This window comes from Halomicronema sp. CCY15110 (assembly GCF_016888165.1).
GTDB lineage: Bacteria > Cyanobacteriota > Cyanobacteriia > Phormidesmidales > Phormidesmidaceae > Halomicronema.
In genome coordinates, this window is record NZ_JACSWC010000397.1 from 1 (window position 1) to 42,216 (window position 42,216).

Here is a 42,216-nt window from a genome sequence, read left to right on the forward strand (position 1 = left end):
ATCGCATCAAACCCCGGATTCTCCCGATCAAACACCTCTGGAAACTCAATTTCCCAGTTAAACGGCGTGATGGGCTTGGCGGCGTTGCGGAGGGAGTCGCGGATGGCGTTTAGGGAGTGTGAGGGTGTGAGGGTATGAGAGTGAGAGGGTGGGGCATCTTCGGTGAGGGTGGATTGTCGCCAGGTGCGGACGAGGTCGCCGTATTCCGAGAGCTTTGCCTCCCGGTCTTTCTTGCTCTTGCCGTCAAAGAACGCCGCAATCTTCACATCGCCGATCAGCTTGGCTTCCTCTAGCTCCTGTTCCGCCCGCTGCCACTGGGCCAGCTTGGCCTCGGCATCCTGGTCGGTGCGGGTATCCAGCGCTTGAATTTGCGCCCGATACGACTTAGCGCGATCGACCTTCTCCTTCAGGTACTTAAACAGCGGCAGATCTTCCGTGGGGTCTTTGCCAAAGGAGCCGATTTCCGCCCGCGTCAGCCCCACCAGCGAATCCCCACACTTCAGCGCATGATCCACAAAGGTAAAGGGCTGGTCTTTGGACAGGGTCACCAGCCACAGCGACAGCTTCGCCAGGTTCACGGCAAAGGGGTTTTTGTCTACCCCATAGAGGCAGCGCTGAGCCACGAGGCGACGGGCATAGAGCACCGGCTCCACCGCAGCGGGCAGGTCGGCGGGCTGACCGTGGGTGTCCCAGGCAGCCACCAGCGTTTCCGCCAGTTGCCGACAGGCTTCCACCAAAAACGCCGCCGACCCCATCGCCAGGTCGCACACCTTCAGCGCCAAAATCTGGTCGGGGGTGGGGTGCGGCCCCAGCGCCTCCAGCACCGGACGCAGGGTGGTCTCCACAATCGGCTGGGTCAGCTTTCGGGGCGTATAGTGAGAGCCCGTGCGGCGGCGTTCTTCCCCCGGTTGCAGGTACAGGCTGCCGGGGGGCAACAGGTTCGGCGTCCGCGACGATACCCGCCGCTCCAGCGCTGCCACCATGTCTTCCACGGTTTCGGCCTGCTTTAGCGCCGTAGCACTCTTGCCCGTGACCTTGCACTCGGCCTCATCCTTCAGCACCTTGGCCCGATCCTTCCCCTTGGTTGCCAGCAGCGCCTCCACATTCACCACCACATCCTTCGGCTTCACCGCAATGGAGCGCCCCTCGGCCACCTCCACCTCGTAGCCCATGATCGCCTCATACACCGAGCCGATCTGCTCCACATCCAGGGCGCGGTAAGAGAGGCGATCGCCATCCAGCATCAGCAGTTTGTCGAGCATCCGGTAAATCACCCCATCGGCAATGCGGGGCGCTTCTACCCGGCCATGGGTCTCATACTGGGTGCCCTGGGGCCGCCCTTCCAAAAACGGATACTCGTCGGGGTCAAACAGTTGCCCGTGGCGGGCTGGGAGATATTCTTCGTAGGCACCGCCGCCGTCATATACCAGCCGAAACAGGCTCAGCAGCGTAGACCAGGCCCCATAGCGCTGATCCATCGTGTCGGGGTAGCTGCCCATGTCTTCCCGCAGCTTTTCGTACAGGCCCGAGACGGCATAGTTCTGCTGATACACCGGGTCATCGGGCATCAGCCCCTCGTCTTCGGCGTACAGCAAAAACACCAGCCGCATCAGCGTGGCGATTAGGCCACCGTAGATGTGTTGGCCCTCACCCCCGGCCCCTCTCCCAGAACGGGCGAGGGGTGATAAGAGGGGGGCAAAGATTTTGCCGTTAGCGGCGGCATCTGCCGCCTGGAAGCCCCGCAGCAGTTCCCACAAGGCATCGAGCACCTGCTCCGCCAGCTTGGTAGACACTTCCGCCTGGTAGTTGCGGCTCTCCACCAGCAGGCGGTTCAACCGCTGATTTTCTGGCACGTTGAATAGGCGATCGGCCCCCAGGAGCAGATCCAGCGCCCCCAGAATCAGCCGCCCCGGCACCTCCGTCATCGCCTGCACCGGCAAGGTCAGATACCCCGACGACTCGCCACTGGGGGCATACACCAGCCGAATGTCGGTACCATTCACCAGCAGCCCCGCCGCAATGCCCGTCTCCCGCAGCAGCCGCTCAAACTTGGCCTGAAAACTCGCCTTCCAGCCCTGCCCCGTCGCCGCCGCCGGGTCATCCTCATCCAAGGGCAGCCCCGGTGCGAGCTCCTGAATCAGCAAAACCCACTCATCGCTGTCGGGGTCTTTGACCCCATAGGTGGGCCGCAGGGTCTCGCCATAGCTGGGCAGCACCGCCGAGAGGCGATCGGGCAGGTCCGCCGCTGGCACCAGGTCTTCGGGCATCCAGCCCAGCACCTGCTGGGTAAAGGCAGGAAAGTTCTCAATCCAGGCAATACCGTCATCCTGGTGGCGCGGGATGGCCTCGGTAGAGATCACCGCTTGCAGCCGCTCTTGCAGGTCTACCAGTTTGGCGCGATCGATCACCGCCTGGGCTTTAATCAGCGCGGGCGGCGACACGACCAGACCCACCGGTTGCAGCAGGCCCAGCCATTCTTGGTGTCTGAGTATGTCGAGATCCTTAGCCATGTCTTATCGACCTCCTCGACTGTTTGTAGCCTTCCGTAGCGTGGGTTTGCGGGGGCGACTTCTTGTCGCCTTCCTTGGAGGTGGTTTTCGTGAATGACTCGTAGATTGCTCACCCACTGGCGCTAACTTTAGGTCATCTCCTGCCATCGAGAAAACATGAGTGCCTTCTGCATTCCGCCAGAACACATAACCGTTTAAATCAGTTTGAGGCGCCAGAGAAGGGGCTTTAATGTCCTCTAAATCAAGCTTCTTAGCAGCTCGGACTTCTTTCTTGGTCTGACCAAAATCAAATAACTTTTCCCACCAACGCATTGCCTTCAGGCAAACTTGCGCATGGCGCTCGACTTCACGAACCGAGGGAAAATGCTCAATCGTTTCATGATGGGTTTGCATTTTGGTCCGAATGCCTTCCTGTCGCCGCCCGACATCAGCCGGATTGTTTTGAATCGCTAAGAGCAAATAAGCCTGCTCTAGCTTTAAATCGGCGGCAATCAGCCCGACCAAACACTGCATGTCATAAACTGCTTGGGGTCCATCAGCCTTCAGAAGTTCTGCTGCACTGCGGGCACCATGCTTGCCATGTTTGCGCTTAACACGGGAAGTTTTATCCTGGAAACGGTCTACGAGTAAGCGATTGCGTTCCAAAATTGAGCGAATGGTTTTCTCAGCAATTGCCAACCGGGCAATCCCATCCACAGAAAAAATGCCTGTATTCATGCGACTCGCAAGCACATCGTCCAGCGTCTCAATCGCGCCATGAATCTCGCCCAAGATAGTGGCTTCTTGCCGGACGTGCAATTCTTCTAACGTATGTTCAATTCTCGCGAGTCGTTGGTTGATCTGATTGAGCTGTTGGGTGCCAACAATGGCGTGCAGCACTTGATAGACCAAGAGCGGAGCTAAAACGGGCATGGCTGCCGCTGCACCATTGGCGAAGCGTAACTGGCCCACAAATTGACCTCCTCCTGTGGCTGTGACAGTACCGATAGAGCCCCCAGTGGTCTGAATCATCTGATGGGTACCAGCAGCAATTTTGGCGACCAGGTCTGGTGGTCCTACAACGCGAAAAAGCTGACCCGCTTGTAAGCCCGTTGCGACCAGAGAGGAGGAGACGCCGAGCTGATCAACGATCGCCCCATTGAGCTTGCCTTGGTGCCAGGGTTCCGGTGAGTGCAGATTGAGCTGCTTGAAATACTCAATGAGTTGTTGGCTTTGTTCCGGCGAGTACTCCATCAGTGCACCCACTAATTCGCCACCGTGGTTGTGCATTTTATGGAGCGTGACTGTCTCGGTAGGTACGAGGGCCGGGGACTCTTCGCCTTGAGGACTCGCTGATTTGTCGTCCATAGAAGCTTCCTGATGACTCAGAAAGACAGCTTTACAGATGCTCTCCCAGGCACTTAGCGATCGAAGACTGGTTAGTTCCAATCTTTCTACCAATGCTTGCCATGCCTCTAGCTGCTTCAGTTCGTCCAGGTTAGCAACATTGAAGTGATCGAAGATGGCTTGTTTGTAATCCTGTAGTTTCATCGATTCCATCTCCTCGGTTAGCTAGATACTGGCCACAAATACACAACCCCCACCGGCTCGATGCGTTCCGCTTTGACCTGATAAGTCTGCTGAATTCGCTCCGGCTCCGTCAAAATTTCCTGCTCCAACTGCGCCACCCGGCTTTCCCAGTGACGCCGATCGCTATCAATCTGCCGCCGCTCCTCCGGGTTAAACAGATTGAGCTGCTGCGTCTCATACTGCTGAGCCTGCTTGAGAATGCGATCGCGCTGTTCCGCCAGCAGTTGCTTCATCTCTGCTGCTTCCCGCTCCCCGCGCTTCTCCAGCTTGCGCTTCGCGCTCTCGGTGAGCTGCTGCGATCGCCGCTCCAGATGGGGCAACAACTCCGCCACATCCTGAGCGGTGTACTGCTTCATCTGCGCCAAACGGTTCGGCGGCACCTCCTGCAAGCGCCGATTTGCCAGCGAATCCTCCAGGATTTTCAGCACATCCCGCTTTTCCCCCTCCGTCAGCGGTCGCAACTTACTGCGCCCCCGCGCTTCCGGGTCCAGCCACTCCGCCGCCACCGTGACAATCTCATCGTGGAGCCGCGCCGCGCGATCGCCATACAGCGACAGCCGCCCCAGCACCAACACCCGAGGAATGGGATCATCCGTGCGCACCACACAGGCCCGCGTCAGCTCATCATGGAGAAACCCTTGCGACAGAAACCGCCCCAACAGCCGCTGCACCATGCGGTGCTCCAGATGCAGGTGCACCACCTCGCCATCCAGCGACCCCGGATCGCGGAACACAATCGGACGAATCGGCGCTGACCTGCGCCATTCCCACAGCTTCTGCCCCCGCTGCCGGGGTGCCCGCAGGGTATCCAGCGTATTTGCCCAGGTCGGGTCGGCTCCCATCTCCTGATCCAGTGCGGGCACTTCCCAGCGGCTACGCTCCTCGTTGTCCACCGCTGCCTCTGCCGAGAGCGGTCTCAGTCCCGGTGCCCCCATCAGCTCTAGCGACACCGAGAGGGCATCGCGAAAGTGGCGATCGCTCAGCCCCAACCAGTCCCGCGAGTCCCGCAGAATCGTTTCCAGTTCTACTTGCTGCTGCCGCAGCTTGTCCTGACGTAGCCGAATCGCCTCTAACTCTTCCTTGATGGCGCGGCCCCTGACCTGAGACGTCTCACCAGCGGTATCTGCCTCGTCGATCGCCCCCTTCAAGGTGGCCTCCTCGTCGGCCCGAATCCCCTGTTCCAACAGCTTTGAAACATTCTTCTCAATCACCGGAGAGAGGCTACCCAACTCCTCGTGGATGCGCTGGGTCTTCTGCACCAGCACATCAATTACCCGATCCTCCGGGCGCTGGGGCAGCACGAAATAGTGACAATGCACCACGGGCGATCGCTGCAATTTTCGGTCGATGCGGCCGTTGCGCTGCTCCATGCGGCTGGGGTTCCACGGCACATCAAAGTGGAATAAATCGGCGCAATAGTTTTGCAAGTTAACCCCCTCCCGCGCCGCATCGGTGGCAATCAAAATCCGCAACGGATGCCGGGTGGGGTCGGCGTTAAAGGCTGCCTTGATTTCCTCACGGCGATCGTCCCCCATGCCTCCGTGGAAAGTGCCGATGCGATCGTGCTCCTGATCAGAGCGAGCAATAATCGTTTTGAGCTGCTGCTCCAGATAGCGCTTGGTGTCGGTGTACTCCGTGAAGATCAGCACCCGCCGATTGAGCCACTTCGCCCCAGATGCCCCCAAATCAGGGCAGAGGTTGGCTTTCATCCAGACTTCTAGCTGGCGAATGCGGCTGTCGGGCTGGTATTTGGCCTGCTCTGCAATCTGGCCCATCTCTGCTAGCAGATCCAACTCCGCCTGAGCAATGCCCGCCCCAGCGGCGTAGGTAGCCTTCTCCATCTGGGTATCTTCTTCCACCATCACCTCGTCTTCGCTGAGGTCGGCGCGATCGTCATCTGATCCTGCGGACTCTTGCAACAGCGACAGGGGACGGCTCGTCACCGCCTGCTGCTGCTCGGCCTGCCGTTCAATCGCCTTGCGGTGAACCCGCAGCGTCCGCGCAAAGGCTTCGATAGAAGACAGCAACCGCTTTTGCAGATTGGTCATCACCAGCATTGCCGCCGTCTGGGTCGATCGCGGCATTTCCTGGAGCCGCTGCTCCCGGAGTTGGCGATACTGTTGCAGCAGGCGAGACAGCTTCAGCTCCGGCGCATCCTCCGGCAGTCCGTCAATCACTACCGGCACCACTTCCCGCTTCGGAAAGTCCGGTTCATTAATCTCGCGCAAATCCTGCTTCAGCCGCCGCACCATCACCGCATCTAGCAGCTTCTTGCTCCGCACGGGAACGCCCCGGCAAAACCGCTGGGGATCAAGAATTTCCAGGAGGGCCGCAAAGCTATTGGAGTGACCATTGTGGGGCGTTGCTGACAAAAACAGTCGATGCTCAAATCGGGTAGCTAAGTCCCGCACCACCTTGGTGAGCTGCGAGTCAATCGCATACCGCGACCCGCTGGCAGGAGCGGCGTTATGGGCCTCATCTAAGATGAACAAGCCCCCCGCCGAGAAGTCCCCCAGCCAGTCCCGCAGCGGCGCTGCATAGGTCTCATCCCGCAAGAGAGAATGGGAAATAATGAAGCGGGTGTGAGTCTTCCAGGGGTTGATGCCATAGCCCCGCTGCCGACGCTTCGCGGCCATAAAGTCGCGATCGAAAATCACGAAGGTGAGACCAAAGCGGCTCTCCATTTCCTCCTGCCACTGACGCACCACCGATGGCGGACAGGAAATCACGACGCGCTTGATCTTCTGGCGCATCAACATCTCCCGCAGAATCAGCCCCGCCTCAATGGTCTTGCCCAAGCCCACATCATCGGCAATGAACAGGTTCACCCGTGGCATCCGCAGCGCCTTGCGCAACGGCTCTAGCTGATAGGTCTTAACCTCAATTCCGGCTCGATAGGGGGCCTGAAAGAGCTTCGGCTCAGTGGAAGTGACGCAGTTCCATCGCAAAGCATGGAGATACGCCGAAAAATAGCGGGGATCGTCGAACCCCTTACTCGCCACCGACTCCCAGGAATCCGTCTCCAGGATCTGGGCATCAATTTCCCGCTCCCAGAACACCTCCAGCGCTTCGCCCTGGGCATCGTCCTCCAAGCAAGCCAGGCTCACAATATGGTCGCCCGCTGGTTCTGCTGGGGGCGTGACTTCCTCGACCAGATATTGGCGCGATCGCACTCGCACGATCTGACCTGGATTGAGGATTATTTTTTCATTTGATTCAGTTAATAACAAACACTAACCCTCATCGCTTTTACAGATGCTCGAATCAGCCTTTCAACTTCCTGACTTCTTGAGCAGTAGTTTCAATTACGTGAAACTTATCCAAATGATCTTCAATAAATGTATGCCCTCTCTCTGCCAAAAGATTAATATTTTGGTTTAGGAGCTTAATGTCATCATTCAGCTCAATCAAGAAGTTATGAGCCGTATCAATAATATTGGCAAGCCTTCTATCAACTGCTTTCAGCAAAATCTCACGGGCAGCAGTATTATCTGAAAACCTTTCCTCAATTTTCTCTAAATCTATTGCCGCTTCAGCAAATGCGACATCCTGTAGCTCCTTATACTTGATGGTTTTTTCATATACCAAGGACTGAGCTTGATCTTTCAAGTCAAGCTGCATTTGCCCAATCGCCATCACAGCATCAGTGTTTAATTTAGTGAGTTCTTTCTGATACCTCATAATGGCTTCGGAGACACATTTCATGCGTTCTAGCTCTCTGTCTTTTCTACACTCTTCAATTTCAACCAACACTCTTTGCACTTCAGTTTCTTTCTTGATGGCGAGTGCAGTATCCAGCTCTTTTTCTTCTTTTTTGATCTTTGCCTCAGCATTGATCATGGCTGTTTCCTGTTCAACTTTAATTTTATGGTCAATCTCCTTCAATTCTATTTGCCTCTTGTGCTCTATGTGCTTCAAAGGCTCACCAGCCCAGTCAGTGATCATTTTGATGGGCAAATAAACAATGTCATCCAATTTATCAAACATATTTAGTAGCATTTAGCTTTGCTCCTGTAATTTATCTAGTTGACGCTGAAACAATGCTCTATCTTTTTCTCTAGCAAAGAGCAGTTCATTATATTTTTTGTTGCCATTCGCACTAACATTGAGAAGACTCTCCAGAAAATCTATCTTTGCCCTCAGAACCGGAAAAACAAAGCTTTCTGATTTTTTGGCAAGGTGTTTCTGCTTATATTTAATATGCTCTTGAATCAGTGAAGACATGAATACCAAGAAAGCCTGCCTGACAGCCTCTTTGTAATCGTCTGACTCTTCAGAAAGGAATGAGAAATGCTCATTAAGCCATCCTAGAAAATATTTCTCAATAGCAATATCCATTGAAACTGGTTCATTCTCATAGGCAAACATAGGAATAAAGACCTCTCGTTCTTGTGAAAGGAAGTCTGCGAGTAGTTTCTGACGCATGCTCTTTAAGAAAACGAGCATTTCCGACAGTTCTTCCGGCTCTAATGAACTCATTTCTCTGTTTCTGTTGGAGAGTTGACTGACTGGGTAGCTTTCCTCGTTTGTTTTCTTAGTTCACCAATCATGTCTACTGTATTTTCCTCCATCAAGTTGCTAGATAGGTCTAGACTGCGAGTGTAACTTTCAACCAGATCTTCAATCCAGGCTGAAGCAACTTTGCTATCGACTTCTGAGTCTTTAAGTGTGTCGGACACCTCCTTTAGAGATTCAGAAAAGAATTTGGCCCTTTCTTTTCTAAGTTCTTCTTGCAAGTTGGCTGCAAACTTGATTTCCTCTTTGTATTCTTTCAAGAGTTCGAGATAATGTTTCTCATACTCATAAAGGATGTTGAGTTTCTCTTTGAGAACTTTGGGCTCGATTTTGTCTTGAATTCTATAGAGAATTGACTGGACGAGCTTTTCTTTAGCGTTGTTATCTATCTCAAGCTGGCTAAGGCTCGACCAAAGTATGGTCTTTAGTCCATCAAGGTTTCCATTTTGATTTGGCATGTTTTTTCCTGATCCTTCTAAATAGCAAATCTTGGCTTAAATAAAATTATTTAACTCGAATTCTTGGTCTCAAGATAATAGAGGACAATAGTCAAAAGACTTATTCAACTGACTTTGATCTGTGACTGAAGAGATCGTGGGGCAACTGATCAGTAATGCGGAAATAGGCATAAGCGAGACAGGCTCGAATGTCTTCACTTGTCATGTCGGGATGAGCCTGCATCAAGTCATGGTAGGAAAAACCATCGGCCAAACGGCCAATCACCTGAGCCACCGGAATCCAGCGTTCTCGAATCACAGGCTTGCCATCCAAGATGCCGGAATTTTCAGTAATACGTTCTAGCAACAGACGTCGGGGGGCATTTATTAGACAGATAAAGTATCCGTATCTCATTGAATACATCTATCATGGCAGCGATAATGGAGCTATTCAATAGAAAACATCACGAAGTGTCCGTACACTCACCTCCTTTCCCCTAATGACTCGCAAAAAACGCTCCATTACCCTCTCCATCGAAGAGCATGAAAAGGCTGAGCTAGAGCAACTAGCCCTGGACTTTGGGCAAAAATGGGGTGACAGCCCAAATGTGTCCAAATTGTTGAAGGCGATCGCCCAAGGTAAACTTCGCCTCGCGGCTAACCACGACTGGAGTCGAGATCGGATTGACACCCTCAATGGTTCCCTGAATTTACTGAAGGATCTCGGTGAGCTGGAAAAGGCTACGGAGATGGCGCACTTACTGCTTGAACGGAGCGAATTAAGTCTGCCATTACGCCAAGAAATTGAGCATTGGTTAAAACAACCCAGTGCTCCTTGGCGCGTTCATCTCGACAGCTTTATCCGCAGACAGCGTCCCTTCTGCCTGACTTACCAAGATGCCGCTGACCGCATCATGACGTTCACCATTCGCCATGCCAAAGTTAAACGCCATGAAGATCGCCAGTATCTCGACTGCTGGTGCGATGAAACCGAAGACAATCGCGACCTTGAGTCCTTGCAACACAACTGGTCGTTGCGCATCGATCGCATTCCCGATGAAGCCACGATTTCACCCGCTGAGGGCCACTGGCAGCCCGAACTCGGGCACCTCGAAGTCGAATTACATCTTCTCAATCAACTCGCTGTCGGCTATCGCACCAAGACGGGGGCCGACTTGGTCAACGAATGGCTGCCGGAACAGCAAGTACGGCGGGTGGTGCGGCGCCTTCACTACTCGTTTTGGTTCTTTCGTGAAGTGCGCCGCTATGGGGCTAATTGCGTCATTGTGGGACCGGATGCGGTGCGCGATCGCTTCGCCGAAGACATCGCCCGTCAGTATCAGCAGTACTTCCCTGTTGCTTAAAGCAAACGATTGCCTCAGCTAGGCTTCAGACTTTGAAAACTTGTGTTTCGTCTTCATTGGTGAAGTAGTACCCCTCAACGTGGAAATCTGGACCCAGTTTTGCAGCCAGAATATCGCGATATTTTTCCGCCTGTTCTCTTACTTTATTGCGATCCCTGTTCCGTCCTGTACGGACTGTCTTCCCGGTACGTACCAAGTCAATCCATTTCACCTCTACAACAGCAAACCGGCTTTCACCATTGGTGAAAATCAAATCTCCTTTGCCTCGATCTCCTTGATTTGGCTCAGCCTCCCATTCGTCATCAACGACAAATGGATAGTCAGGTAGCAGTTGAGAGCTACTCAGCACTAACTCGCGTTTGAGGGCAAACTCTTCATTGCCGTCCCAGTAACGTCCTTCAAAATAGGCGCGCAGCACGCGATCGCGATGCCCAATTTCAGCTCTGTCAATCATGTGTTGGATTTCATCCTGTAACGATAAGAAGATCTCCAAACTCCGTGCTCGACGTTCCTATTAATACATTGATGTGATTACACGACTTCCGTATGACGGTTTTGCCCACTGCAGCCAAGAATCCCCTAATCCTGCCAGAAGTCTCTGAAGCGCCCTGGCGACAACTCTGTGTACTTCACCGTGTGCTGGATGTTGCGGTGCCCCAGGTATGCCTGAATTGCCCGCGTGTCATGCCCCTTGGCGGCCAGATAGTAGCCACAGGCATGACGAAGTTGATGGGGATGCACGGGAAACGCCAACTCTGCCGCCTTCCCCGCTCGCTGAATGATGTTGTGCCCCGTGCGCTCTGTCATCGGGCCACCTCGCTCCGTCACGAACAGGTACGGCGTGTCGGGATAATCGCGCTGGAGTTGTCGCAGCGATCGCAGCTCTGGCCCCCGGAGTGGATGAGTCGCTGGCGTCCCCTTCTTCCGTCGCGCCACGTGGAGCACTCCCGCTTTTAGATCAATCTGGTCCCACCGCAGGGAGATCGCCTCCGATACTCGAAAGCCGTGGCGATACATGATCATGATCAGCGTTGCATCGCGATGACCGTGGCGACCGATGTTCTTCGCGGCTTGAATGAGCTGATCGACTTCATCGGGGGTGAGGTGCTCGCGCGATCGCACCGCGTCATTTTTCGGTTTGCGCGGTGGCACGTTGGGCACCTCTTCAAACTTTGCCGAAAATGATGTTTGGGCAGTTTTGTCTGACATGGCTCTAAAGATTGAAGCGTCGTTGTCGAATGGAGTGAACATTGCCGAAAATGCTCATTTTCGGCAATGTTTTTAATTTCTGCGGATTGTCAGGGCTTTCTGATATTTGTGGACTACTCTGGATCCTCCTCAAATAAAGCGGGCAGATCTTGATAGCCGCTCACGACTCGGAAGATCTCGATCGCGTCATTGAGCAGACGATAGAAAATCAAATACTGTTTGTAGGGCACACTGCGCAAACCAGGATAGAGTTCATCGCGTTTGCGACCGATTTCTGGAAACTGGGCAATGCGTTGCAAAGCAGCGTCGATACCACTGAGGAAATCTTCGGCTCTGGTCAAACTACTGTGAGTGGCCAGGTAATCGGCGATCGCCTCAATATCCTGACTGGCCTCCGGGGTAATGCGGCAGGAGCGGGTCATTGTTGAGCGTGGCGATCGCGAAGGCGCTGACGAATGGCATCAATTTCCGTGGAGGCGTTTAACAGTTCTCCCTGCTCAGCTTCCGCCGCACCCAGTAAGATCTCTTGCCGTAACTCCTCAAATCGTCCCTGATAAATCTGTTCCCGCTCTGCCAGGGCTTGTAGTCCCGCCAACAAAATGTCGTCCAGAGAAGCGTACTTGCCACTAGCGATTTGGCGATCGGTGAATTGTTTTAGGTCAGGGGGCAGCGAAAGGGCCATTGCCTGGATGCCTGAAGGGTATTTGTGTAGAGTTTAGCGTGTGGGGCAAAAACGCCAGCACGGTAGCTGTTGGCGCTTACTCGCTCTTACCCTGCAAATCCCAGGTCGTTGAAGCGCCGCAGATGTCGTCAATGGTTTTCTGCACCTTCACCTCGATCAGCCGCATCTTTTGGTCGGGGCGACGTTTGTCGTAGATCCGCTCCAGGGTTTCCATGGTATGACCCATGGCTGTTGCTAAGGACTTGAGTTCGGCCAGAGAACTGCTGTTCTCAATCATGTAGACCGCATAGACCGATCGCATCAAGTGCGGGTTCATATAACGACGGCCCAATTGCGCATGCATGGTCATGCGGTTAAAGGCCAAAGCGAACTTAGTACCAAAGTCGCCAATTCGAATTGCTTTCCCAGACTTGCGACCGAGGAAAAACCATCCCGCTGGCTGCTCACCGCTGGCTTCTTCTATCTTCAGGAGTGATGAGCGCAGTTCATGGTATTTGAACTTTTCGTGAGGTCGCTCTAAGCTGCGGCCTAAACTTACCCAGTTGCCGCGCTTGTCGCGCCAGTAGCCCATTAGGTAAGCCTCTAGAAAGTCGTAGAGTGTTTTGCCCTGATAGACTTGTCGATTCAAAATCGTGATCCGCTGGTAACGATGAGAATCGCCGCTCTTGGCGGCACGAGGTGGAGTGTCCTTAAACCACATCGGCACCCGCTCCAAGTAGCGGTCTGCGGGTGGCATGGTTCCTAGATAGGGGCCAAATTTCTCCCCCGTCTGAGGATCAACATGAACATACTGGCGGGTCAAGTAGCTGAACTTGATTTCGTCCTGACTCCGGCGATCGCTGGGTAGGGGCCAAATCCATTCACCTTCCCGCAAGTCGTCTGGACGGCTCTTGAGATCACAGGCCATCGCGATTTTGGCACGGCACCATTCACCCGAACGGCGTGGCGGCATTAAGGTGAATACCGCGAACATGATGGCATTGGCAAAATCATCTGCGATCTTGGTGTCTGACCGCTTAGACCAAGTGGCCGTGCGGTGTTCAGTCCATCTAAAGGCTGGCAGGGTGACATGATTAATCACATGGGGCAAATCGAGCCATTTCAGTTCCAGGGGAATCGCGGCCAATTCGTTGCTGGAAAGTTCTTCGTAATAGTTGATTAGCTCGCGTAGACGCCCCATTAGCGGGATATCGTTGCCGTGTTTATTGAGGTACTGACCGCGATACTGGTACTGACAAAGCCGAGTCAGGCTAACTAAGTCACTCGAAATCGTCCGATTCACACAGCCGCGTGCGGCCATAAAATCTGCGTATTCCAGGGCCAAATCTTCAAAATCGTCGATCACCTGGTCGGTCGCTACCTGATCCTGAAAATCGGCCAGACCAATAATGGAATCAAAGGTGAGGCCTTCTTTCGGGATGCCTCGTTGGTTATGTAGAAAGCCCCAGAATTTACGTACTGCCCGTTGCCGCATCGAACTGGTGGTGTCGCGAATCGATTTTTGACGGCGCTGCCGTTGCCGTGTCTTCTCCAGGTAATCACCGTAGGTCTTGAGCAGTTGTGCTTGATCAGCCGTCAAATCCTTCTCGGCTAGAGCAAACTTGCTGAAATCAATATCGTTTGGCCGGAGCTTGGGTCGCTTCCCAACCGCTTGCGGCTGTTCTGGAATTCGCTTCTGTTTTTGCGTCAGGATAGCAGGATTAATCAGGATGCCGTTTTCAAAGCACCAATTCACAAAACGTCGAACATGAGAGCGGTGCGCAGAACGATTTTTGTTCTCTTTTTGTTCGACATTAAATCCCGTTTCTAAAACGGCCTCCCAGTCATATAAACGTTCGATAGGAAGATTGCTTAGAGCATACTCAGTATTTGCTTTGTCGGCCAAAGTCGCTCGCGCCGAGGTCAAACGTGGGAAGCCTAGACCCACCATCCAGTAGCGGCGGAGTACTGACATCAAATCTCTGAGGTGCTGTTTGTCGTTCGATCTCAGACTCTTCTCGTAGTACTGTAGCGTTGCATGAATTGTTTGCATCTGCTTCTCAATTTATCTAGGGTTTTCCGAATTGTTTCAATGTGTGCGGCCCAGTCATTGGAATAATAGCAAAAAGCGTAAATTACGGAAGCCCTTAAATGATCTTTGGTTTGGCGATTTTGTCGAACAAATAGCTATATATAGAAAATCGCTTTATCTAACACCAAGATCTGTGAAAATATTGCTAAATAAGGATTAGAATCGTTTCTAAACCGGTCAACGTGATAGTAGCTTTTGTCTATGAATTCTCCTCCAACGAGCTGGGCCCCTGACTGGCAGGCAGCTCTGGTCAATGCCACCCTTGGGATCATCTGTTATCGCGAAGGACTGACTGGGAAAGAATTTGCGACTCTGGCAGGTGTCTCAGTTGGAGTCGTACATGAGCATGCCAAGGCTGGTCTAGCTCATTTTCAAACGCGCTTTGGCGAGCAGTGCTCTTTTCGCAAAGTTCATGACTCAAAATTTCAAATCGCTCGCCTGGTGTTCACCTTCGGCGGCGTGATCAGGCCCGCTGCCAGTAAGCCGCCATTGCCTGGATTGCTATCACTGCCTCAGTTTTGTGAGCAACAACAGGTGAAGGATTGGCTGGTCAGACGCGAAGTCCGTAGGGGGCACGCGGCGTTTCGACGGCACTTCCCGGAATGGGATTTTCTTGAGCAAACGTACCCCTTTAGCAACTGGACGGCTCGTTGGTTTGGGCGTATTGAGGACATTGGCGAGCAACCGGATGCTCCGCCAGACGAGACGGCCCTAACCATCTACAAATTGGCTCATTTGGTCGGCGTTCATTATCAAACGGTGCGTCGATTTAGAGATCAGGGACTCGAACGCTTTGAGCAGCGGTTTCCGGGGTGGAGCTTTCGTCAGGAAGGCCGAACGTTCGTCTACTGTCGCAAAGTTGAGGAGTTTCCCCATGCCCCCTGAGAGTTGGAATAGCCAATGGCAGGTCGCGCTGTTTGAGGCTAAGAAAGAGACGCCTTTTCTGAAATCGGGCATTTCATCGGTCGAGTTTGGCCAACTGGCAGGAGTGAGTTCTGGCAATGTCAGCGTTCATGCTGCCCGAGGGAAAGACCACTTCCGAAAGCGGTTTGCGGAGGATTGTGATTTTTGGGAAGTGGAGAAAAGCAAAATGCAGCATTGCCTCCCTTATCGCAGGCTGTTCACGTTTTATGGGACGTTGCATCCGGCTGAATTGTATCGGTATGGTTTGTGGCTGCTGACGCTAGAGGATTTTGCCAAACGTCAGACGGTTGCGTTGGAGGAGGTGCAGCGCCTCGTTCGCAAGGGACATGAGGCGTTTCGAGAGCGATTTCCGGAATGGGAGTTTTTTACCCGCAAGCAATATGGCCAGTCTCCTTTGGAATACTGGTTTGGGCGCATTGAAGATTTGGGTGCCCGCGAGGATGCTAACCCCATTCCGGAGGATTTTTTGACGACGGAGCAGTTTGCGCGGCTACAGGGGCTAGAGCCGGTGGCGGTGTTCCGGGCAACCAGAGCCGGGAGAGAGGCCTTTCAAGCGCGGTTTCCGGGATGGAGCTTCTTTGGGCTCCGTAGTCAGCGATTTCGCTTTGTGCGTTTGGGCGATGCGGCTGAACTCTTGACGATTCAGAGCTTTATGAAACGGGCGGGCATCACGTTTTATCAGCTGAAGACACTGCTGGAACAGGGGCAATTTTCACAGACGTTCCCAGGGTACCGGGCGCAAGGAACGGGTTTTAAGAGTGTGCGCTGGATTATTTTTCGGCAGCCGGGGGCCAAGCTGTGGGAGCCGCCCGCTAAAGCGATGCCCATTGCCCGATTCGCCAAAATCGTTCAGCTTCCTCTGGCAACCCTCAATAGCTACCTGAAGAACAACGCCCTTAATCAGGTATTTCCGGGGTGGCAGGCGGTTCAGCGCCCCAGGAACATGAAGTGGTTTTTGTATCCGGCGGATGCGGATGCACCGAATCCACCGCTGAGTGCAGTTGAGCTGTATGGTCTGTTTTCCATGCAGGAGGCAAGTGTGGCGTTGGAAGTGAGCAGCAGTCGAGTGGAGGTATGGGTAAGTACGCCTCGGCTGTTGCGAGAAAAGGCTCCGGGATGGACGGTGGTGCGTCTGACTTTTAGGGGCAAGTCGGTGTGGCTGAAGCCACCGCAGTGCTTGTTGACGGAGCGGCCAGAAGCCTGAAAATGTCCGAAAAATTTTGAGGCGCTGCGCGCCAGCAGAGGGAAAGAGGGCAAAAGCGCAGAGCGCTAGGAGAAGCCTGGGGCCGTAGCTTGCTTCTGCGGAGCAGTACAACAAACGCGAAAACCGAGACCGTTGCTGCGGTCGCCGGGCGTAATGTTGTAGCGGTACGCGGAGCGGCAGAACCACGGAAAGACGAAACAAGAGCCGCCGCGTAGGATACGCCCTCCTTGATTGCCGCCCTCTGTCCAAGCACTACCGTCTGTCGGCGCACCCTCGTAATTGTCGTGCCAAACATCCTGGCACCATTCCAATATGTTGCCGTGCATGTCACATAGGCCGAAGTCGTTGGCAACTTGAAAGCTGCCAACTGGAGTAGTTTTCTCTCGGTACTTACCCTTGGGGCCATCGGCAAAAGCATAGTTGCCATCGTAATTGGCAAGTTCGGAGGAGATCGTCTCGCCAAAGTGGAATGGGGTGGTGGTACCCGCGCGACAGGCATATTCCCATTCGGCTTCGCTGGGCAAGCGATAGGGGCGTTGGGTGTGCTCAGCTAAGCGGGCACAGAACTCTACAGCTTCGTGCCAGTTCACTTGCTCTACCGGGCGATCGCCCCCTTTGAATTTGGCAGGATCACGCTTCAGTTCAATCTCTTGCTGGGGTAGCTCAGCGACAAACCGCCACTGGGCCTGAGTCACCGGAAAGCGACCGAGGAAAAAGCTGGGGATACTCACACGATGTTGCGGGCCTTCACTATCTCGACGCTCCGGCTCATCGGCTGGAGAGCCCATCAGAAACTCGCCAGCGGGAATCAGCATCATGTCGAGGCCAAGATCGCCCAGAGGTTCGGTGTACCCTTGAGCTTGATGGCGGGTGCGCTGGAGGATGAGTTCGGGCATGGGGCAGGAGATAGGAGTTAGGAGATAGAAGGCAGGAGATAGGAGATAGAAGGCAGGAGGGAGGAGACGGGAGTTAGGAGAGGGAGCGGATGTAGGCGTTGAGGAGTTTGCCAACTTCGTCGAGTTGGGTCTTGAGGCTTATGGTATCGCCGTACCCCAGGTCTTGGGTCAAGATCAGGTAATACTGGCATTCTTCGAGGGAGCCTTGGGCGATGTTCATCATGCGGGCTTTGTCGGCCTTGGTTTTACGCTTAAAGCCTTCGGCGATATTGGCAGGAATCGAAACCGCTGCTCGTCCGAGTTGAGACGTGAGGCCATAGGTCTCTGTTCGGGGGAAGTCTTCACTGTGTTTGTAAACAGCCAACACAAACTGATGGGCTTTTTGCCAGACGATGAGATCTTGAAAGGATCGGGCTGGCGATCGGGTCATGGCAGGTAGGAGTGTGAATTTAGGAGACAGGAGAGCGGCACAATATCTACTCCAATGATTCCCATTGACTGCTTCTACCTTCTATCTCCTACCTCCTCAACTCCTGCTCTAAAGCGCAGAGCGCTAAGAGAAGCCTGGGGCCGTAGCTTGCTTCTGCGGAGCAGTACAACAAATCCGAAAACCGAAATCGACGAAGCGGGAGCCGGGGTTATCGTAGGCGTGAGACGCGGAACGGCAGTACCCCGGAGAGCTGCCCCAAGAGCCGCCGCGTGCTACTCGTCTGTCTTGATTTCCACCTTCTGTCCAAGCACTGCCGTCAGTCGGCGCTCCGTCATAGTTGTCGTGCCACACGTCCTGACACCACTCCCATACATTACCGTGCATATCGCAGAGACCAAAGGCATTGGCGGTTGTAAAGTGATCGACAGAGGTTGTTTTTTCCCGATATTCGCCGATTGGGCCGCCATCAAAAGCGGCAGTGCCATCGTAGTTGGCTAAGTCGGTTGTAATCGTCTCACCAAAATGAAACGGGGTGGTGGTGCCAGCGCGACAGGCATATTCCCACTCAGTTTCACTGGGAAGGCGATAGGGGCGTCCGGTGTAGGCTGCGAGGCGGGCACAAAACTCCACCGCTTCGTGCCAGTTCACTTGCTCTACTGGGTTCATGTCGCCCGGAAATTTAGCTGGATCGGGGTTCAGTTCAGTTTCGACCTGGGGTAAACCTGCCACAGCTCGCCATTGGGCTTGAGTTACCGGGTACGTGCCCATAAAGAAGCTTGGCACCGTTACCTGATGCTGGGGGCCTTCGCTGTCAAACCGCTCCAGCTCATCCTGTGGGGAGCCCATGAGAAAGGTGCCCGCAGGGATGAGGGTCATTTCCAGATCAATCCCATCGCCCAGTGACTCAATAAAGTATTGGGCTTGGTAGCGTTGGCGGTTAAGGGTGAGTTCGGCCATAGGGAAGGGAACGGGAGTCAGAAGTTAGAAGACAGAATGGCTATTTCCAGATACTCAAAATCGCCGAAAAATTCGAGGCGCTGCGCGCCCGCAAAGGGCAAGAGGGCAAAAGCGCAGAGCGCTAGGAAAGACCTGGGGCCGAACAACAAACGCGAAAACCGATAACGCGGCTGCGGTCGTCGGGCGTATCGTTGAGGCGGTACGCGGAGCGGCAGAACCACGCACTGAAGAGCCAAGAGCCGCCGCGAGTCACTCGTCTGTCCTGATTACCTCCCTTTGTCCAAGCACTACCGTTCGTCGGTGCTCCCTCATAATTGTCATGCCATACGTCTTGACACCACTCATAGACATTGCCGTGCATATCGCTGAGCCCCCACTGATTGGCGGGAAAGCTACCCACGGCTGTAGTCTTCCCGCGATTTTGTCCCTTGGGGCCATCGTTGTAGGCATAGCTGCCGTCATAGTTGGCCAAATCAGGCGTGATCATCTCACCAAAGTGAAAGGGTGTCTGAGTCCCCGCCCGACAGGCATATTCCCACTCCGCCTCACTGGGTAACCGATACTCCCGCTGGGCATACGCTGAGAGTCGCCGACAAAACTCCTGGGCCTCTTCCCAACTCACCCTCTCCACTGGCAAGTCATCCCCTTTGAAGTTTGATGGTTCCGGGTTTAGCTCAAGCCCAACCTGTGGCAACCCTGCGACAAAACGCCATTGAGCCTGCGTCACCGGATACTGTCCGATCAAAAAGCTGGTCATTGTCACCTCGTGCTGCGGCCCCTCGGCGCTGGACCGCTCAGGCTCATCCTCTGGCGAGCCCATCACAAAGCTGCCACTAGGCACCCACACCATCTCCAGCATCAAATCATCCCCCAGTCGCTCTACCAGGCGTCGCCCCTGGCCCCGCCGTTGGGTAATCTGCCAGCGGGGTTGCCACAGTCTAGAAAAGAACCGTCGCTGCGCCTTCTGAATCGTTGCAGTCTCAAACTCAAAGGACTCCAGAACCTCCCTCGATAGTTCCAGCTCAATAGTTATCACCTCAAACTCTTTCGTGCGTAGCTCCGGCCAAGCTGCCGCAGCGGGCACAAACTTTGCCACCTCAAACTCAAACGTCTTCAACGGCGGGAAATTGGTTTCCGTGGAAGAGGTCGGAGTCTCGGTCGTAGATGGCGGGGTGGCCGGTTGTTCAAACAGTTGTAACCATTCCACATATTCCGGCCCCATCCGTTCTAATGTCCGCCGCGCTAAATAAGCAAACCGCGCCACCTGCCCCGCTGCCTCATCATTCAATCCCAGATCGGGCGTCAGCAACGCCTCAAGGGTGCGAGTCCCCAAGCCCCAACGCTCAGAGAGATAGGCTGATACAGCGTCTAGTATCTTTTCGGTGGTAGGTACATCCACCGCATCCGTCAGCAGATCCCGCACCTCCTCGTTCACAAAATCGTAGACCTGGCTATGGCCTCCCTCCGGCCTCTCAGTGCGCGTCATGCAGATGAGGCCACTCATAAACACCTCCGCCACATGCACCTGCCGCGCCTCTGGCAGCAACGTCTGCCGCAGCAAATCGGTGATTTCCGGACTCACGGGCACCGCCGCCATCATCCCTGCCAATCGCTGGGCCACAATCGACGCCCCACCCCGAAACCGTCGCACCAAGGCCAGGGGCTCTGTATCCTCAGACGTTTGGGCTGCTGGCGGGGGAATATTAGCCCAATCAAACTGCACCGCCGCCGCTCGGTCTTCCCCTGCGCCAACCAGCACCCTCGCCCAAGACTTAATTGAGTTCGGCTCCACGGTTACCACCGGCACCGTCAGCGTAGCGGGTGACGGCTCGCTATCTGATTCATCCGCCAAAAAGTCGAGCGGGGCCTCGACCTGCCAGTTCGCGGTCACAGTACCGGGGGTGAGTGACTTGACCCACACGGGTGTCCCTTCCCCCAAGGCGCTCCGCTCCCATAACCGCTGGGGTAACAGCTGCATCACCGTCGTGGGGGCATAGGCTTCCCATAATTCTAGCCAGCGATATATCGAGCTTTGCCGCCACAGCGCCGACGTGCAATCGCTGACCAACAAAATCAGCCGCCGCCCCGCCGGGTCGATCAGTTCTTTGGGACTGCGCGATCGCTGCCCTGGTCGCGGCGCATGGTTGCCCGAAAATAGCTGCGGTTGCCCTGACTCAGAAGCCGTTAGCCGCCAAGACTGCACCGTGCGGAATGCACCCTGCCGCTCTGTGAGCAGTCGCAGCTCTTGGATTAGCGATCGCCAAATGGGCGTGGAATCCGTCTCTTCCACCACCAGGGCCAACTCCAGCCAGCGCTCCGCTGCCGGACGCATCACCGGCAACCAGACATCCTGCTCCGCGATTTGATTCGCCGTTGCTTCTTCATCCAGATATTCTCGATTGAGCGCCGCTACCTTGCGCATCAAGGGCCGTAGGGCTCGCCCTAGTTCTAACCGAGTGCGCAACGCTGGTGCGGCTGGAGCCGACACAGCAATGCCACCGGAGGGCGACTTGCGAGTTTGTTGTTCCCCCGCGGCTGAAGAATCGCGCTGGGTCACGGCCACGCGATCTAGCGGGGGCAGCTCCGACAGCGGTAAGTCTTCGCCCCAGACGACTTCGACCTCGTTATCGTCATCTTCGCTCGGGTCAGGGGCGATCGGCGGGATTGCTCCCGTCTGGTTTGCCAGCCAGAGAATATCCATCAAATCTTCAGCATAGAGATTCAACTTCACCTGCTTCAGCACATCGGTGAAGTTCTCAAACTCAGGAATGCCAAAGTCAGGATTGCTCATACCCCGTCGCGACTATCCAACCGTTTGAGAATCGCCTTAATTAAATCTTCTCGGGTCGTCCCTTGAGGCGACAGTTGCCCTTGACTGACCAGATAAATAGCATTGAGCAACTGATCGGTCGCCATCTCGCCTTCGGTGCGCTGCGCTAGAAACGCTTTAATGCGCTTGGTCACCTCATCCGCGTCGGGCTCTCCCAAATGGGCGGCCACAATCCGCCGCAGTCTTGGTTCTAGGGGCTCGGCCATATCCAACCGCAAACAGCGCCGCAAAAAGGCGGGCGGAAAGTCCCGTTCGCCATTGCTCGTCAACACCACAAAGGGAAAATTGGTACAGCGTACTCGTCCCTTCGTCACCGTGGCGTAGGCGTCACTGTCCTCATCGGCGACATCGGCACTGCTGTAGGCCGTCTGCACGTTCACCGTGGGCTGGGTGGTGGCAATGCGTGTCAGCTCGGGAATGGTGTATTCCCCGTTTTCAAACACATGGAGCAAGTCATTCGGCAAATCTACGTCGCTCTTATCAATTTCATCAATCAGGAGTACGCGGGGGCGTTCTGACGGCAGTAGCGCTGTGCCCAGTGGCCCCAGGGTGATGTACTTGCCAATGCGATTCAGACTGTCCTCTGGGTTCAGCTTGGCATCCTGCAAGCGGCCTACCGCGTCGTAGTTGTAGAGTCCATCTTTCAACGTGGTGCGGGTCGTAATCGGCCAGTACAGCACTTCCCCTAAGTCCAGCTCATAGGCGACGGAATAAGCCAGAGATGTTTTGCCCGTGCCAGGATTGCCCGTGACCAGCAGCGGTCGCCGCAAATACAGCGCCGCATTCACCATATTCACCTCTTCTTCTTCCGCGTAGAAGAGCGCTCCCCGATGGGATTGCTCATTTTCCGCTTCCGCCGCCGAATGCTGCTGGGTAAAGGTGCGCCAACTGGGAGGGGGTGGCAGTTGCCACTCGCTATGGGGGGTGCGGTTATTTTTATAGACTTTCCAGTCGTTCATGAGGCCAAATCGTCCGATTCAGGTGGCACTAGGTTAGGGTCTTCCCACACTAAGGACAAATGATGCCCGATGTGTTCATCTTTTGCCAGGGGAAAGGCCGCTCGACGGGCTTGCCTAATGGAGTCTGGCAAGCCCTCGACACAACATCCCAAAAGGGTCGTAAACTCCGCGCCGCAGTCCACTTGACTCAGAGACTCGCGCAGCCACACAGCCGTGGGCGCACCACTCATCAACACCGCTTTCAGAGGATTCCCCATGGCTAGCTGAGTCGGACACTTGAGCGAGCGGATGCCGACCTTGTTTGGATTTTGCAACAGCTCAATTTTGAGATCTTTCAAATCGGTGTCATCTTCAACCGGCAACAGCGCCATGCAACAGGAGGTGTGTTGGATAGGGGAGACTTGTGTCCATTTCTGCTCCCATAGTGCCCGAAAGCCTTTACGTTTGTAGGCTTTTAACAACCGATCCGAACATCGCGCAACCAAGCGATGCAGAATCGCCAGCGGGTCAGGCTCGTCTTCATCCTCTAGAAATTCCAATTCTTCGTCATCCTCACCATCGATGGCAAAAGCCGCTTCCCATTCCAGAGACTCTTTCAGCAGTGAGAAGGGTAGAAATAATTCAATCGTCAAGTTGGCCAGGTCAGCACTGCTACACAACCCTCGGCAATCGACGAGACACGCCCGGATGACTTCGGGTAGCTGGGAGAGTTTGATCGGCGTGTCTTCGTAGGGAGCGATCGCGGGAATTGATTCAAAGCCTTCTGACCTTTTCCAGTTGTACCGAGTGCGATCAGGGATGAACAAGGAGCCGACGGAATAGACACCCTTAATGTCCGAGGTTTTCAGCCAGATTAACAAGTGAGGAGATGCCGTGTTGGCAGTGATGGCCTGTTCTAACTGGATTTGAGAGGCGATCGCCTGCTCAACGGTATCCGTATCCACTTCGCGCTGTCTTAGCCATTCCCGAAGCTGCTGCTTCACTGCCAGCGGCACCGGAAACTCGACCAGAGTCAGACACACCGCGAATCGCAACAGCGCCGAGTACCCGGCTTGATCTCTCATGCGAGCCAACGCCTTGACCGTTCCCGGCAAATCCTCCGGAATTGGATTCAGCGAGCCTTCTGGCCGACAGACTCGATAAGCGCCCTCAATACTCTCATCCGGTACACCGACACTGTTTTCGAGCAACGTGAGTAGACCAATCGCCTCGCCTACTTTTAAGGCATCAATGAGCTGCCGGTAGGGAATCAGGTAGGCGATTTTTGCTTCCGGTCGATCTTTATCCCGTAGGCGGGTCAAACCAATGATGCCGCCAAAATCCTCGCTCCAAACTGGTGCCCCACTAAACCCTGGCTCGATACCATAACCCTGGTCGGTATCTCCTTGAATTTGCACCAGGTCGCTGGTAGCATCGCCGATAATTTTTCCGAGTGCCCAACCACCGATGGGCTGCCTATCAGGGAATCCATAGACCTGAAAGCCCCCACCGATGTAGTTGCGAGAGGGTCGAAAAGGTAATGGAGCTGCCCCCGGAGGCACCGGATCTAGCAGTCTAATACCGGCGACGTCGCGATCGGGTTCCCAGTACTCCACTGTGCCCTGAAGCTTTAGGCCATCCGCCTTAAACGGAAAATCAAGATTGACCTCTTTCGGTGGAGTGTTGGCTCGCGTCAACACATGGGCACAGGTCAGCACATAGCGATCGGACACTAAGATACCCGCACCGACAACTCTAGAGCCGTTATAGAACCGCACTAGGGCAGCTTCATATTTTGCCGCGTCTTCAGGCGTCCACATGCGATCAGTCAGCCTTTGCCTCGTCACCTTTCCACTTGAGAGTGACTTCAAAGTTAACTTGCCCGCCTACGGAAGAAAACACCACCCCCGCATCCACGCTCAAATTCAATCCAAACTTGACTTCCACCTCATCAGCGGGTGTGGTCAGTCCTGTTTTGAACCGAGTCGCGATCGATGAGACGACGGGACGGACCTGGGCGATCGCCTCTTCAAAACTCTTCGTCGCTCGATAAACCATCTGCCCATCCACCGATACGGGCTCTAAAGCGCTCTCTGATTCGGGTTCCGGAACCTCGATCAGGAAGGTGCCACCACCTTCTAGCTGAAACTCTGCGAGGGCTCTGTCCAAAGCGCTTCTCCAATACTGTCCTTTGAATGATGGCTAGATGAGTTAGAGGCGTCAAGAGGAATGCCCATCGATTTAGAAGAAGCGACTGCACAAAGTTAACTGAGCTTTGATAGGTTCTCAGATCAAGTTACAGGTATTCAAACAACCTAGACAGCCCTTCAGCCGCACCTAATATTTCTGCCACGATGGAACAGCAGACCTAGCCAGCAAGACAATGCTCGCCCCTTAAGACTTTTTCGAACACTACACAAAAGAAAGGATCATTGATCCTTGTAGTCTGAAAAGCTTATATGGAATAGCTTTTAATAAGATCACTGGAAGGATCTATCGTGTTCCGAAGATCACAAATGCCCCCTAACCAGTACAAATGCTTCCCCCAATCAGTTATGAGGCGCTCTTGCCAAACAACCTGGACACCCCCTAGGGATGAAAAAAAACAAGAATTACACCATCAACAATTCGGTGGATCAACATCAAACCAATCCCCTTTGTTGTGCTTTTCTAGGACAGATTTAGGACAGTCACGAGAGCGCAATCTGAGAACCATCTTTAATAAAGGCTTTCAAGTTCTAGAGCAACCGCCTTCTAAGCGGTCGGTCACAGGTTCGAATCCTGTAAGGCCCGTCCTGTCATCATGAAAGACTTTCCCGCCAGCCCAAAACATGTCTACCTAGCCTCACCGGGGTTCTCACATAAAGCGGAGCTCAACGGCTGGTTGGCAACTCGGCAGCAGTGCTTCTCATTGATAACGGTGATGGCCCTCATGAGTCTGCTCCCGACAGCAGGCGGGGGCGGAGCGATCGCGCGGGCTGCTAACCTTCCGGTGGGGCTTCAACGCCAAAGTCGGTCGTCAAATGTTCGCGGGTCATGGGTTGTCGCACTTCTAAGCCTTCGCCGCCGAGCAGCGTTAACGGCTCACCTTCCACGTCAATCCACACTGCGGCATCGGGGTCAAAAGCCGTGGCCGTGTAGATAACCTGAGCGAGGCGGCCAATCATCGAGGCGCTGCCGCCGCCATCGGTAAAGTCTTCGGACAGATTGACGTAAACTCCGTCGGACTCAACGGAGAGCGCCAGCAATTCTGTCTGTTCGGGAATGCCAGTAGCGACGCCTTCGCTATTGGGACCACCCATGAGATTACTGAACGCCAACTCTAAGGCATCGGCATCGGTCGCGTTGACAGGGACTTCGATGGTGACGGGATTAAGGGCCACAGTCGTACCATCGGTCGAAAGCCAGTAAAGCGTCCCCGACTGATTAGGGTTGGCAGCGACCTCGGGAGCCGGGAGATCCGGCACTTCAATCGGCGCAGTTGTGGGCGGATCGAAACCCTCTGGAACGGCCTCGCCATCAATTTCGAGTTCCGGAAATTCAACGGTGGGGTCGGGTGGCGCAACCGATCGCCAGGTAAACCATGCGGTGGCACTACCGGCACTCAAAACAAGCGCCGCGAGGGCGATCGCTACGCCTAGTGGGGGTCTCCGTCGAGTCGTTTGGTCTTCCATCTCTGAATCCCTCAGCACTGCCTACAGCTTGACACAGCGGCTCATGAAACCGGGGCTACATTATGACACTTCTTCTCAGTGGGAATGCGCAAACTCGGAAGATCCCATTGCCTGAACAGGCTCCCTGCGGATCACTCCGCGGCCAAATTTAGCAGCGGCGAACTGGGATCAACCCGTACGTAAACCACCACATCCAGGTCTTCGGGCTGCAGCTCAAACTGCAGCACCCGCGCCACGATGGCTAAGGCATCAAACTGTTTGAGGGTGAGTTCGGAATCGATGCCTTCGGTAAATGCGGTGATCAGTTGCTGGGGCACAGGCTGACCATCAATGACGATGGTCGGCTCTAATAGCACCAGTTGATGGCCATCAATGACTTGAATCCCAGTTTCGACCAGCGCCTCAACTTGTTCCTGCTGCACGCGATCGGCTAAATCTACCGTGATGCGTACCCGGCTGCCCCCGAGAAATGCAATCTGCGGATTGCTTAGGCCATAGCGGTTTCTTTCTCGCTCTGAGGTGCCGGGCAGATTGAACTCCAGGGTGTTGAGTAATTCTTGTACGCGGGGCGATCGCAAGAACGCATTAATATCCTCTGTACTGAGTACCAGGTGCATCGCCGCCTGAATCGGCTCATCCAGCGCAAACTTGCCATCTTGCAGCGCGGGCAAGTCAATATCAATGGGGTCGGTTTCGACATCGAGCACGTCAATGCGCAGTTCGGGAATCGGTGAAATGCCTCGCCCGGCAAACCGCACCCGATCAACCCGACCGCCCACGAGGCGAAAGTTGGGGGTATTGTCAATGCGAACGTTGATGAGTTCCGCCTGATAGAGGTTGTCGCGAATTAACCCCTCGGCCACCTGGTCAGCCACTAAACCCACGGGCGAGATCAGCGTGAATAAGCTGGAAATGATAATCGTGATCCATTCCATAACAATGGCCTCTAGGCGGGATTGGCATTACGGTCGAGGGCAAGGCTTGTGATCGAAAACCTCATCCAGATTCAGACGTGTTGTTAGGGAACTACTCAAACCTCTCCTAGCCTCTCCTTACTCAAGGAGAGGGACCAGATTTTTTACGACACCTCTCCTGGACGAGGAGGGGGGCCGCAGGTGGTGAGGTTGGCGCCATGCCATCTTACGAAGCGTCGGCGACCCATTGTTTGAGGGTCGGCACCACATCGGCGATCGCCATTTCTTGGGCTTCCCCAGTGGCCCGCTGCACCACTTCAACTTGGCCATTTTTCAGCGATCGCCCAGTGACAATCCGGAAGGGAATACCCACCAGTTCCGAGTCTTTGAACTTGACCCCGGCCCGTTCATTGCGATCGTCCAATAGCGTTTCCACCCCGGCGGCGTTGAGGTCGGTGTAAAGCTGCTCGGCGGCGGTCATCTGGGCCTCATCGCTGACATTGGGCACGACCACGATCGCGTGATAGGGCGCGATCGCCACCGGCCAGATAATGCCGTTCTTATCGTGAGATTGCTCCACCGCTGACTGCGCCAAGCGGGATACACCCACGCCGTAACAGCCCATCCACAGGGGCACCTCTTCGCCTGACTCAGCGGTATAGGTCGCGCCCATGGCCTGGGAATATTTTTGTCCCAGCTGAAAGATATGCCCAATTTCAATGCCGCGAGCGGTTTGCAGCGTTTGGGTGGGATCATGAGTGGCGCGATCGCCTGCTTTCGCCTCCCGCACATCTACCACCAGCGTCGGTTTCGGGTATTCCTGATCCCAGTTGCCGCCAACGGTGTGATAGCCGGACTCATTCGATCCCGTGACAAAATTCTGTAACTCGACGGCGGTCTGATCCACCAGGCGCAAAAATTTCGGCTCTACCTCTTTGAGTCCAGGCTGGATATAGTCATCGGCTAAGTTCGGTGCGATGTAGCCCAGCGGCAGCGGCTTCGTCGCCCACTGGCCCTGCATCTCGGCATCGGGAACGTCCAGGGCGATCACCGCACTGGCTCCATAATTGCCCGCCAGCTTCGACAACTCATTTTGCAATTTGGTGTCGTTCACATCTTGGTCGCCGCGAATGTTTACCAGCACGAGCACGGTATGTCCCGTGTCGTAAGTCACCTGGTACAGCACGTTCTTCACGATTTGCGTCGGCGAACATTTTAGGAACTGCGCCAGTGATTCGATGGTGGGGGTGTTCGGTGTTTCTAACTTTTCAAACTGCGTGAACTCAGAGGGCACCGCATCCGCTGGCAAAGAGGTGGCCTTTTCGACGTTGGCGGCGTATTTGCCATCTTCGGTATACAGCACCTCGTCTTCGCCCGCGTCGGCCAACACCATGAACTCCGTCGAGCCCGAACCCCCGATCGCCCCCGAATCCGCATCCACCGCCCGAAACTTCAGCCCGCACCGCCGCAAAATGTTGGTGTAGGCCACGTACATATCCTGATACGTTGCTTTCAGGCTGTCTTCGTCCGCATGAAAGGAGTAGGCATCCTTCATGATGAATTCGCGACCCCGCATCAGCCCAAAGCGCGATCGAATCTCATCGCGAAACTTAGTCTGAATTTGGTACAGGTTTAGTGGTAGCTGGCGATAGGAACGAATCATGTCGCGGGCGATCGCGGTAATCACCTCTTCGTGGGTCGGCCCCAGCCCCATTTCCTGATCGCGGCGATCGATCAGGGAAAACATAATGCCTTCCGCCTTGGTGTAGGTATCCCAGCGCCCCGACTCCTTCCACAGGTCAGAGGGCTGTAGTTGGGGTAATAGGCATTCCTGGGCTCCCGTAGCGTCCATTTCTTCGCGCACAATGGCCGAGACCTTATTCATGACCCGCCACAGCAGCGGCAAATAGGCATACACGCCACTCGCGATGCGCCGCATATACCCCGCCCGCAGCAGCAGCTTATGACTGGGAATTTCCGCCTCGGCGGGGTCTTCGCGCAGGGTAACGAACAACATCTGAGAGAGGCGCATGGGGCAATCTCCTGCCTACAACATTCCATCCCAGCATTGTAGAGACTTTTGGTCTGAGGCTAAAGCGGTCTTCTCGATGCGATCACGTTGCTGGGGACACCGAAAGATGTCGTACTGAGTACACTGCTGAGAACTTTTCGCTGCGCGCCAGGACAGCGAGTATCCGTCAGGCGTTAGCCGCGCCCCAAAAGTCAAACATCATTAAGCACAGCAATATTAACGGCTAGAATCTGTCAATCCTAATGCAGATCAACGCGGCTCAGCTCTGGGAATATCCGTCCCATGATTAAATTTCAGCGTGATTGTTGGGAAACACTGTCTTTATCCCGAAAAATGATTAACTAACTTGAATAGAAAATCATCGCTTGATGCGCTGAGAACCTCGTCATTGCATCCGGTACTGGCTTCAGGCAAAAGCCGCGTAACCATCATCAGCCCCCCATAGATAGCAGGTGTTCACGTCGTAATGCTCAGCGTCGAAGGTTATCAAGATTTAAACTTGATTCACAGCGGTTTTAACTCTCAGGTCTATCGCGCCTGCCGGGCTTCTGACCAGCAGCCGGTCGTCCTGAAAATTTTGCGCAAGTCCTATCCGACGCCCGAAGAAGTGGCGCGCTTTCGGTTGGAATATGACCTGACCCAATGCCTGACAACGCCTGGCATCATTCAGGCCTATGCCCTAGAGCCGTACAACAACACGTTGATGCTGGTGCTGGAAGACTATGGGGGGCAGTCTCTCAAGGGAGTCACCCAAACCGCGCCTTTGACCCTGCCAGCGGTGCTGGAAATTGCGTTGCAGGTAGCCCAGGCGCTAGCGGTGATCCACCAGCACGGCATCATTCACAAAGACATCAATCCCGCCAATATTCTGCTGAATCAGGCAACGGGCAAGGTCAAGATCATCGACTTTGGCATTGCGACTCAGCTCTCGCAGGAAAACACTCGCCCCGGCAACCTGGACAGCCTGGAGGGCACCCCGGCCTATCTCTCGCCCGAGCAAACCGGGCGCATGAACCGATCGCTGGACTACCGCAGCGACTTTTATTCCCTCGGGGCGACGCTGTATGAGTTGCTGACGGGGCAGCCCCCCTTTGTGAGTGAAGATTTGGCGGAACTGGTGCATAGTCACCTGGCCCGCCAGCCGATCGCTCCCGCGCAGGTCGATCCCCAAATTCCCGGCATGGTGTCGCAGATCGTGATGCGCTTGCTCGCCAAAAATGCGGAAGCGCGGTATCAAAGTGCCCACGGCCTGGCTCATGATTTGCAGCGCTGTTTACAAGCTTGGCAAGCAGCCGGACACATTGAACCGTTTGCGCTGGGGCAGGCCGATCGCAGCGATCGCTTCCAAATTCCCCAAAAGCTGTACGGTCGCGAGGCCGAGGTCGCCGCCTTGCTCGCCGCCTTTGACCGCATCAGCCAGGCGGATACACCCGCAGAACTGGTGTTGGTGTCGGGCTATTCGGGCATCGGCAAATCGGCCCTAGTGCAAGAAATTCACAAGCCGATTACCGCCAAGCGGGGCTATTACATCAGCGGCAAGTACGACCAGTTTCAGCGCAACTTGCCCTACAGCGCCTTGATTCAAGCGTTCACCACGTTGGTGCGGCAGTTGCTCACCGCCAGCCGGGACGGGATTGATCAGTGGCGCGATCGCCTCAACGCCGCCCTTGCCCCTAATGCCGCCGTGCTGATTGAAGTGATCCCCGAGCTGGAGCTGATTTTGGGGTCACAGCCTGAGGCCCCTGCCCTCAGCGCCGACGCCGCCCAAAACCGGCTGAACCTGGTGTTTGAGCAATTCATTCGCGTCTTTAGTCAGCCCCAGCATCCCCTGGTGCTGTTTTTAGACGACCTGCAATGGGCCGATAGTGCCTCGCTGCAACTGATTCAGGTGCTGATGCGCGCCGATGCCCAGCAGTCTTTATTGTTGGTCGGGGCGTATCGCGACAACGAAGTGGATGCGACCCATCCCCTGCGGGCGACCCTGACGGACTTGCAGCAAGCCCAGGTCACCCGCCACGACTTTCACCTGACAGCGTTGCAGTTTGAGCAGATTCAGGCCCTGTTGCAAGATACGTTTGTGGGGGCCACGGTTGCTGACTGTCAGGCCCTGGCTACCCTGCTGCAAACCAAAACGAACGGCAACCCCTTCTTCATGGGGGAGTTTTTGAAGTCGCTTTACAGTGACGGGTTGGTCTATTTTGAGGCCTCGGCGGGCTGGCAGTGGAGTCTTGAGCAGATTGAAGCGGCGCAAATCACCGATAACGTGGTCGAGCTGATGGCCGACAAGTTGCAAAAGCTGCCAGCGGCGACGCAACAAGCCCTGCAAGTGGGGGCCGGGATCGGCAATGTGTTTACGCTGCATTTGGTAGCAGCGGTGCGGCAAGCCGCCCCCCAACAAACGGCGGCGGCCCTGTGGGAAGCGGCCCAGCAGGGGTTGATCATTCCTGAAGACGACAACTACAAACTGTGGCAGGCGATCGCGGCCCATGACGATGACCCATTCACCGTGACGGCTGGGGTCAGCTACCGCTTTTTGCACGATCGCGTGCAGCAGGCCGCCTACTCGCTGATTGATCCCGAACAGATTAACGCCCTGCACCTGCAAATTGGTCGCACCTGGCAGCAACAGCTCACCCCCGAGCAGCAGCAAGAGCGCCTGTTTGACCTGGTGAATCAGCTCAACTTTGGGGTCGATTTGCTCACCGGGGCGGCGGAGCGTCAAGCCCTGGCCGAGCTGAACCTGGCGGCGGGGCAAAAGGCGATCGCTGCCGCCGCCTACGGGCCGGCCTATGCCTACCTGAGCGCCGGACTGCGCTGCCTGTCGGCGCAAAGTTGGCAACCGCAATACGACCTGACCCTGCAACTGCACCAAGCCGCCGCCGAAGCCGCGTTTTTGAGTGGCGACTTTGAGGCGATGGATCGGCTGGTGACCACCGTCGTCAGCCACGCCCCTGGCGTGCTGGACTGCATCGCGGTGTATACCGTGCAGATTCAGGCGTTGATGGCCCGCCACGAACTCGCCGCTGCAGCTCAGCTAGGGCTGCGGGTGCTGCAGCAATTGGGGGTGAAACTGCCCGCCGCGCCGAACCAAATCCAGATTTTGCTAGGGCTGGCCCGGACGAAATGGGCTCTATGGGGAAAATCAACGCCGAGCCTGGCACAACAGCCGGATATGGGCGATCCCTACGCGATCGCCGCCACGCAGATTTTGGCCAGCATTGCCTCGGCAACCTATATGGCCGTGCCTAACCTGTTTCCCCTAACCGTGTTTAAGCAGGTGGAGTTATCGGCCCGGTACGGCAACTTGCCACTGTCAGCATTTTCCTACGCCATGTATGGCCTGATTTTATGCGGGGTGGTGGGCGACCTCAAGGGCGGTTACAGCTTTGGCGAACTCGCCATGACCTTGCTCAATCGCTTTCAGGGGGCAGCGCTGCCCCCCCGCACCCTGTTTGTGGTGAACTCCTTTGTGCGGCACTGGCGCGATCCCCTGCGGGAAACCCTGCCCGAACTGCAACGAGGTTTTCAAGCGGGGTATGAAACCGGCGACACTGAATATGCGGGCTTTTGTGCCCAGCTGTCGACGATGCATGGCTTGTTTGCCGGGGAACCCCTGCCTGGATTGGCCGAGCGGGCGCAAATTTTTGCTGAAGCCATTCTCAAGTTCAAAAAGCAGCCCATTTACGAACTGATTCAGCAGTCGCGACAGACGATCGCCAACTTGCAGGGGACTAGTGCGAGTCCGACTGAGTTGGTGGGCGAGTTTTACAACGTGGAGGAGCAGCTGCCACAACATTTAGCAGGCAACTACCGCACCGCGATCTTTTATGCCTACACCTATCAACTGGTGCTGAACTATAGCTTTGGCAACTATGAGGCGGCGATCGCGGTCGCCAATCAAGGTCAACAGTACCTCGAAGCCGTAGTGGCGCTGTACATCACCGGCTGGTTTACCTTTTACCAAGCACTCACCCAGCTTGCCCTCGCCACCAGCGCCCCGCCCCAGCAGCGGCGTCAGCTCATCCGTGCCGCGCGAAAAAATCGCCGTAAATTAGCCGCCTGGGCCGCCTCTGCGCCGACCAACTACGCCCACAAACTCGCCCTGGTAGACGCTGAATTCCATCGGGTTCATGCTCGTCACCAAGCCGCCGCGATCGCCTACGATCGCGCCGTTCAACTGGCCTTAGACCATCAGTTCATCCCCGAGGCCGCCCTCGCTAACGAACGGGCCGCCCTGTACTATCTGGCCCAACAGCGCCCCAAAATCGCCTCCCCCTATTTACAAGAAGCGCACTATCTCTACAGTCAGTGGGGGGCGATCGCCAAGGTCAACGCCCTCGCCGAGCAATTTCCGCAGTTGACGTCGCTGGGCACTGCCCCCACCAGTCGCAGTGTGTATTCCACGCTGGGGAATACGGTGTCGGCGCACACGACCGGGGGCAAAAGTAACGACAACCTGGATTGGATGGCCGCCATGCGCGCCTCCCAAGCCCTGTCGGAAGAAATTCAGCTCGACAAACTGCTCAAAACGCTGATGCGGCTGCTGATTGAGAATGCGGGGGCGCAGCGGGGGCTGCTGCTGCTGGAAACCGATGGCGACTTTCGCATTGAAGCCCAGGGCAGTGTCGAGCCGGCGGAGGATGATCAGGCCGATGTCGAAGTCACAGAGTCGATCGCGATCGCCGACATCGCCGATACCGACGTGCTCTCTGTGGGCATCGTCAACTACGTGGCCCGAACGCAAACCAGCGTGGTGCTCAACGACGCCACCCAAGTCGGCGACTTTGTGCAAGATGCCTACGTGCAAGCCCATCAGCCCCAGTCAATTCTCTGCGCGCCCTTGCTGAATCAGGGCAAACTGGCGGGCATCGTTTACCTCGAAAACAACCTGACCACGGGCGCGTTCACCCCTAAGCGGCTGGAATTGCTGAACCTGATTTCGACCCAGGCGGCCATTTCCATCGCCAATGCGCGGCTGTATACCGACCTCGCCACCCTCAACCAAGCCTATGAGCGCTTTGTGCCGGGGCAATTTTTGCAACTGCTGGGCAAAGACAGCATCACCAAAGTCGAACTCGGCGACAGTGTGCGGCAGGAAATGTCCATTCTGTTTTCCGACATCCGCGACTTCACCTCCCTGTCAGAAAAACTTTCTCCCGAAGATAACTTTGCCCTGATTAACGGCTTTCTCAGTCGGATGGATCGCGTCATTGCCGAGCATAACGGCTTCATTGATAAGTACATCGGGGATGCCATTATGGCGCTGTTTAGCGGCTCCGCCGATGAAGCGGTGCAGGGCGGCATTGCCATGCTGGAGCAATTGCGGGCCTACAACGAGCACCGCTCCCACAACGGCTATCAACCTCTGCACATCGGCATCGGCATCAATACCGGCTCTTTGATGCTGGGCACGGTCGGCGGCCAAAACCGCATGGATAGTACCGTGATCAGCGATGCCGTCAACCTGGCCTCGCGGATTGAGGGGCTTACCAAGGTGTATAACGTGCCCCTGCTCATTGGCGAAGGCACTTTTTTTAACTTGACCAACCACGATCGCTACCATCTGCGCATTGTGGATAAAGCCAAAGTTAAAGGCAAGTCGATCGCGGTGACGGTGTACGAAGTGTTTGACGCGGATGAGCCCGCCAGTAAAGCGGGCAAAATCCAAACGCGATCGCAGTTTGAGCAAGGCTTACTGCTTTACTACAACCAAAAGTTTGGTGACGCCTACCAGTGCTTCCAAGCATGTCTCACCGATAATCCTGAAGATTCCGTTGCGCGAATTTATGTGGAACGCTGTCAGTCGCCACGCTGATCCCGATGGTGAGCGAGGAGGGCGATCGCGACGGGGACATCCCAGTTTGGCCGCGAGGACGGCAGGCGGTCAGCCGACTCAATCGGACGCTTGAGCAATCTTGTCAGAGTTGGCAGCGCTTTGGTTCAATCGCCCTCCTAGCCGTCCGAGGCCGACAAACGAAATTGCCAAGTCGGGATACACTCGATCTCGAATCCCTGTTTGAATCTTTCACCGACCGGCAAATCGGTCGCGCCTAAAAAAAATGTGCTGGTCTGTACGGCCCGGCATAGGCCAGCCATGGTGCGGTCAAGAATTCGCCCGCCCCCCAATCACCCAGCCACCCAACCCCTCCATCTACCTACTCTGCCCTTAGCGCTAAACCTATGCCTGCCCCCAGCTTTCCCAAAGCGGCCATGACCGCCGATCGCACTGATCACATTGGCGACACCGTTCTGACCCTGCACTGCATCGAGGGCACCGTCCCGACCGATTGGTACGGCTCCTCTTTTTTCATCGCTCCTGTGGGCACCGTCGCCTCCGACGGGTTGCCCAATCCCAACGGCACCCATATTTTTAACAGCGATGGCATGGTTTACCGTCTCGACTTGGGCGCAGGCGAGGTTAAAGCCGCCAATCGCCTCATGCGCACCCCCTGCCACTACGCCGATCGCGCCACCTTTGATGATCCCGTCTTTCAGCCCTATCAGTTTCGCGACTATGGCATGTTGCGGTTTTCCTTTGCGTTGGGCCTGCGGGATGAAGTGGACATCGCCTTTCTGCCCTTCAAAGCTGCGGGCGAGGAGCAGGATCGGCTGCTGGTGACTTACGAGGCCGGTCGCCCCTACGAAATTGACACCCACAGTCTGGAAGTCGTCACTCCGGTGGGTCAGCAGCAGCACTGGAAAGCCTTTTTGCCGATGGACTATCCCTTTGCGCCGTTGATGACCACCTCGCACCCCGCCTACGACGGCTACACCCACGAGGTGTTTATGGTGAATTATGGGCGATCGCTCAACAACTTTTTGGAAAGTGCCCGCTTTGTCTACGGGCTCGAAGGCTTGCCCCAAGAAGTGGAGCAAGTGCTGCATCATCTCACCGAAATCCTCAATGCGCCCTTGCTCAAAGGGCCGTTGGCGAGCCTGGTGAGTTTGACCGAGGGCATCAGCCAGCACCTTTGGGACTGGCTCAGTCACCGGCTGGGGGAAGTGCTGCCCAACTTTACATATCTGGTCAGTTGGGATGGGCAGGGCGACATTCAGCGGTGGCAACTGATGCAGCCCGATGGCACCCCCGTCCGCATTGAGCAGAGCCTGCACCAGGTCGGCGTCACCCAAGATTATGTGGTGCTCATGGATACGTCGCTGAAAATTGGGCCAGAGCAAATTCTCAACAACCCAGTGCCCGACAGTCCTGAAACGGAGCGCTTGCTGCGCCAGACCCTCACCCGCCCCCAGCAGCCCGACTCGCCCACCTACATTGTGAAACGGGCTGATCTCGCCGCCACCGCGACACCCAACGCCGACGGCACGATTCCCACGGTGACGGCCCAGTTTTGCCGCATTCCCATGGAGATCGTTCACTATCTGGTGGACTACGACAATCCCCATGGCGAAATCACCCTGCACGCGGCGCACCTGGCGGCCACCGACATCGGGGAATGGCTGCACGACTTTGATGTGTTCAAATTTGACCCACCCCACGGGCCGCCCGCCTGGCTGCGGGGCATGATTGCCAACGGCCAAATGGATATTGGCCGCGTCGCCCGCTATCGCATCGACGGCGACACGGGCCGCCTTACCGACGCCAAAATCACCTACGACAGCAAGCGCCACTGGGGCATCGGCTTCTACGCCTATCAGGAACGGACGGCTGAGGGGATGCCGCCCCGCCAGCTCAAAAAGCTGTACTGGCAATCCCTCGGCTTTTGGCCGGAACTGCTGACGGAGTTTGTCTACGACTTATACGCGGATTATCCGTATCGGGCGATCGCCCTCTCCGAATTACTCGACCAGGAGGCCGATCGCCCCTCGTCGTTATTCCAGGTCGATGCCGCCACCCTCGACATCACCTCCGCCTACGATGCACCGCCCGGCTACTTTCTCAGTTCGCCCCAGTTTGTGCCCCGCCAAAACGGCGACGACAGTGGCGAAGACGGCTACATCATTTGCACCGCCTTTGGCACCGATCCCCAGGCAGAGCAGGCGGTGAATCGCGATCGCAAGGAAATTTGGGTCTTCCGGGCCGACGACATTGCCGCTGGCCCCCTGTGCAAACTCAGCCATCCCGAGTTTCAGTTTGGCTTCACGATGCACACCGACTGGCTACCGGCGATCGCGCCCCGCACCGCCACTTACCATGTCCCCGTTCGCCAAGACTACGATCCCCTGCTCACCCAACCGGAGATCCGCCGCCTGTTCCACGAACAGGTCTACCCCCACTTTGAGACATCCTCGACCTAATCCAGCTAATCCAGTCAGGGGGTAGGATTCATGCTCAAGGGGTTACAACCTCACCGCCTGCGGCACCTCTCCTTCCTAAAGGAGAGGTTTATCCAAATGCTGGCCACCTTTGTCCCGAATGTGACAGGGCTGCCGGTTCCTCTCCTTGACAAGGAGGTGAGGTTCTACAGTCGATGAAATTCGCGTCCTGCCTGCCACCGTTCAAAATTTTGCTAACCCGCCCGACTGTTCATTGTTCATCAGGTGACTGCTCATGGTTTCGAAAAGCGATCGCATCTGCATTGTGGGGGCTGGGGCCGCTGGCCTCTCCACTGGCTACTACCTCAAGCAAAAGGGCTACGAACACGTCGTCGTGCTGGAAAAGCAGGGGCGCGTGGGGGGCCTGTGCTGCTCCGTCACCCACGAGGGCAAATCCTTTGACCTGGGGGCCAACTACCTCACCCCGGCGTACAAAGAAGTGCTGGCCCTGGCCCAGCAAGTTGGCGCTGACCTCTACACCGAAGGGCCAGGTCAGGTTTACAATCCCCTCGAATCGGCCCCGAACCAGCCAGCCTACCAGTCCATCATGAGTGCGGTGATGCAGGGCACCGACCCCATCACCTATGCGGCAGCGGTGGCCCGCTACACCTGGGAGCGACTGCAACTGGAACCGATTGTGTCCGTACCGGGATTTCGGGGCATTAGCCAGCATCCCGACCTGACTCAATCCTTCGCGGCCTGGCTCGAAGAGAAGGATCTGAGCTGCCTAGGCACCCTGTTCGAGATTCCGATTACCGCGATGGGCTATGGCTATCTCCACGAGATTCCCGCCATCTACGCCCTCAAATACATGACGCTGGAAACCTTTGGCACCCTGGTCACCTACGGGGCGGGGCTGGAATGCGGCTGGCCCAAGCGGTTTGTGCAGGGCTTTCAGCGCCTTTGGGAGCGCGTATCGTGGAATCTGGATGTGCGGTTGAACGTGGATATCCACTCCATTCAGCGGGGGGCGGGCATTGAGGTGAAGTTCTCAGAGCGGGAGCAGGTGATCGATCGCTACGGGCGATCGCACCATCACGAAACCTTCGACTGGCTGATCCTGGCCTGTCCGCTCACTCTCGATGTGCTTGCTGAAGGCGACACCTCGCTCCACCTGGATTTGTCAGACCACGAACGCGACTTGTTCCAACAAATCGTGCTCAACCCCTACGCCCTGACCACCTACGCGATTCCTGATCTGTCGATGCCCACTGGGGTTACCAACGTCGTGCCGCTGGATGCGATGGCAAATCCCTGGTTCATTTCCCAACAGTTTCCCGACAATGACTTGATCGCCTTTTACAGCCGCATCCCCAGCGCAGATTGGGCCACTTTGCAGGCCACTGAGGATCACCAGGCAGTTTTGGCAGACTTCCAACAGCGCATTCTCGCGGGCATTGAAACGACCGTGACAAATCTGGGCGGCCAATTGCCTGAGCAGTACTTCACCTACGACCTCTGGCCCTACTTTCCCCATGTCACGTCGGCGGCCCTGGCCCACGGCTTTTACGACCAGTTAGAAGCCATGCAGGGACAGCGCCACACCTTTTATGTCGGGGGGCTGATGAACTTTGAACTGGTGGAAACCATCGTGGAATACACCAAAGCCCTGGTTAACGAGAAGTTTTGATCATCAGGGGACGCACCCCTTGAAGGGGTGCGCGTCCCCTAAGCACACCGGGTCACAGCGCCCCCACCCACCCCATAAACTCGCCCGAAAACTGGGACAACGATAAGAGATGGACGCGGCGATCGCTGGCGGCGCGATCGCGCTCCGTTGCCGTGTTGTAGCCCCAATCCACCAAAAACAACGTGACCTCATTCAGCGCTGCATCAGCTTGCACTTTATCCAAAGTTTTGAGGCGGTCTTCGACAAACCAGAGGGGACGCGGGGCAGCGGCCTCGGCAGGCGGAGCGGTTTGCAGTTGTTTAAGCGTGACCGTCTTGGGCTGCTGAATTTCTTTGCCGATGATCTGCTCCGGGGGCAGCTCGACGCCCGCTTGGGCGAGCAGCGCTTGAATAAAGCGGCCCTCTTTGGTGGAAATGATGACGGGAAAGATGCCCGCCGCGATCGCCCCTTGCAGCCACTCAATCACGCCGGGATAAAAGCGATGCAGGCTGAGCCAGCCTTCCAAGTCAGATTGAATCCAGCGATCGCGCACCCCATCCACCGCCGCCATCGCCACATCGGGCTGAATTTGTGTTTCTTGCAAAATCTCTTGCACGACCGATTGCCAGTGGTCTAACACGGCAGCATCGTCTACCCCTTGCTGCAATGCGTGGAGCAAGAGGGGCATTTCCCACCCAGTTTCAATTACCGGACGCAGCGGATAAAAACGATCGGCCAGGCCATCCGGTGGCGGCGTGAGGGGCTGGTCAAACAGTTGGCAATAGGCTCGCCACGCGGTTTGAAAATATTCCACCAGGCCATCGCAGAGCACACCGTCAAAATCTAGCGCCAGGATTGCAGGAGCCAACATAAAAGCGCCTCAAGGTCGTTAGGGCAAGTCGCGGCGGAATGTCATATTCCGTCCCCACTATATTCTTGGCGAGGACCGTAACTTTGTTAAGGGTGGCGGCCCAACCACCGGGCACGGGGCGGCGCTGAGTCCGGTTGCTGAACTGAGTAACCATGATGCTGCGCGATGTTGGCGGGCGGCTTAAAAGCGCCGATCGCCCTTCCTCGTTTCAATCACCGCTTTGATGCCCTGCTCGACGTTGAGCCACGCCGCATCGCGATCGCGCCACTGGGTCACCGGCTCGCCATTCTGGGGCAGCCAACTCAGCTGGTTGAAGGGAGTACCGCGCCAATCGACGGGCCGCACAATCACGGGAATGACGGTGGCTTCTTTCGCCTCGTGGCGCTCCATGGCACGGGGCATCTCGATTTCGTAGCAGTAGTCAGAGTTTAAGAAATCAGGACTAACGAGGAACAAAATGATGTCGGCGCGGTTGAGGTTGTCGTCGATGTCCTGCTCCCAATCGCTACCGGGGACGATGCGGCGATCGTGCCAGGGCTGAATGAGGCCCTGGCGCTGGAGCAGTTTGAGGTGGGTTTCCAGTTGTTCGCGCAGCAGGTCGTCTTTGTGGGAGTAGCTGTAGAACAGGCGCAGGGCATCGGTTTGGCGCTCTAGCCGGGATTCGCGTTTACGGCTGCCTTCGATATCGACGCCGTTGAGGAGGTCGCGCACGTTGAGCTTTTCGACTTTGCCGTTGATGACTTGGGGCATCTCTTGCAGGCCAGACTCTTCCATGACGAGCAAATCCTGGTAGGGCAGCATGACCTGAGGGTGAGCGGGCACGGGGACGAGTTCTTGGGGGGTGAATTTGAAGCTGCTGTGGATGCGATCGAAGTCGTAGCGGATGATGGCGAGGAGGCGGCGACGGCTGGCGAGGGGGCCAGCGACGCTGATGGTGACGCAGCGATCGGCGCGATCGGCTTTGACCAGGGCGCGGTTGCCCTCGAAGTGGAGGATGACGCCCGTGCGCCAGCGCAGTTGGTGCTCACTGAGCACGTGGGTGCGGACAATGAAGCGGGGCAGCAAGCCCTCGGGCAGGATGGGGTATTCGTAGCGGAAGTTGAGGCAGTCGGCAAGCTGGAACTCGGCGGCCTCAGGGGGTTGCTGTTTGTCGAGCAGGTCGGGAATGAGGAAGCGGTTTTCGTCTTCTTCGAAGCGGAAGCACAGCTCGAATTTGCGCATGAGATCGAGCAGGAAGCCGTGGCGCTCGGGGGGATAGGCGGCGCGATCAAGAGTACGGCCCAGGCAGGCGGCTTCCAGTTCGCCTTTGGTGGTGGCGAGTTCTTTGGCGTTGAGCAGGGTGTAGATGCCGTTGGTGACCCAGCGGGGATTGAGCACGTGGGTATCGCGCAGGCGGGGGTCGTCTTTGTAGTTGAGGGCGATGCCGAGGCTGTGGAGATGGACGGCGAGGGAATCTTGCTGGCCCAGGTCGGCTTCGCCGTCTTGGTGGCAGAGGGCGCGGTATTGCTCAAAGGAGATGTAGTTGTCGGCCATCGCGGCCAGCTTGTTTTTGATGGTGAGCCAACTGGCAGGAAAGGGCGCGCGCAGATGCTCTAATGCGTCCGTTTCTTGTTCGATGACCTGGCGGAGTGGCGAGAGGCCCTGCTCGGTCTGGCAATCGGTGGGGATGAAGGCGCGAATGTTGGGATACTTTTGCTGGAGGGCGGCGCGGTTGACATCAAAGGGCTGCTCGCTGATTTTGTTTAGGGCCACAATCACGGGGGAACTGCCGCCAAAGCTCTGGATCAGCTCTAGCCAGTAGTCGGCGTCTTCGTCTTCGTGGCCCTGGCGACCGTTGAGCACTAGCAGGTAGAGGCTGCGCTCGGTGAGGAAGAATTGGTGGGTGGAGTGCATGATCTCTTGGCCGCCGAAGTCCCAGACGTGGAGGGTGATAGCTTCGGTTTGGTTGAGGATGACGGGCCACTGGGTGATCTGGATGCCGTCGGTCTTTGGGGAATCGCGATCAAATTTTTGGTGAATGAGGCGATTGACCAGGGAGGTTTTGCCCACGGCCCCAAACCCCACCAAAATCAGCTTGGCTTCGTTGAGGGGGGTCCCGTTTTCTAGAAGCTGAAAATAGTAATTCAGAATATCTTTGGGATCAGCCGGAGAAGCCTGCTCGCTGATGACCTGCTTCCAGGTTGGGCCTAAAACCTCATCCGAGAGTCCGAGCTGAGGATTGTCGTGTAAGTAAAGCTCCGTCAGATTGGCCAGTTGGCCCAGTTCTGGCGGCACCGCCGTCAGTTGATTTTGGTCGAGGTAAAGCT

General features: G+C 55.9%; 30 protein-coding genes and 1 tRNA gene. 7 read left to right on the top strand and 24 right to left on the bottom strand.

Features of this window, described 5'->3' with window-relative positions:
- From JUK32_RS20440 to JUK32_RS20470, 7 genes are all read right to left on the bottom strand, one after another.
- The coding region (locus JUK32_RS20440) for an Eco57I restriction-modification methylase domain-containing protein (protein ID WP_204140719.1) at positions 1-2,510 on the bottom strand (2,510 nt) is incomplete at its 3' end.
- A 3-nt stretch (positions 2,511-2,513) separates the two neighbouring features.
- Positions 2,514-4,040: a hypothetical protein gene (locus tag JUK32_RS20445; RefSeq protein WP_204140720.1), complete on the bottom strand. Its 1,527-nt coding sequence runs from the start codon at positions 4,038-4,040 to the stop codon at positions 2,514-2,516.
- 17 nt (positions 4,041-4,057) lie between these two features.
- Positions 4,058-7,282, bottom strand: coding sequence for a DISARM system SNF2-like helicase DrmD (gene drmD, locus JUK32_RS20450; RefSeq protein ID WP_375541593.1), 3,225 nt, complete (start codon positions 7,280-7,282; stop codon positions 4,058-4,060).
- 61 nt (positions 7,283-7,343) lie between these two features.
- A complete protein-coding gene (locus tag JUK32_RS20455; RefSeq protein WP_204140722.1) occupies positions 7,344-8,078 on the bottom strand; it encodes a hypothetical protein in 735 nt (244 codons plus the stop codon).
- The gene (locus JUK32_RS20460; RefSeq protein ID WP_204140723.1) at positions 8,079-8,558 is read right to left on the bottom strand and encodes a hypothetical protein; all 480 of its coding nucleotides are present in this window, start codon (positions 8,556-8,558) and stop codon (positions 8,079-8,081) included.
- Positions 8,555-9,052, bottom strand: coding sequence for a hypothetical protein (locus JUK32_RS20465; protein ID WP_204140724.1), 498 nt, complete (start codon positions 9,050-9,052; stop codon positions 8,555-8,557). The genes JUK32_RS20460 and JUK32_RS20465 overlap by 4 nt, the downstream gene beginning before the upstream one ends.
- A gap of 100 nt (positions 9,053-9,152) precedes the next feature.
- Positions 9,153-9,398 (bottom strand): DUF433 domain-containing protein, encoded by a 246-nt coding sequence (locus tag JUK32_RS20470; RefSeq protein WP_204140725.1) that lies wholly within the window; start codon positions 9,396-9,398, stop codon positions 9,153-9,155.
- Positions 9,399-9,531: 133 nt separating this feature from the next.
- On the opposite strand from JUK32_RS20470, the gene JUK32_RS20475 reads away from it, so the two are divergent.
- The gene (locus tag JUK32_RS20475; protein WP_204140726.1) at positions 9,532-10,395 is read left to right on the top strand and encodes a WYL domain-containing protein; all 864 of its coding nucleotides are present in this window, start codon (positions 9,532-9,534) and stop codon (positions 10,393-10,395) included.
- 25 nt (positions 10,396-10,420) lie between these two features.
- On the opposite strand, the gene JUK32_RS20480 is transcribed toward JUK32_RS20475, so the two are convergent.
- From JUK32_RS20480 to JUK32_RS20500, 5 genes are all read right to left on the bottom strand, one after another.
- Complete coding sequence (locus JUK32_RS20480) at positions 10,421-10,849, bottom strand: hypothetical protein (RefSeq protein ID WP_239112898.1); 429 nt, start codon at positions 10,847-10,849, stop codon at positions 10,421-10,423.
- A 125-nt stretch (positions 10,850-10,974) separates the two neighbouring features.
- Positions 10,975-11,604 (bottom strand): tyrosine-type recombinase/integrase, encoded by a 630-nt coding sequence (locus JUK32_RS20485; protein ID WP_204140727.1) that lies wholly within the window; start codon positions 11,602-11,604, stop codon positions 10,975-10,977.
- Between the two features lie 113 nt (positions 11,605-11,717).
- Positions 11,718-12,026, bottom strand: a complete 309-nt coding sequence (locus JUK32_RS20490) for a type II toxin-antitoxin system RelE/ParE family toxin (RefSeq protein WP_204140728.1) — start codon at positions 12,024-12,026, stop codon at positions 11,718-11,720.
- Positions 12,023-12,286: a type II toxin-antitoxin system ParD family antitoxin gene (locus tag JUK32_RS20495; RefSeq protein ID WP_204140729.1), complete on the bottom strand. Its 264-nt coding sequence runs from the start codon at positions 12,284-12,286 to the stop codon at positions 12,023-12,025. Before JUK32_RS20495 ends, JUK32_RS20490 begins: the two co-directional genes overlap by 4 nt.
- A 76-nt stretch (positions 12,287-12,362) precedes the next feature.
- Positions 12,363-14,240: a hypothetical protein gene (locus JUK32_RS20500; RefSeq protein ID WP_204140730.1), complete on the bottom strand. Its 1,878-nt coding sequence runs from the start codon at positions 14,238-14,240 to the stop codon at positions 12,363-12,365.
- Positions 14,241-14,558: 318 nt separating this feature from the next.
- Here JUK32_RS20500 and JUK32_RS20505 point away from each other — a divergent pair, with 318 nt between their 5' ends.
- Both JUK32_RS20505 and JUK32_RS20510 read left to right on the top strand, forming a co-directional pair.
- Positions 14,559-15,242 (top strand): hypothetical protein, encoded by a 684-nt coding sequence (locus JUK32_RS20505; protein ID WP_204140731.1) that lies wholly within the window; start codon positions 14,559-14,561, stop codon positions 15,240-15,242.
- Positions 15,232-16,485 (top strand): hypothetical protein, encoded by a 1,254-nt coding sequence (locus JUK32_RS20510; protein WP_204140732.1) that lies wholly within the window; start codon positions 15,232-15,234, stop codon positions 16,483-16,485. The genes JUK32_RS20505 and JUK32_RS20510 overlap by 11 nt, the downstream gene beginning before the upstream one ends.
- Before the next feature lie 65 nt (positions 16,486-16,550).
- Here the strand turns inward: JUK32_RS20510 and JUK32_RS20515 are convergent, their stop codons facing one another.
- From JUK32_RS20515 to JUK32_RS20545, 7 genes are all read right to left on the bottom strand, one after another.
- Complete coding sequence (locus tag JUK32_RS20515; RefSeq protein WP_204140733.1) at positions 16,551-17,381, bottom strand: formylglycine-generating enzyme family protein; 831 nt, start codon at positions 17,379-17,381, stop codon at positions 16,551-16,553.
- Between the two features lie 73 nt (positions 17,382-17,454).
- Positions 17,455-17,811, bottom strand: coding sequence for a four helix bundle protein (locus tag JUK32_RS20520; protein ID WP_204140734.1), 357 nt, complete (start codon positions 17,809-17,811; stop codon positions 17,455-17,457).
- 123 nt (positions 17,812-17,934) lie between these two features.
- The gene (locus JUK32_RS20525; RefSeq protein ID WP_204140735.1) at positions 17,935-18,768 is read right to left on the bottom strand and encodes a formylglycine-generating enzyme family protein; all 834 of its coding nucleotides are present in this window, start codon (positions 18,766-18,768) and stop codon (positions 17,935-17,937) included.
- A gap of 121 nt (positions 18,769-18,889) precedes the next feature.
- Entirely contained in the window at positions 18,890-21,559 is a 2,670-nt protein-coding gene (locus JUK32_RS28505; protein WP_309224596.1) for a formylglycine-generating enzyme family protein, read from the bottom strand.
- Positions 21,556-22,557, bottom strand: a complete 1,002-nt coding sequence (locus JUK32_RS20535) for a MoxR family ATPase (protein ID WP_204140736.1) — start codon at positions 22,555-22,557, stop codon at positions 21,556-21,558. The genes JUK32_RS28505 and JUK32_RS20535 overlap by 4 nt, the downstream gene beginning before the upstream one ends.
- The gene (locus tag JUK32_RS20540) at positions 22,554-24,356 is read right to left on the bottom strand and encodes a trypsin-like peptidase domain-containing protein (RefSeq protein WP_204140737.1); all 1,803 of its coding nucleotides are present in this window, start codon (positions 24,354-24,356) and stop codon (positions 22,554-22,556) included. Before JUK32_RS20540 ends, JUK32_RS20535 begins: the two co-directional genes overlap by 4 nt.
- 4 nt (positions 24,357-24,360) lie before the next feature.
- On the bottom strand, positions 24,361-24,705 hold the full coding sequence (locus tag JUK32_RS20545; protein ID WP_204140738.1) for a CU044_2847 family protein: 345 nt from the start codon (positions 24,703-24,705) through the stop codon (positions 24,361-24,363).
- A gap of 557 nt (positions 24,706-25,262) precedes the next feature.
- On the opposite strand from JUK32_RS20545, the gene JUK32_RS20550 reads away from it, so the two are divergent.
- A tRNA-Arg gene (locus JUK32_RS20550) sits at positions 25,263-25,326 on the top strand.
- A 191-nt stretch (positions 25,327-25,517) separates the two neighbouring features.
- On the opposite strand, the gene JUK32_RS20555 is transcribed toward JUK32_RS20550, so the two are convergent.
- The 3 genes from JUK32_RS20555 to proS all read right to left on the bottom strand — a co-directional run bounded on the left by JUK32_RS20555 (position 25,518) and on the right by proS (position 29,156).
- Positions 25,518-26,210 (bottom strand): GerMN domain-containing protein, encoded by a 693-nt coding sequence (locus tag JUK32_RS20555; protein WP_204140739.1) that lies wholly within the window; start codon positions 26,208-26,210, stop codon positions 25,518-25,520.
- Positions 26,211-26,341: 131 nt separating this feature from the next.
- A complete protein-coding gene (locus tag JUK32_RS20560; protein WP_204140740.1) occupies positions 26,342-27,145 on the bottom strand; it encodes a DUF2993 domain-containing protein in 804 nt (267 codons plus the stop codon).
- A gap of 205 nt (positions 27,146-27,350) precedes the next feature.
- Entirely contained in the window at positions 27,351-29,156 is a 1,806-nt protein-coding gene (gene proS, locus JUK32_RS20565; protein ID WP_204140741.1) for a proline--tRNA ligase, read from the bottom strand.
- A 466-nt stretch (positions 29,157-29,622) separates the two neighbouring features.
- On the opposite strand from proS, the gene JUK32_RS20570 reads away from it, so the two are divergent.
- From JUK32_RS20570 to JUK32_RS20580, 3 genes are all read left to right on the top strand, one after another.
- Positions 29,623-34,971, top strand: coding sequence for an AAA family ATPase (locus JUK32_RS20570; protein WP_204140742.1), 5,349 nt, complete (start codon positions 29,623-29,625; stop codon positions 34,969-34,971).
- A gap of 365 nt (positions 34,972-35,336) precedes the next feature.
- Positions 35,337-37,412 carry a carotenoid oxygenase family protein gene (locus JUK32_RS20575; RefSeq protein WP_204140743.1) on the top strand — a complete coding sequence of 692 codons (2,076 nt, stop codon included), beginning with the start codon at positions 35,337-35,339 and terminating at the stop codon, positions 37,410-37,412.
- A gap of 253 nt (positions 37,413-37,665) precedes the next feature.
- Entirely contained in the window at positions 37,666-39,060 is a 1,395-nt protein-coding gene (locus tag JUK32_RS20580) for an FAD-dependent oxidoreductase (RefSeq protein ID WP_204140744.1), read from the top strand.
- A 52-nt stretch (positions 39,061-39,112) separates the two neighbouring features.
- Here JUK32_RS20580 and JUK32_RS20585 read toward each other — a convergent pair whose 3' ends face one another.
- Together JUK32_RS20585 and JUK32_RS20590 are read right to left on the bottom strand one after the other, a co-directional pair.
- A complete protein-coding gene (locus JUK32_RS20585; protein ID WP_204140745.1) occupies positions 39,113-39,910 on the bottom strand; it encodes an HAD family hydrolase in 798 nt (265 codons plus the stop codon).
- Positions 39,911-40,090: 180 nt separating this feature from the next.
- Positions 40,091-42,216 (bottom strand): COR domain-containing protein (locus JUK32_RS20590; RefSeq protein WP_204140746.1); only part of this gene is annotated, 2,126 nt, incomplete at its 5' end.

What these genes read in the sequence shown, in the direction of transcription:
- JUK32_RS20510 (WP_204140732.1), top strand. Translation starts at nt 15,232, where the DNA reads ATGCCCCCTGAGAGTTGGAATAGCCAATGGCAGGTCGCGCTGTTTGAG.
- JUK32_RS20460 (WP_204140723.1), bottom strand. Translation starts at nt 8,558, where the DNA reads ATGAGTTCATTAGAGCCGGAAGAACTGTCGGAAATGCTCGTTTTCTTA.
- JUK32_RS20575 (WP_204140743.1), top strand. Translation starts at nt 35,337, where the DNA reads ATGCCTGCCCCCAGCTTTCCCAAAGCGGCCATGACCGCCGATCGCACT.
- JUK32_RS28505 (WP_309224596.1), bottom strand. Translation starts at nt 21,559, where the DNA reads ATGAGCAATCCTGACTTTGGCATTCCTGAGTTTGAGAACTTCACCGAT.
- JUK32_RS20500 (WP_204140730.1), bottom strand. Translation starts at nt 14,240, where the DNA reads ATGTCAGTACTCCGCCGCTACTGGATGGTGGGTCTAGGCTTCCCACGT.
- JUK32_RS20560 (WP_204140740.1), bottom strand. Translation starts at nt 27,145, where the DNA reads ATGGAATGGATCACGATTATCATTTCCAGCTTATTCACGCTGATCTCG.
- JUK32_RS20580 (WP_204140744.1), top strand. Translation starts at nt 37,666, where the DNA reads ATGGTTTCGAAAAGCGATCGCATCTGCATTGTGGGGGCTGGGGCCGCT.
- JUK32_RS20490 (WP_204140728.1), bottom strand. Translation starts at nt 12,026, where the DNA reads ATGACCCGCTCCTGCCGCATTACCCCGGAGGCCAGTCAGGATATTGAG.
- JUK32_RS20585 (WP_204140745.1), bottom strand. Translation starts at nt 39,910, where the DNA reads ATGTTGGCTCCTGCAATCCTGGCGCTAGATTTTGACGGTGTGCTCTGC.
- JUK32_RS20495 (WP_204140729.1), bottom strand. Translation starts at nt 12,286, where the DNA reads ATGGCCCTTTCGCTGCCCCCTGACCTAAAACAATTCACCGATCGCCAA.
- JUK32_RS20540 (WP_204140737.1), bottom strand. Translation starts at nt 24,356, where the DNA reads ATGTGGACGCCTGAAGACGCGGCAAAATATGAAGCTGCCCTAGTGCGG.
- proS (WP_204140741.1), bottom strand. Translation starts at nt 29,156, where the DNA reads ATGCGCCTCTCTCAGATGTTGTTCGTTACCCTGCGCGAAGACCCCGCC.
- JUK32_RS20505 (WP_204140731.1), top strand. Translation starts at nt 14,559, where the DNA reads ATGAATTCTCCTCCAACGAGCTGGGCCCCTGACTGGCAGGCAGCTCTG.
- JUK32_RS20475 (WP_204140726.1), top strand. Translation starts at nt 9,532, where the DNA reads ATGACTCGCAAAAAACGCTCCATTACCCTCTCCATCGAAGAGCATGAA.
- JUK32_RS20555 (WP_204140739.1), bottom strand. Translation starts at nt 26,210, where the DNA reads ATGGAAGACCAAACGACTCGACGGAGACCCCCACTAGGCGTAGCGATC.
- JUK32_RS20520 (WP_204140734.1), bottom strand. Translation starts at nt 17,811, where the DNA reads ATGACCCGATCGCCAGCCCGATCCTTTCAAGATCTCATCGTCTGGCAA.
- JUK32_RS20535 (WP_204140736.1), bottom strand. Translation starts at nt 22,557, where the DNA reads ATGAACGACTGGAAAGTCTATAAAAATAACCGCACCCCCCATAGCGAG.
- JUK32_RS20465 (WP_204140724.1), bottom strand. Translation starts at nt 9,052, where the DNA reads ATGCCAAATCAAAATGGAAACCTTGATGGACTAAAGACCATACTTTGG.
- JUK32_RS20445 (WP_204140720.1), bottom strand. Translation starts at nt 4,040, where the DNA reads ATGAAACTACAGGATTACAAACAAGCCATCTTCGATCACTTCAATGTT.
- JUK32_RS20455 (WP_204140722.1), bottom strand. Translation starts at nt 8,078, where the DNA reads ATGCTACTAAATATGTTTGATAAATTGGATGACATTGTTTATTTGCCC.
- JUK32_RS20570 (WP_204140742.1), top strand. Translation starts at nt 29,623, where the DNA reads ATGCTCAGCGTCGAAGGTTATCAAGATTTAAACTTGATTCACAGCGGT.
- JUK32_RS20515 (WP_204140733.1), bottom strand. Translation starts at nt 17,381, where the DNA reads ATGCCCGAACTCATCCTCCAGCGCACCCGCCATCAAGCTCAAGGGTAC.
- JUK32_RS20485 (WP_204140727.1), bottom strand. Translation starts at nt 11,604, where the DNA reads ATGTCAGACAAAACTGCCCAAACATCATTTTCGGCAAAGTTTGAAGAG.
- JUK32_RS20480 (WP_239112898.1), bottom strand. Translation starts at nt 10,849, where the DNA reads ATGATTGACAGAGCTGAAATTGGGCATCGCGATCGCGTGCTGCGCGCC.
- JUK32_RS20525 (WP_204140735.1), bottom strand. Translation starts at nt 18,768, where the DNA reads ATGGCCGAACTCACCCTTAACCGCCAACGCTACCAAGCCCAATACTTT.